Annotated in this window: 46 protein-coding genes and 1 CRISPR repeat array (1 of these 47 running past the window's edge); of the genes, 22 read left to right on the forward strand and 24 right to left on the reverse strand. The window is 42.5% G+C overall.

Features of this window, described 5'->3' with window-relative positions; genetic code table 11:
* Positions 1 to 2: 2 nt before the first annotated feature.
* Positions 3 to 3,931: direct repeats of the CRISPR family, unit length 28 nt; unit sequence CTTCACCGCCGAACAGGCGGCTTAGAAA.
* 401 nt (positions 3,932 to 4,332) lie between these two features.
* On the forward strand, positions 4,333 to 5,574 hold the full coding sequence (locus DFP80_RS11490; RefSeq protein WP_113916941.1) for an MFS transporter: 1,242 nt from the start codon (positions 4,333 to 4,335) through the stop codon (positions 5,572 to 5,574).
* 60 nt (positions 5,575 to 5,634) lie between these two features.
* On the opposite strand, the gene DFP80_RS11495 is transcribed toward DFP80_RS11490, so the two are convergent.
* The 6 genes from DFP80_RS11495 to gap form a co-directional block, all read right to left on the reverse strand.
* A complete protein-coding gene (locus tag DFP80_RS11495) occupies positions 5,635 to 6,108 on the reverse strand; it encodes an Lrp/AsnC family transcriptional regulator (protein ID WP_113916942.1) in 474 nt (157 codons plus the stop codon).
* 275 nt (positions 6,109 to 6,383) lie between these two features.
* Entirely contained in the window at positions 6,384 to 7,451 is a 1,068-nt protein-coding gene (gene purK / locus DFP80_RS11505; protein WP_113916944.1) for a 5-(carboxyamino)imidazole ribonucleotide synthase, read from the reverse strand.
* Between the two features lie 3 nt (positions 7,452 to 7,454).
* Positions 7,455 to 7,946: a 5-(carboxyamino)imidazole ribonucleotide mutase gene (gene purE / locus DFP80_RS11510; RefSeq protein WP_113916945.1), complete on the reverse strand. Its 492-nt coding sequence runs from the start codon at positions 7,944 to 7,946 to the stop codon at positions 7,455 to 7,457.
* A 212-nt stretch (positions 7,947 to 8,158) separates the two neighbouring features.
* Positions 8,159 to 8,629, reverse strand: coding sequence for a methylglyoxal synthase (locus tag DFP80_RS11515; RefSeq protein WP_113916946.1), 471 nt, complete (start codon positions 8,627 to 8,629; stop codon positions 8,159 to 8,161).
* A 6-nt stretch (positions 8,630 to 8,635) separates the two neighbouring features.
* Positions 8,636 to 10,084 carry a pyruvate kinase gene (gene pyk / locus DFP80_RS11520; protein WP_113916947.1) on the reverse strand — a complete coding sequence of 483 codons (1,449 nt, stop codon included), beginning with the start codon at positions 10,082 to 10,084 and terminating at the stop codon, positions 8,636 to 8,638.
* 81 nt (positions 10,085 to 10,165) lie between these two features.
* On the reverse strand, positions 10,166 to 11,179 hold the full coding sequence (gene gap, locus DFP80_RS11525) for a type I glyceraldehyde-3-phosphate dehydrogenase (protein WP_113916948.1): 1,014 nt from the start codon (positions 11,177 to 11,179) through the stop codon (positions 10,166 to 10,168).
* A gap of 383 nt (positions 11,180 to 11,562) precedes the next feature.
* On the opposite strand from gap, the gene edd reads away from it, so the two are divergent.
* Entirely contained in the window at positions 11,563 to 13,377 is a 1,815-nt protein-coding gene (gene edd / locus DFP80_RS11530) for a phosphogluconate dehydratase (protein WP_113916949.1), read from the forward strand.
* A 269-nt stretch (positions 13,378 to 13,646) separates the two neighbouring features.
* Here the strand turns inward: edd and putP are convergent, their stop codons facing one another.
* Positions 13,647 to 15,143 carry a sodium/proline symporter PutP gene (gene putP / locus DFP80_RS11535; protein WP_113916950.1) on the reverse strand — a complete coding sequence of 499 codons (1,497 nt, stop codon included), beginning with the start codon at positions 15,141 to 15,143 and terminating at the stop codon, positions 13,647 to 13,649.
* Between the two features lie 445 nt (positions 15,144 to 15,588).
* Positions 15,589 to 16,455: a transcriptional regulator HexR gene (gene hexR / locus DFP80_RS11540; protein ID WP_113916951.1), complete on the reverse strand. Its 867-nt coding sequence runs from the start codon at positions 16,453 to 16,455 to the stop codon at positions 15,589 to 15,591.
* Between the two features lie 91 nt (positions 16,456 to 16,546).
* Between hexR and DFP80_RS11545 the strand changes: the two genes are divergently transcribed.
* Complete coding sequence (locus tag DFP80_RS11545) at positions 16,547 to 17,422, forward strand: choline kinase family protein (protein WP_158601353.1); 876 nt, start codon at positions 16,547 to 16,549, stop codon at positions 17,420 to 17,422.
* A gap of 43 nt (positions 17,423 to 17,465) precedes the next feature.
* Entirely contained in the window at positions 17,466 to 18,188 is a 723-nt protein-coding gene (gene ung / locus DFP80_RS11550; RefSeq protein WP_113916953.1) for a uracil-DNA glycosylase, read from the forward strand.
* A gap of 51 nt (positions 18,189 to 18,239) precedes the next feature.
* Here ung and ygfZ read toward each other — a convergent pair whose 3' ends face one another.
* From ygfZ to DFP80_RS11565, 3 genes are all read right to left on the reverse strand, one after another.
* Entirely contained in the window at positions 18,240 to 19,157 is a 918-nt protein-coding gene (ygfZ, locus tag DFP80_RS11555) for a CAF17-like 4Fe-4S cluster assembly/insertion protein YgfZ (RefSeq protein WP_158601352.1), read from the reverse strand.
* Between the two features lie 128 nt (positions 19,158 to 19,285).
* A complete protein-coding gene (locus DFP80_RS11560; RefSeq protein WP_113916955.1) occupies positions 19,286 to 20,281 on the reverse strand; it encodes a response regulator in 996 nt (331 codons plus the stop codon).
* Positions 20,278 to 23,643 carry an MHYT domain-containing protein gene (locus DFP80_RS11565; protein ID WP_113916956.1) on the reverse strand — a complete coding sequence of 1,122 codons (3,366 nt, stop codon included), beginning with the start codon at positions 23,641 to 23,643 and terminating at the stop codon, positions 20,278 to 20,280. Before DFP80_RS11565 ends, DFP80_RS11560 begins: the two co-directional genes overlap by 4 nt.
* A gap of 230 nt (positions 23,644 to 23,873) precedes the next feature.
* Between DFP80_RS11565 and xylB the strand changes: the two genes are divergently transcribed.
* Positions 23,874 to 25,364 (forward strand): xylulokinase, encoded by a 1,491-nt coding sequence (xylB, locus tag DFP80_RS11570; RefSeq protein WP_113916957.1) that lies wholly within the window; start codon positions 23,874 to 23,876, stop codon positions 25,362 to 25,364.
* Positions 25,365 to 25,443: 79 nt separating this feature from the next.
* Here the strand turns inward: xylB and DFP80_RS11575 are convergent, their stop codons facing one another.
* From DFP80_RS11575 to DFP80_RS11600, 6 genes are all read right to left on the reverse strand, one after another.
* The gene (locus tag DFP80_RS11575; protein ID WP_113916958.1) at positions 25,444 to 26,340 is read right to left on the reverse strand and encodes a helix-turn-helix domain-containing protein; all 897 of its coding nucleotides are present in this window, start codon (positions 26,338 to 26,340) and stop codon (positions 25,444 to 25,446) included.
* Between the two features lie 161 nt (positions 26,341 to 26,501).
* Entirely contained in the window at positions 26,502 to 27,932 is a 1,431-nt protein-coding gene (locus tag DFP80_RS11580; protein ID WP_113916959.1) for a mannitol dehydrogenase family protein, read from the reverse strand.
* A 1-nt stretch (position 27,933) separates the two neighbouring features.
* Complete coding sequence (locus DFP80_RS11585; RefSeq protein ID WP_113916960.1) at positions 27,934 to 29,028, reverse strand: ABC transporter ATP-binding protein; 1,095 nt, start codon at positions 29,026 to 29,028, stop codon at positions 27,934 to 27,936.
* A gap of 18 nt (positions 29,029 to 29,046) precedes the next feature.
* Complete coding sequence (locus DFP80_RS11590; RefSeq protein WP_113916961.1) at positions 29,047 to 29,877, reverse strand: carbohydrate ABC transporter permease; 831 nt, start codon at positions 29,875 to 29,877, stop codon at positions 29,047 to 29,049.
* Positions 29,878 to 29,887: 10 nt separating this feature from the next.
* Positions 29,888 to 30,748, reverse strand: a complete 861-nt coding sequence (locus DFP80_RS11595; protein ID WP_113916962.1) for a carbohydrate ABC transporter permease — start codon at positions 30,746 to 30,748, stop codon at positions 29,888 to 29,890.
* Between the two features lie 100 nt (positions 30,749 to 30,848).
* Positions 30,849 to 32,168, reverse strand: a complete 1,320-nt coding sequence (locus tag DFP80_RS11600) for an ABC transporter substrate-binding protein (protein ID WP_175020605.1) — start codon at positions 32,166 to 32,168, stop codon at positions 30,849 to 30,851.
* Positions 32,169 to 32,490: 322 nt separating this feature from the next.
* Here DFP80_RS11600 and DFP80_RS11605 point away from each other — a divergent pair, with 322 nt between their 5' ends.
* Together DFP80_RS11605 and DFP80_RS11610 are read left to right on the forward strand one after the other, a co-directional pair.
* Complete coding sequence (locus tag DFP80_RS11605; protein ID WP_113916963.1) at positions 32,491 to 32,766, forward strand: FAD assembly factor SdhE; 276 nt, start codon at positions 32,491 to 32,493, stop codon at positions 32,764 to 32,766.
* A gap of 40 nt (positions 32,767 to 32,806) precedes the next feature.
* A complete protein-coding gene (locus DFP80_RS11610; RefSeq protein WP_113916964.1) occupies positions 32,807 to 33,190 on the forward strand; it encodes a hypothetical protein in 384 nt (127 codons plus the stop codon).
* Between the two features lie 27 nt (positions 33,191 to 33,217).
* On the opposite strand, the gene nadB is transcribed toward DFP80_RS11610, so the two are convergent.
* Positions 33,218 to 34,813: an L-aspartate oxidase gene (gene nadB / locus DFP80_RS11615; protein WP_113916965.1), complete on the reverse strand. Its 1,596-nt coding sequence runs from the start codon at positions 34,811 to 34,813 to the stop codon at positions 33,218 to 33,220.
* Positions 34,814 to 35,044: 231 nt separating this feature from the next.
* On the opposite strand from nadB, the gene rpoE reads away from it, so the two are divergent.
* From rpoE to DFP80_RS11645, 6 genes are all read left to right on the forward strand, one after another.
* On the forward strand, positions 35,045 to 35,632 hold the full coding sequence (gene rpoE / locus DFP80_RS11620; protein WP_113916966.1) for an RNA polymerase sigma factor RpoE: 588 nt from the start codon (positions 35,045 to 35,047) through the stop codon (positions 35,630 to 35,632).
* Positions 35,633 to 35,634: 2 nt separating this feature from the next.
* Positions 35,635 to 36,333: a sigma-E factor negative regulatory protein gene (locus tag DFP80_RS11625; RefSeq protein WP_113916967.1), complete on the forward strand. Its 699-nt coding sequence runs from the start codon at positions 35,635 to 35,637 to the stop codon at positions 36,331 to 36,333.
* A gap of 3 nt (positions 36,334 to 36,336) precedes the next feature.
* A complete protein-coding gene (locus DFP80_RS11630; RefSeq protein WP_113916968.1) occupies positions 36,337 to 37,302 on the forward strand; it encodes a MucB/RseB C-terminal domain-containing protein in 966 nt (321 codons plus the stop codon).
* On the forward strand, positions 37,302 to 37,769 hold the full coding sequence (locus DFP80_RS11635; RefSeq protein ID WP_113916969.1) for a SoxR reducing system RseC family protein: 468 nt from the start codon (positions 37,302 to 37,304) through the stop codon (positions 37,767 to 37,769). Before DFP80_RS11630 ends, DFP80_RS11635 begins: the two co-directional genes overlap by 1 nt.
* A gap of 61 nt (positions 37,770 to 37,830) precedes the next feature.
* Positions 37,831 to 39,240, forward strand: coding sequence for a DegQ family serine endoprotease (locus DFP80_RS11640; RefSeq protein WP_113916970.1), 1,410 nt, complete (start codon positions 37,831 to 37,833; stop codon positions 39,238 to 39,240).
* A 277-nt stretch (positions 39,241 to 39,517) separates the two neighbouring features.
* Positions 39,518 to 39,943: a chemotaxis protein CheW gene (locus DFP80_RS11645; protein WP_220150921.1), complete on the forward strand. Its 426-nt coding sequence runs from the start codon at positions 39,518 to 39,520 to the stop codon at positions 39,941 to 39,943.
* Positions 39,944 to 40,016: 73 nt separating this feature from the next.
* Here DFP80_RS11645 and argA read toward each other — a convergent pair whose 3' ends face one another.
* Positions 40,017 to 41,339 carry an amino-acid N-acetyltransferase gene (gene argA, locus DFP80_RS11650; protein WP_113916972.1) on the reverse strand — a complete coding sequence of 441 codons (1,323 nt, stop codon included), beginning with the start codon at positions 41,337 to 41,339 and terminating at the stop codon, positions 40,017 to 40,019.
* A complete protein-coding gene (argE, locus tag DFP80_RS11655; protein ID WP_113916973.1) occupies positions 41,329 to 42,504 on the reverse strand; it encodes an acetylornithine deacetylase in 1,176 nt (391 codons plus the stop codon). Before argE ends, argA begins: the two co-directional genes overlap by 11 nt.
* A 132-nt stretch (positions 42,505 to 42,636) precedes the next feature.
* Here argE and DFP80_RS11660 point away from each other — a divergent pair, with 132 nt between their 5' ends.
* From DFP80_RS11660 to DFP80_RS11690, 8 genes are all read left to right on the forward strand, one after another.
* A complete protein-coding gene (locus DFP80_RS11660; protein ID WP_113916974.1) occupies positions 42,637 to 43,581 on the forward strand; it encodes a CYTH domain-containing protein in 945 nt (314 codons plus the stop codon).
* Between the two features lie 73 nt (positions 43,582 to 43,654).
* On the forward strand, positions 43,655 to 46,585 hold the full coding sequence (gene glnE, locus DFP80_RS11665; protein WP_113916975.1) for a bifunctional [glutamate--ammonia ligase]-adenylyl-L-tyrosine phosphorylase/[glutamate--ammonia-ligase] adenylyltransferase: 2,931 nt from the start codon (positions 43,655 to 43,657) through the stop codon (positions 46,583 to 46,585).
* A gap of 128 nt (positions 46,586 to 46,713) precedes the next feature.
* Complete coding sequence (locus DFP80_RS11670) at positions 46,714 to 46,923, forward strand: hypothetical protein (protein WP_113916976.1); 210 nt, start codon at positions 46,714 to 46,716, stop codon at positions 46,921 to 46,923.
* Positions 46,924 to 47,171: 248 nt separating this feature from the next.
* Positions 47,172 to 47,318 carry a hypothetical protein gene (locus DFP80_RS20680; RefSeq protein WP_158601350.1) on the forward strand — a complete coding sequence of 49 codons (147 nt, stop codon included), beginning with the start codon at positions 47,172 to 47,174 and terminating at the stop codon, positions 47,316 to 47,318.
* A gap of 71 nt (positions 47,319 to 47,389) precedes the next feature.
* Positions 47,390 to 48,790 (forward strand): asparagine synthase-related protein, encoded by a 1,401-nt coding sequence (locus DFP80_RS11675; RefSeq protein WP_113916977.1) that lies wholly within the window; start codon positions 47,390 to 47,392, stop codon positions 48,788 to 48,790.
* A gap of 17 nt (positions 48,791 to 48,807) precedes the next feature.
* Complete coding sequence (locus DFP80_RS11680; RefSeq protein WP_147243851.1) at positions 48,808 to 49,467, forward strand: lasso peptide biosynthesis B2 protein; 660 nt, start codon at positions 48,808 to 48,810, stop codon at positions 49,465 to 49,467.
* A gap of 6 nt (positions 49,468 to 49,473) precedes the next feature.
* Entirely contained in the window at positions 49,474 to 51,171 is a 1,698-nt protein-coding gene (locus tag DFP80_RS11685; protein ID WP_113916979.1) for an ATP-binding cassette domain-containing protein, read from the forward strand.
* A 57-nt stretch (positions 51,172 to 51,228) separates the two neighbouring features.
* Positions 51,229 to 51,792 carry an acyl-homoserine-lactone synthase gene (locus DFP80_RS11690; RefSeq protein ID WP_113916980.1) on the forward strand — a complete coding sequence of 188 codons (564 nt, stop codon included), beginning with the start codon at positions 51,229 to 51,231 and terminating at the stop codon, positions 51,790 to 51,792.
* Positions 51,793 to 51,812: 20 nt separating this feature from the next.
* Here DFP80_RS11690 and DFP80_RS11695 read toward each other — a convergent pair whose 3' ends face one another.
* Together DFP80_RS11695 and sbmA are read right to left on the reverse strand one after the other, a co-directional pair.
* On the reverse strand, positions 51,813 to 52,541 hold the full coding sequence (locus tag DFP80_RS11695) for a helix-turn-helix transcriptional regulator (protein ID WP_113916981.1): 729 nt from the start codon (positions 52,539 to 52,541) through the stop codon (positions 51,813 to 51,815).
* Positions 52,542 to 52,810: 269 nt separating this feature from the next.
* Positions 52,811 to 54,091 (reverse strand): peptide antibiotic transporter SbmA, encoded by a 1,281-nt coding sequence (sbmA, locus tag DFP80_RS11700; RefSeq protein ID WP_113916982.1) that lies wholly within the window; start codon positions 54,089 to 54,091, stop codon positions 52,811 to 52,813.
* Positions 54,092 to 54,313: 222 nt separating this feature from the next.
* Here sbmA and DFP80_RS11705 point away from each other — a divergent pair, with 222 nt between their 5' ends.
* Positions 54,314 to 55,174: a PhzF family phenazine biosynthesis protein gene (locus DFP80_RS11705; RefSeq protein WP_113916983.1), complete on the forward strand. Its 861-nt coding sequence runs from the start codon at positions 54,314 to 54,316 to the stop codon at positions 55,172 to 55,174.
* Between the two features lie 59 nt (positions 55,175 to 55,233).
* Here DFP80_RS11705 and DFP80_RS11710 read toward each other — a convergent pair whose 3' ends face one another.
* Both DFP80_RS11710 and DFP80_RS11715 read right to left on the reverse strand, forming a co-directional pair.
* On the reverse strand, positions 55,234 to 56,469 hold the full coding sequence (locus DFP80_RS11710) for an aspartate aminotransferase family protein (RefSeq protein WP_113916984.1): 1,236 nt from the start codon (positions 56,467 to 56,469) through the stop codon (positions 55,234 to 55,236).
* A 58-nt stretch (positions 56,470 to 56,527) separates the two neighbouring features.
* Positions 56,528 to 57,671, reverse strand: the final stretch of a protein-coding gene (locus tag DFP80_RS11715) for an NAD-glutamate dehydrogenase (protein WP_113916985.1). Its footprint extends 3,674 nt past the window's final position; the window shows 1,144 of its 4,818 coding nt (coding positions 3,675-4,818); its start codon lies beyond the right edge, outside the window; the stop codon is at positions 56,528 to 56,530.

Consider the following 57,671-nt stretch of genomic DNA (forward strand, 5'->3'; position numbering starts at 1 on the left):
GCCTTCACCGCCGAACAGGCGGCTTAGAAAAGATTCTGGCTTTGGCCTCCGTTGATCATTCTCTTCACCGCCGAACAGGCGGCTTAGAAAGCGCACTACAAACACTTCATCACGACTAGAACCTTCACCGCCGAACAGGCGGCTTAGAAAATTCAAACGTGGTGTCATCGTCATCACCATTCCTTCACCGCCGAACAGGCGGCTTAGAAAAACATAGCGAGTAACAATTGTCCGTTAATCGTCTTCACCGCCGAACAGGCGGCTTAGAAACAGGTCATTATTCAACGTTTTGGGGCTTTTGCCTTCACCGCCGAACAGGCGGCTTAGAAAAGCCTGACGCGTTGGTCTACTGACGGATTGACCTTCACCGCCGAACAGGCGGCTTAGAAATTGTATGGTGTTTAGTCCATAGAGCGCCTCGTCTTCACCGCCGAACAGGCGGCTTAGAAAGATCCGTAATTTCGGGCTGAGTCGCATTGTAACTTCACCGCCGAACAGGCGGCTTAGAAAAGATTCTGGCTTTGGCCTCCGTTGATCATTCTCTTCACCGCCGAACAGGCGGCTTAGAAAGCGCACTACAAACACTTCATCACGACTAGAACCTTCACCGCCGAACAGGCGGCTTAGAAATTGATAAATTCAGCTTGCGTTGTGCCCGACCACTTCACCGCCGAACAGGCGGCTTAGAAAGAGTTTTTATTGGTAGATAACACTTATCAAAACTTCACCGCCGAACAGGCGGCTTAGAAAAATTGCCGCTACATCATTAGCAGTAACACCGCCTTCACCGCCGAACAGGCGGCTTAGAAAAATGCGCCATTTTCGGCAATCGCAAATTTCGCCTTCACCGCCGAACAGGCGGCTTAGAAAATTCCGTGACCCTGATTTTCTAACAGCGTGATCTTCACCGCCGAACAGGCGGCTTAGAAACACAAATAACGATTGGGGTGTTTTTGATAATACTTCACCGCCGAACAGGCGGCTTAGAAATACTAACCCTGTACATATATTGTAGCTCTGTGCTTCACCGCCGAACAGGCGGCTTAGAAATACACCATCATTCAATCTAACTAACCCCGCATCTTCACCGCCGAACAGGCGGCTTAGAAATATCGCTCGATTCATGTTGAACAATTTTGACACTTCACCGCCGAACAGGCGGCTTAGAAAAATGAGTTAACGTATCAGCCTGGCATAACCACCTTCACCGCCGAACAGGCGGCTTAGAAAAAAGCGCAAGAAGAAGCCCAAGCGCAAACAGACTTCACCGCCGAACAGGCGGCTTAGAAAAGCGCAAAGGGGACGAAAATTATCAACATACTCTTCACCGCCGAACAGGCGGCTTAGAAATCATAGAACTTACTGACTCGTGACCCTGACTTCTTCACCGCCGAACAGGCGGCTTAGAAACGTCAAAAAAATAGTATTTCACACCCAGATCCCTTCACCGCCGAACAGGCGGCTTAGAAAACATATTGAAAATTCGAACATCAGAATCATAACTTCACCGCCGAACAGGCGGCTTAGAAAAAGGAAGGCTGGCGGTTTTTACGGACTGACTACTTCACCGCCGAACAGGCGGCTTAGAAATAGTAACACCAAACATTACTGTCGGAGGCTACCTTCACCGCCGAACAGGCGGCTTAGAAAGTGGTGAAACCGTTGTTTATTTGTCCGGTAGCCTTCACCGCCGAACAGGCGGCTTAGAAATCAATATAAAGCCCGCCTTCGCGCTCTTCCAGCTTCACCGCCGAACAGGCGGCTTAGAAAGCGTTACGAGTGATCGCATTTAACGCACTCTCCTTCACCGCCGAACAGGCGGCTTAGAAAACGATCATATCCACATATATTGGTCGAGAGAACTTCACCGCCGAACAGGCGGCTTAGAAATCGAAATTTCGAATCTTATATTGAGATTGAAACTTCACCGCCGAACAGGCGGCTTAGAAAATTGCAGTGGCAACGGACGGGCAAAACCTAATCTTCACCGCCGAACAGGCGGCTTAGAAAAATGCTGACCGAGTGCAACAAATGGCCATTGCCTTCACCGCCGAACAGGCGGCTTAGAAATTTGCTTACGTTGTTGATTGTGTGGCGTTCAACTTCACCGCCGAACAGGCGGCTTAGAAAGCGGGCTTGCCTGCGTCGTCGCAACGGGTTGGCTTCACCGCCGAACAGGCGGCTTAGAAAGCCGAGCCGCCTTTGTTTTGAATGGTGACACTCTTCACCGCCGAACAGGCGGCTTAGAAAAAGCGCTTCAATCTATTGAAAGTTTGGTTGGCCTTCACCGCCGAACAGGCGGCTTAGAAAAGCGTATAACTGATCGTGCCTACGTTTTCGTTCTTCACCGCCGAACAGGCGGCTTAGAAAAACATCAAAACAGACGCAGCGGATAACATCGGCTTCACCGCCGAACAGGCGGCTTAGAAAGTTGTCTTTTAAAACGTCTTCAAAATCGCTCACTTCACCGCCGAACAGGCGGCTTAGAAAATGATGGAAAAATACAAAGGCCATTTCGTAGACTTCACCGCCGAACAGGCGGCTTAGAAAACTCGACAGCATCGTCTTTTACGGTCTCAACTCTTCACCGCCGAACAGGCGGCTTAGAAATGCTTGATTTGACGTTGTGCCGCCTCCTCCGCCTTCACCGCCGAACAGGCGGCTTAGAAAGATTACAATTGAAGACTCAGTGAACGAAGACACTTCACCGCCGAACAGGCGGCTTAGAAAGTTGAGATTGGTGAATTGAATGTAATGGTCTTCTTCACCGCCGAACAGGCGGCTTAGAAAGTGTAGCGTTGTATACCCGCCCACCCGAATCGCTTCACCGCCGAACAGGCGGCTTAGAAAAGACTAGGATCTAGAGTCTGGCAGACTAGAAACTTCACCGCCGAACAGGCGGCTTAGAAAAGTAAGCTTAGCAAGATCGCTGGGCACTCTACCTTCACCGCCGAACAGGCGGCTTAGAAATCCCAGCGCTGGCGGGCTTCTTGATCCGCATTCTTCACCGCCGAACAGGCGGCTTAGAAAGAAGTCTGCATGGAAAATACAAGAGCGTATCGCTTCACCGCCGAACAGGCGGCTTAGAAACTTTTTCTCTTTCTCCCAGGCCTCAATTTGCTCCTTCACCGCCGAACAGGCGGCTTAGAAATTTTTTTGTCAGAGTAAAAAAAGGTGGTAATCCTTCACCGCCGAACAGGCGGCTTAGAAAAAGATCAAGCCGCGCAAGGCCTAGCAGTAGAACTTCACCGCCGAACAGGCGGCTTAGAAAAAATACATCAGGCTGGGTGATGAAATATTGTCCTTCACCGCCGAACAGGCGGCTTAGAAAAATACAGGGTGCGTTCACACTCAAAACAACTTCTTCACCGCCGAACAGGCGGCTTAGAAACAGAAAACATGAATTGTGATCCGTTCTTTTTCCTTCACCGCCGAACAGGCGGCTTAGAAATCGCGGCCCGCAAATTCATTAGCCATTTTAGTCTTCACCGCCGAACAGGCGGCTTAGAAATTTTAACAGCTGTGCGTCGCCTTCAAGGTCTACTTCACCGCCGAACAGGCGGCTTAGAAATACATTCTTCAGATTGATCGCTCTGATTGCTTCTTCACCGCCGAACAGGCGGCTTAGAAAGTCAAAAACGTCAGCCCACGCCACGCGATCACCTTCACCGCCGAACAGGCGGCTTAGAAAGCTACTGGATTCATTACGTTACCGTCAGCATCCTTCACCGCCGAACAGGCGGCTTAGAAAATCAAGCGTGGCCGAGCCATACAAATAGTATACTTCACCGCCGAACAGGCGGCTTAGAAAAACGATTACTGGATGCAAAGCGGTGTCGACAGCTTCACCGCCGAACAGGCGGCTTAGAAATGACCGATTCCCGCGCGCTTTCTGTTAAGCGGCTTCACCGTCGAATAGGCGGCTTAGAAACTTAATTGCTATAAATATCTAGCGCTACAGCTCTTCACTGATGCGGTAGGTAGAAACTGTATGTATCATGGCTGGAGTGTAATTTAATATGGAGGGGGCGAAGAGGTTCCCCTTGCCTTAGTGTGTGGGTAAAAGTCTGTAGTTTAAGGTGAGTGCTGTGATCGGTCTTTACTAATGTGTTGTTTTATCTCCATTGGCTTGCTTGATCCTTTTTGTTATTGGAAGGTGATATGACGGTTTTTTACAGGGTCTGCAGGTAGGTAAATCCGTATTACTTTGTTGATCGTTTTGTGAAATTCATTAGTTTTTAAAGTGAGGTATTTTACTTCTCTATTATTCTAATTTTTAAAATGAAATTTTAGTGAGTGTGCAGTGAGAAAAGGTATAAATAGAGTATTGCCATGCTAGAGCAAGAAGCGAAAAAGAAGGTAGATAGAATAAATATTTTTAAACTGGTTGTTTCTCAGTTTTTAATCAACTTAGGGGATGTTCTGATTAACCCAAAAGTGACTTTACCATGGCTGTTACAAAGTTTGGGTGCTCCTTTGTATTTATTGGGGTGGTTGGTTCCAATTCGTGAATCTGGATCTTTATTGCCGCAGTTAATTATCGCTCATTTTATTTATAAAGTGAAAATCCGCAAATGGGTTTGGGTGCTAGGTAGCGTGATTCAATCTTTATGTGTAGTCGCGATAGGGTGCGCCGCTTTGCTACTCGAGGGAGGAAGCGCTGGTTGGGCTATTATTGCAGCATTGATGATTTTTAGTGTGGCAAGGGGGCTTAATTCGGTAGCGTCAAAAGATGTACTTGGTAAAACGGTTGAAAAAAATAAGCGCGGAAGAGTCACAGGGTGGTCGTCTAGTGCTTCTGGGCTTATCACAATAGGTATTGCAATCTGTACGTTATTCTTCCTAGGAAGCTTTCAGGGAAATACGAGCCTTTATGTGTGGGGGATTGCTTCTGCTGCACTGATTTGGCTTGTTGCTGCTTTAATATATTCTTTTGTGAAAGAGCCTTTGAGTGAAGTTGAAGGGGAGGGAGCGAGTTTAAATAGTGTCTTTAAAGAGCTCAGTTTATTAAAAACGGACTCGGTATTTCGTGAGTTTGTTATTGCTCGCTCGTTATTTTTATGTGCTGCATTGAGTGCTCCCTATTATGTATTGATTGCTCAACAAGGGGCTGAAAATACCATCTTTATTTTAGGCTCATTTATTTTGGCGAGTGGTTTGGCTTCTCTGTTGTCTTCTCCTTTTTGGGGGCTTTTTTCAGACTATTCTAGTCGAAAAGTAATGGCTGCTGCTGCCTTGTTGAGCGCGTTTACAGGTATCATTTTATTTTTAACGGTTAACTTTTTTTCTGAGGCTAGCTTTGCAACATGGATTGTTGTAGTTCTGTATTTTATTTTAAGTGTTGCTCATCAAGGTGTCAGAATAGGTCGTAAAACTTATTTGGTGAATTTAGGTGAGGGGAATAAGCGAACGAGCTATGTATCAGTAAGTAATACTATTATTGGGTTTATATTACTGGCTATGAGCAGTGTTAGTTTGCTGACTTACTCTATTTCTTTAGCCTCTCTTGTGTTGGTGTTTTCGCTCATTACTTTAGTGGGCGTTTATGTTGTTATTCGTTTACCTGAGGTCTAAAAAGCGACGCCTTGATGATATTTCAGCAGTCAGGGCTTTGTCGCTTCTATCTGTTCTTGGTTAATTAGGTAGCGGGATTGAAGGTGCGTGTTTTACACGGTTGAGAACAACGGTGGAAGTTAAGTCTCGGATGCAAGGCTGGCTGGCGAGGGATTCGCTTAGAAATGTTGACAGTGTTGGGAGGTTTTCGCTAATAACTCGTAGCCAATAATCTGCTTCACCGCTTACCGAGTAGCATTCCAATATTTGGGGGATAGCTTCAATGGCTTTTTGGAATTCTTGATCTGAATTCTTAATGCTCTTATCAAGAGTGATGTTTACAAAAGCGGTTACTTGGTAGCCTAATTCGCTTGCATTAAGTTGAGTAAAGTAAGCTTCAATTAAATTGTTTTGCTCTAATCTTTGTAGTCGCCTTGAGCATTGGGAGGGAGAAAGATTGACTTGTTCTGATAGTGCAACATTGGTGAGTCTTGCATTGGCTTGAAGGGCTCGAAGCAAGCGCCAATCATAACTATCTAGTTCAAGGTGGTTCATTCAAGGTTCCTTATCAGCATCAAAGAGTGCTGCTTTTCTTATATTGAGTAAGCTGATTTCAGCTAGATCAATTAGAATAAGGAGTTTTGTAAAGTAAACAAGTTTAAAAATGTGAAATCTTCTATTTTTTAGACATTTTTTTGCACGTTTCTTGGTTTTTCTCTCAATTAGAAATGCTGGGATGTTGCGCTTTGCTCTGTATAAGAAAATGCCGCTTGTCATTTTGACAGCGGCATTTTTTGTTGGTTAATAAATATCTAGTTTTGAATAGGTATTTATTGCTTAGGTAAGTTTTGAGCTAACCATTCTAAGGCTTCTGGGTAAGGCGGTGGAAGATCTAGCTTTGTTAATGCTGACTCTAATACCGAGGAGTTGCCGGAACAAAAGTTTAGGTGGCCAACTTTCCTTCCTGGGCGAACTTCTTTTTTATACCAGTATAGTTCTAAGCTTTGTAGGTTTAGCCAATCATAGTTGAGGTCGACGCCAATTAAGTTGACCATCATACTTTGATTTTTAACTTCAGCTGGAGCTAACGGAAGGCCTGTAACTGCACGTACGTGATTTTCAAACTGGCATACACTTGAGCCAGCTTGTGTCCAATGGCCACTGTTGTGAACTCTTGGGGCAAGCTCATTGATGAGTAGATGATCACCTACACGGAAGCACTCCATCGCCATTACACCCACATAGTCTAAGGCGCCCATAAGTTTGCTTAGCATCGCTTCTGCTTTACTTTGCAAAGGTTTTAGGCGTTCTAATGGAGAGATTGAAGCGTATAGAATTCCATTAATGTGAAGGTTCAGTGTGAGTGGATAAAAATGCATTTCACCATTTTTGCCTCGAACACCGACTAATGACACTTCTTCATCGAAATTGATGGCTTGCTCAGCTATTGCCTGGCCTTTCCAGTCTTCAGGTATCTCAATGCCTTCTGACTGTTTTAACCAATATTGGCCTTTGCCATCGTAACCACCGCGGCGTCGTTTCATCAGCACGCGCTCGCCTAATGTCTCATGAGCTTTTGTTGCTGTGGAATTTGCTTCAACAGGAAACCATGGCGCTGTTGCTAGTTCAAGGCGGTCTAGCCATTGCTTCTGGGTTAGACGATCAGCAAGTTGAGGGAAGGTGGCCAAATTAACAAAATTGCTATGTGTAGCAAGTTGCTTAGTCGCCACGGTTTCAGGCCATTCTTCTCTTTCTGCTGTCACGATATCAGTTGGACCTAGTGCTATGGCCTCGGTTGATTCAATATCAACTGGACGAACATCAATGCCAATTGGTGTTCCAGCTTGTTTCAGCATAGCGCCTAATTGACCGGCTCCTAATACCCATAGAACTGACATAGATTAAGCCTCTCTTGGGTCTGGGTTTGCTAATACGGTTTCTGTTTGATTGGCTCTAAATGTTTCAATTTTTGTAGCAAGTTCAGGGTTTGAAATAGCGAGGATCTGACAAGCTAATAAACCTGCATTGAACGCACCTGCTGTGCCAATAGCCAGTGTTCCAACGGCAACGCCTTTTGGCATTTGAGCAATAGACAGTAAGCTGTCCATGCCATTTAGTGCTTTGCTTTGCACTGGCACACCCAGAACAGGCAAGCGTGTATGAGCAGCAACCATGCCTGGCAAGTGAGCAGCGCCGCCAGCGCCGCCAATAATGACTTTAAAGCCTTTGTCTGCAGCACTTTCTGAAAACTCTGCAAGTTTGACTGGTGTTCGGTGAGCGGAGACAACTTCGACGTGATAACTTACGCCAAGAGCGTCCATTATTTCGGCGGCGCCTTCCATTGTCGCCCAGTCACTTTTTGATCCCATTATTAGGGCTACATCTGCTTGCAAAATTCTTCTCCTATTGGTGGTGCTCAACGCGGTGCTGAGGGGCTGATACGTTGAATCTAACAAGTGAGTTTATCTTTACGTAAATATGGCCTAACACATTTATGCATGACAATAATTGGCGGCTAATATAGCGGATTTTGTGGGAAACCGCGAGCTTTGAGGTTGTTTGAAGTGCCATGTTGCTTGATGAGAGCCAGAAAAAGAAAGAGCGACTATAGTCGCTCTTGGAGGTATTTTTCATAATCTGGGATTTGTCGTTCAAATTCACTTTCGAATAAAGGAGACGTGACCAGAAAATTAGCGGAAGAAACACTACAAGCAATCGGAATGTTCCAAACCGCTGCGACTCTGAGAAGTGCTTTAATGTCAGGGTCATGAGGCATAGGTTCAAAAGGGTCCCAGAAAAAAATCAGCACATCAATTTTACCTTCTGCGATGAGTCCACCAAGTTGCTGGTCGCCACCGAGAGGGCCGCTAATAAGAGACTGTACTGGAACATTCAATTGTTTTTGCATTAAATTGCCAGTGGTACCAGTGGCCATCAGATTATGTTTGATCAGCTTTTCTTTGTGCCTTTCTGCCCACTCGATAAGAGCGGGTTTCATGTTGTCATGAGCAACCAGAGCGACGTTTTTACGCTCTGGAGTCGTGATCGTTTTTTGTTGCAATGTTTGGCTTTTCACTGTGACTTATTCCTCAACAGCGCCAACTTTGACGACTTTCATCATATTGGTTGTGCCGTAGCTCACTAAGTGGTCGCCTTTTGTGACAATGACTAGATCGCCATCTTTGATTAGACCAAGAGACTTAACGTGGTCAACTAAGCCTGCAACGATAGTGTCTACATTGAACTCTTGTGAAGAGAAGGATACTGGCGTTACGCCACGATATAGATTGACCTTGTTCAGTGTCGCTTGATTTGGAGACAAAGCATAGATAGGTAAGCCCGAACTGATGCGAGACATCAGCAGTGGTGTTGTACCTGACTCCGTCAAGCTGATAATTGCTTTTACGCCTTCCAAATGGTTTGCGGCGTACATAGCAGACATCGCAATGGTTTCATCAATACTTGTAAAAGTGACATCAATACGGTGCTTAGAGCGATTAATTGCTGGTTGCTTTTCAGCGCCTAGGCAAACGCGATTCATGGTTTTGATAACTTCTTCAGGGTAGGCGCCTGCGGCTGTTTCGGCAGAAAGCATAACAGCGTCGGTACCATCTAGAACCGCGTTGGCCACGTCAAATACTTCTGCACGAGTTGGCATTGCACTGGTGATCATGGTTTCCATCATTTGCGTTGCGGTAATAACTGGGCGGTTCAACTGGCGACAACGCTTGATCATGTGTTTTTGTACACCGATTAATTCTGCGTCACCAATTTCAACACCTAGATCGCCACGAGCAACCATGACAGCGTCAGAGGCAAGAATAATGGCATCCAAGGTTTCATTGTCAGCAACGGCTTCAGCACGTTCTACTTTAGAAACAATACCTGCTTTAAGGCCAGCGGCTTCCGCTAGAGCGCGGGCTTCGTGTAAGTCTTCTGCGCTACGAGGGAAGGACACGGCTAAGTAGTCAGCGTTTAATGCTGCAGCTGTTTTAATGTCTTCGCGATCTTTATCAGTTAGTGCCGCAGCAGACAGGCCACCACCTTGGCGGTTGATGCCTTTGTTATTAGACAGGGCGCCACCTACAATGACTTTTGTGATGACTTCTTGACCTTTTACTTCTAATACTTCCAAGACAACGCGACCATCATCAAGTAGTAAAATATTACCTGGTTGAGAGTCTTTTGCTAGTTGCGGATAGTCAATGCCTACGCGAGTTTCGTCGCCGTTGTTCTTATCAAAACCCACATCAAGAATAAACGTTGCGCCATCTTTCAGTTCAACTTTGGTGTTTTTGAAACGTGCGATGCGAATTTTAGGCCCTTGTAGGTCACCAAGAATGGCAACATGACGACCATTTTTCTTTGCCATTTCACGAACAACCTCAGCGCGATTGATGTGATCTTCTGGCTGACCGTGAGAGAAGTTTAAACGAAATACGTTGGCGCCTGCCAAAATCAATTTTTCGATCATTTCTGGGGAGCTGGAAGCTGGGCCTAAAGTGGCAACAATTTTAGTTCTACGAGTCATTTTAAATACCAAAGATTAGAAAGCGTGATATGAAGTATAAGAGACGACGAAGGCTGCGTCAGCAGCCTTCGTGTATTTTGACTATTTTGCAGCCATTAATGCGATAGTATTATCAAGCATTCTGTTCGAGAAGCCCCATTCGTTGTCATACCAAGCCATTACTTTTACTAATTTACCTTGTACACGAGTTTGTGTCGCATCGAAATTAGACGTGTAGGCGTTGTGATTGAAGTCAGAAGAGACAAGTGGCTCATGATTAACATGCAATACTTGTGCAAGAATTGGATCTGCTTTAATCGCGTCTTCAATGATGGAGTTTATTTCTTCTACCGTGGTTTCACGTGGTGCTAAGAAGGTTAAATCTACTAGTGAAACGTTAATAGTCGGTACTCGAACAGAAAGACCATCAAACTTACCAACAAGTGCAGGTATGACAAGACCAACAGCTGCCGCCGCGCCAGTTTTACTTGGAATCATGTTCATTGCTGCCGCACGAGCACGGTAAAGGTCTTCATGATAAACATCTGAAAGGCGCTGATCGTTAGTGTAAGCGTGAATGGTTGTCATCAAGCCGCTTTCAATACCAAGCTTTTCGCTTAATGGTTTGGCGAATGGGGCTAGGCAGTTAGTTGTACAAGAAGCATTGGAGATAACGGTCATGTCAGATGTAAGGATATCTTGGTTTACGCCATATACAACCGTTGCATCTACTTCTTTGCCAGGAGCAGAGATGATCACTTTTTTCGCGCCTGCGGTAATGTGAGCGCTGGCTTTTTCTTTTGTCGTAAAGAAGCCCGTACATTCATAAACAACATCAATTCCTAACTCTGCCCAAGGTAGGTCTGCTGGGTTACGCTCAGAGAAAGTGCGGATTTTATCTTTGTTTATGTATAGAGCTTCTTCATCAAAGGTAACCTCTTCGTTGAAGCGGCCGTGAACAGTATCGTATTTCGTTAAATGAGCGTTGGTTTTTGAATCGCCAAGATCATTAATCGCTACGATTTGGATTTGATCACGCTTGCCTGATTCATACAAAGCTCTAAGCGTATTGCGTCCAATGCGTCCATAACCGTTGATAGCTACCTTAATCGTCATACTCACCTCTAACATTGTGCGAAAGTTGCCTGATGTTCGAATTCGAACAACATGCGTTCAATTTTGTTGTTTACGTAAAAATACTACATAAGTAATTTTTTAAGCAAGGATTAGTAACAAATTCTTGTCAATTTGGCTATTTTTTGACCATCTATTGATCTACAACTAACATTGTACAGAATTATGTTACAGAAGTTCGGGTATTTTATCTGAAGAAAAGGCTTTTTCGAATTGTTTATGTAAAAAAATTACATAATAGTGCAATTTTATTGAGTTTTTATCTGATTTTGGCGTGAAATAAATTAAAAATGTAGTAATATTACATAATGTAATGGCGTCAGGCAGTTTGCTGAGATAGCTGAATTAATAAAACGGAGAGAAGCATGAATCCGATTGTTGCCAAGGTAACGAACGACATCATTGAGCGAAGCAAAACGTTGCGCGAGCAATACCTTAAAGATATGAAAAAATCGCAAGAGCAAGGGCCGCACAGAGGTAAATTGTCTTGTGGTAACTTGGCTCATGGTTTTGCAGCATGCCAACCTCAAGATAAGCAAAAGCTGACTCTAATGGAGGAAGCCAATATAGGCATCGTATCTTCTTACAATGATATGTTGTCAGCTCATCAGCCTTACGAAAGTTATCCCGATCAAATTCGTGCAGCGGTTAAAGAGATGGGCTCTATGGCTCAGTTTGCTGGCGGCGTACCTGCTATGTGTGATGGGGTTACCCAAGGGCAAGACGGCATGGAGCTTAGTCTGTTTAGTCGTGACAATATTGCGCAGGGGGCAGCAATCGCGCTTTCACATAATATGTTTGATGCGGCTATCTATTTAGGCATTTGTGACAAAATTGTACCCGGCCTTTTAATCGCTGCGCTGCGTTTTGGTCATTTACCTGCCTTGTTTATTCCAGCGGGGCCAATGCGTTCGGGTATTACTAACGCGGCCAAAGCGGCGGTTCGTCAGCGTTATGCCCAAGGCCAGGCAACTCGTGAAGAGTTACTTGAGGCGGAATCTGCTTCCTATCATAGTGCTGGTACTTGTACTTTTTACGGTACAGCTAACTCGAATCAGTTGTTGGTCGAAATTATGGGGCTTCAGCTTCCAGGGTCTTCTTTTGTTAATCCAGATGATCCATTACGAGGGGCTCTGACTAACTATGCTTCACAGCTATCTACCAAGATCACGGCGTTAGGTCGAGATTACCGACCTCTATATGAAATAGTTGATGAGCGTAGCATTGTTAACTCAATTGTTGGTTTATTGGCGACTGGTGGCTCAACAAACCACACCATGCATATTGTTGCTTATGCTCGAGCAGCCGGCATTATTGTTACTTGGGACGATTTTTCTGCTTTATCCAAAGTAGTACCATCTCTAACTAAAATCTACCCGAATGGCCAAGCCGATATAAACCATTTTCATGCGGCTGGCGGTATGGCGTTTCTGGTTAAGCAGCTACTGAAAGGTGGTCTTTTGCATGAAGATGTCAATACTATCGTTGGTAAAGGCTTATCTCATTACACTAAAGAGCCATTCTTAGATGGTGATAATCTAGTATGGCGCGATGGAACTGATGAAAGCTTGGATCTGAATGTGGTGCGTCCTATTGATAATCCGTTTAGCAAGGAAGGCGGTTTGGCCTTATTAAAAGGCAATCTTGGTCGCTCTGTGATTAAAGTCTCTGCTGTAAAAGATGAAAATCGAATTATTGAAGCGCCTGCCGCGGTGTTTCATAGCCAAAATGCCTTGGCTGATGCTATTGCAAGTGGTGAATTGAAACGTGATTGTGTTGCTGTTGTTCGCTTCCAAGGGCCTAAAGCATTAGGTATGCCTGAGTTGCATAAGTTAACGCCATATCTTGGTAATTTACAGGATCAAGGCTACCGAGTGGCGTTAGTGACAGACGGTCGTATGTCTGGTGCATCTGGTAAAGTTCCTGCCGCGATTCATTTGACGCCTGAGGCGTTAGCTGGAGGCTTGATTGCAAAAATTCAGGATGGCGATATGGTTCGTTTGGATGCAATTGAAGGGACTTTGTTTGTATTGGTTGCAGATGAAGAGCTTAATAAGCGTGAAGCAGCCCAGCAAGATTTAACTGACTCTCATCAAGGTATGGGACGTGAACTATTTAGCGCGCAACGTATTCTAGTAAGTGGCGCGGAACAAGGTGCTTGCAGCTTGTTTAATGATTAAACTTTTCCTCTGACTACTAACATTTGTTAGTAAATGGTGTTTAGGGGCTTGTTTCAAGCCCCATTTTTTTGCCTGTAATTTGTCCTCTGGTTTGTCGTTTCAGTTTTTTGCATTCTACTCCTCCTATTAGATGGAGATCGGGGGGGGAGGCAATTAAATACCCTTTTGTCTAAGTCCAGTATCTATATGTTAAAGATAAAAAAGCCCGAATCTGAAGTAGATTCGGGCTTTCTTGTTTTTTTAAGTAATGATCTCTAAGAGCTGATTACTTAGTCCATTGTATCTAGAGCTTTTTCGTATTCGTCAAAAGAGTCTGTAACAGATTCTTCTGGAGCGCCTGTTGCTAGGCTTACTACAAAAATGGCAATAGTCGAGAGTAAGAAGCCAGGAACGATTTCATAAAGGTCGAAAATACCACCTGTTAGCTGCTTCCATACCACAACAGTCACGCCACCAATAACAATACCTGCTAGAGCGCCGTTACGGTTCATATTACGCCAGAACAAGCTCAGCAGGATAGCTGGGCCAAATGCAGCGCCAAAGCCAGCCCATGCATAGGATACTAGGCCAAGCACAGAGCTTTCAGGGTTCAATGCAAGCACTAAAGCAACAATAGAAATAGCGACAACGGCAAAACGTCCAACGTTGACGATCTGTTTTTGTGTTGCTTCTTTATTGAAGAGCTGTTTGTAAAAATCTTCAGCTAGTGCAGAGGAAGATACCAATAGTTGAGAATCTGCTGTACTCATGATCGCCGCTAAGATAGCTGCAAGAAGAATACCGGCCACAACAGGATGGAACACCGCATTAACAAGAATCATGAAGATTTTCTCAGGATCAGCAAGATTGCCTGATAGGCTACTATCAACAAAGTTGATGCCAACTAAGCCGATAAGCAGTGCGCCGGCCATGGAAATAAATGTCCAAATAACCGCGATACGACGTGCTGTCTTGATGTCTTTATTGGAGCGAGATGCCTTGAAGCGCGCTAGGATATGCGGTTGGCCAAAATAACCTAGGCCCCAGGCGACGAGAGAGATAATCCCGATTGCTGTTAAAGGTTCGCCACTGACGTTTGTCCAGATATTGAGTAAGTCAGGGTTTTTTGCCATCAAAGTGCTAGACAGTTCTGACCAGCCGCCATCAAGAGCAACAAGAGGGACGATTACTAATGCCGCACTCATCATCAAACCTTGAACAAGGTCTGTCCAAGCCACTGCAAGGAAACCACCAAATAGAGTGTAAGAAACAACACACACGGTGCCGATAACTACTGCATAGGTGTAATCTAAGCCAAACACTGTTTCAAATAGTTTACCGCCTGCAACCAAGCCGGAGCTTGTGTAGAACAAGAAGAACAGCAAAATAAATAGAGCTGAGATAGTTTGAATAAGTTTGGATTTGTCATTGAAGCGAATAGACAAGAAATCTGGAAGAGTCAGAGCGTTATTTGCTTTGATGCTGTAAGTTCTTAGACGTTTTGCACAGATTAGCCAGTTAAGCCATGTTCCGACAAAAAGGCCGCCAGCAATCCAGAAAGACTCTAAACCTGCGGCAAAAGCATAACCAGGTAAGCCAAGTAGTAACCAGCCACTCATATCTGAAGCGCCTGCAGATAACGCGGTAGGCCAAGGTCCTAAAGAGCGCCCACCAAGAAAGTAGTCTTCAGAGCTGGAAGTTCGTTTGTAAGCGTACAGCCCAATTCCTAGCATAACTACTAGATAGGCTAGGAATGTAAAGCTGATCGCATAGCTGCTTTCTATCATAATTGTCCCCTAATGAAGTTATTACGGGTGAAATAACCTTGAATAGATAAGGTTATTTATCAGTGTGGATCGTATTTATCCTTGTATTGCGATGTTCAGCAATACTTACTACTGATCGAAAGATGGCGCTTTAAAAAGCAGCGTCTAAATCACACCCGAAAGAGTTATAATTGTTAAGTCGTTGTTGTGATAGTCATTGATTTAATATGTAAGAATAATCAACTTCCCGTAAAGAGAATGGATCGCATTATGACATATTTCAAGACCTGAGCCGATTTTAAGTGGCTCCGGTGGGATAATCTTTCAAATTTCTCTGACAAAATTACGAAAAAATCTGATGTGATGAACAAATTGGCCAGTTTGGATAAATATTTTTTATTTAGGGTGATGTCACAAAACACGCTGAAAGCTCAAGGTGCATTGTATGCGCCTTGAGCCTTTTTGATTATTTCTTTTCAATTTTCGGTAATCGAGTATCTTGTACGCTTTGCTTAAGCTTTTTAAGGTGTGCGTTGAACTCTGGGCCCCGCTTCAGAAGTACACCAGTTGCTAGAGCGTCAATCAAGGTTAGGTACACGATACGTGAGCTCATCGGTGTATAGATATCTGTATCTTCTGTCTCTTCAATCGGTAAGACAATAGAACAGTGCTCGGTAAGAGGGGAGCTAGGGTTAGTGATGCCAATAACTGTTGCGCCAGCTTCACGAGCAACTCGGGCTGTTTCTATTAAGGGTAGTGTGCGTCCAGTATAGGAAATGATAACGATAGCATCGCCTGAATGTGCGCCAGCTGCAGCCATTCGTTGTACCAAAATATCTGTATAAGCAACAACAGGCATGTTTAAACGGAAGAATTTATGGTGTGCATCTTTGGCAACTGGGCCTGATGCGCCTAAACCATAGAATTCGATCCGACGCGCTTGTGCTAATACATCAACGGCTCGGCTTATCAGTGACTCAGGTAAAATATCCTGAGCTCTGGTGAGGTTGTTTTTAGCGGCTTCAAAAATTTTCGCTGTAACGGCGCCTGGAGCATCGTCAGGTTCTACGTTTAAGTTAACGTAGGGTGTGCCTGTCGCAAGGCTTTGGGCAAGTGATACTTTAAAATCAGGAAAGCCACTACCGATTAGACTACGACAAAAACGGTTAACCGTAGGCTCACTCACTTCCGCTCTCGCTGCTAGTTTTGCAATACTTGAATGGATAGTTGTTTTAGGATCGGCAAGGATGGCTTCCGCTACTTTTCGTTCGGATTTGCTCAACGTGCTCAGTCGTTCTTGTATCTTACGAATAATGTCTTCGTGTTTAATCATTGATCTGCTTCAAAGTTGGCTATTGACTCGGAATGTTCAGTTGTTCATTCTGACAGCCGCTTACAATTCTGGCAATAAAAAAGGATTTAAAATGACTAACTTAACCGCCCATTTTGATAAAATGGCGAGGATTTTGCCTGAATTTAATAAAATTCAAGTGATACCTTTTGAAGAAGGCTTTTCTAACAAAGTATATCGCTTGGATTGGAACTCGGTTCCTCAAATAGTGCTTCGGGTCCCCGCTTTGGATGAAGTAGCGTTTGGTATTGATAGAAAAAGTGAAATGAGCGTCTTGCTAGCTGCTGCAGAGTCTGGAATTTCACCGTCTGTGTTGTGGCATGACGGTCAGGGGGTCTTTGCCTGCCAGTATGTGGCTCAGCCTTCCTTGAATTGGGATGTCTCGCATTCCCTAACTAGTATTGCCAGAATTGCTCGGATTTTGGCTCAGGCACACACCTTGCCAGAGGTGAAGCATCCCTTTTGTATTTATGAATTGATAGAACATTATTTGCTGTCGATTGAGTCTTTTTTGCCGAATCGCTGTGATCTTCAAGAAGAGGTTGGATACTTACGCGGGCTGTTTTCGAATTTGCCCCGTGTAGACCCTAGCGACTCTCCTGTGGTCTGCCATAATGATCTGAACCCGAAAAATGTTTTAATAGATGATCATGAAATTTGGGTGATTGATTGGGAGTACACTGGTATGGGCGACCCTTTATTTGATTTAGCCGTGGTGGCTCGCTCTCATAATTTAACCTGTGAGCAACAAGTGTATTTTATACAAAATTACGATGACTCCCTAGATGTTGAAACAACGTTGCAAAAAATGGCCAAATACAGTTTAGCGTATTCGTTACGAGAGATGGCGTGGTTATTGTTAAAGCACTTAACTACACCCAATGACCCAGACTCTTGGCCGTATTATGTGGACTTTAAAGCCATGCCATCACTAAATCCTTTTTTGTGAACGTCATTAATTTAATAACCTTTTTATCCGCTAAGAGTGAAAAATGATGTTAATTCCAAGTTGGCAAACACGTTTGACTGATGAATTTAATAAAGACTACATGCTGGCTTTACAGCGTTTTTTGTTTTCGCAACAACAGCAGGGTAAAGTGATCTATCCGGCTGAATCTGAGCGTTTTTCAGCATTAAACCAAACGCCCTTTGAGTCAGTTCGGGTAGTGATTCTTGGGCAAGATCCTTATCATGGCGAAGGCCAAGCCCACGGTTTAGCTTTTTCGGTAAATTCCAATATTAAAGTACCGCCGTCATTAGTGAATATCTATAAAGAGCTTGAGATGGATTTAAAAATTCCACCTGCGCAACATGGCTTTTTGCAGCAATGGGCAGAACAAGGTGTTTTATTGCTCAATAGTGTGTTGACTGTCGAAGCGAGCAAAGCAGGCTCTCATCAAAATAAAGGTTGGGAAGTTCTCACGGATAAAATCATTGAGCTGATCAATATCGAACATCAAGGCGTCGTCTTTATGTTATGGGGAGCTTATGCGCAGAAAAAAGGTCGTTATATTGATCGTGATAAACATTGCGTATTAGAAAGCGTACATCCATCACCTTTGTCGGCGTATCGAGGTTTTCTGGGGTGTCAGCATTTTTCGAAAGCGAATGATTACTTAGTCGGTTTTGGCAAAGAGCCGATAAAGTGGGCATTAGAGCCTGTTGGACATGAAGGTGAAGTAGAGCAAAATTTGCAGATTGGTTTGCCATTTTAAAAGAGTTGATGGCGGCTATTTAGCGCTATCAACTCGTTTAAAATATATCGATTATTTCTTGGTATCAATTGGGTAGGGAAGTGGAAGTAAGGTGATTTTTTGGTTATCCAAAAGAAGTTGTTCTGTTTCGCTTGGGTCAATGTTTAAGATAACCTGCGCATAATGTGTGTCTTGAATGTGGGTGGTAGAAAATACTTGGCCTATACTCTTTCCCTGCTTATCGACAATGTCTTGTGCCGCATCTAGATTCCCTTGCCAAGTCACTAACGCCAGCTGTTTTTTTGATTTGCCTCTGTATTGCATGCGAGCAACGATTTCTTGTCCTGTGTAACAGCCTTTTGTAAAGCTGATGCCTCCGGTGCTTTGCATATTAAGCCATTGAGGTAAAACCGTTTCACTTTGTTCTAGGTTAATCAGTGGGCGAGCCGAAAGTATGGCTAAGGCGGCCAGTTCTTGGTTTTTTTCTTCAATTGGAGTGTGGCTTGCTGGCGTAATGAGCCATTGAGTTTCTAATGGCTCATTACTAACAGTCACTGTGATAATGTCACGACTTTGAGTTGTTGTGAAAAGAGGCGATGTCGTATTCACATCAGCTTCTGTTTTTTTAGTGGCTAACTTAGTATAAATCGCAAAACTATCTTGTTCATCAATCAATTCGGTTTTGAAAAATACGGCATACTTTTTCAGGTGTGATAACGTTTTTTCGACTAGATCTTTGGCCATTATCATTAGCAAATCGTCGTCACTTTGAACGACATAAAAGCTGCTGATAATGCGTCCTTTAATACTGCAGATTGCACCGTACAACCCATTCTCCTGTGATAGTTTGTTCATGTCGCAGGTTGTTTGGCCTTGGAGGAGTTTTTTTGAATCCGTTCCAGATACCCGCAAAACAGCGATATCTTGCTGCTTTATGACGACGTCTTTGTTTTGTAGTGTTGAGTCAATAATATCGTGAAGCGAAGTCATAAGATTTTCCATAAAATAATCAGGTAGTAAAATAGGCTGTAACTGGTCTGCTTTAATAGCCTATCAGTAATGCCTAATTTTTACTTTTCAATGGTCCGCTGGAGAATGCTTTCAGTGTGAGTTGACGGTTATTCAGCGAATTGTTTTTGTATCTCAAGCAGTTTAGGTAGTTCTTGCTGAAGTAATGGGATGAGTGAAGGGTCAAAATGTTTTCCACTTTGTTCCGTTATGTACTTCATCGCCTCTTCTGTCGGCCACGCTTTTTTATAAGGCCGTGCGCTAGTGAGTGCATCAAATACATCGACTAGAGCTACAATACGGCCTTCAATGGGAATCTCTTCTCCTGATAAGCCATTAGGGTATCCTGTACCATCCCATTTTTCATGGTGCGTCATGGCAACTGAATGAGCTAGTTCAATAAGATAAGAGCTTGGGTTGGAAAGAATTTCACCGCCTATTTGAGCATGAGTCTTCATGACTTCATACTCTTCTTCAGTCAGTTTACCGGGTTTTAAAAGTATATTGTCGGCTATGCCTATCTTTCCAATGTCGTGCATAGGTGCTGCCATCATTAAATCGTTCGCTGATTCTTCACAAAAACCGTATGCGGCAGCAATGACCTTGGCGTACCGACTCATACGCTGAACGTGCATGCCGGTTTCGTTGTCTTTGTATTCGGCTGCTCGCCCAAGTCTTTGGATCAAATCTATGTGCGTGTTTAGTAACTCATCCGCTCTAATTAAAGAGAGGTGTGTTTTAACTCGAGCTAAGACAATAGCGGGAATAATGGGTTTAACAATGTAATCAACGGCACCAATCTCAAATCCTTTTTCTTCATCCACACTGTCTTTTAATGCGGTGACAAATATTACTGGGATATGAGCGGTTGCTGGGTTTTGTTTCAAACGCTCACAAACTTCCAAGCCTGTCATATCAGGCATCATAATATCGAGAAGTATAAGGTCAATAGGTTCTTTTTCGACCAATTTTAATGCGTCTTGACCTGATCGGGCAAAAGACAAACGGTAGCGAGCAGCTTGCAATACTTGCCTTAATACTCGTAAGTTTGATGGTTCATCATCAACCAATAGAATGCGAGGTGCGGGTTTACTTCCGATTCTCATTTAGTCGGCTCCTGTGTCATCCATTCTTTTAGGTTAGTAAGGCTGTTGATAGCACCATCGAATTCAAAGTTTGAAATAGCCTTACCTGCCGCAATGGCTTGTGTTTTCATGTTTTTTGGGGCGTTGCTAATGAGTAATTCTATGTTGTCATCATCAACTTCGCCTGAGTCTGCTGATTGAATAAGGGTATCAAGAAGTGTCACTAATTGCTCGGTAGAGAGCTCATTTTTAGGGACTATATCCGGCATCTCGGTATGATGGCTGTACTTTTCTATTAAGCGTTGTCGTTCTTCAAAAAAGTCAGCTAATAGAGAGGTTAAGCACGGAATGCTTTTTATCAGTTGGTTGTGGTCTTTTGTTTGTACAGCCCGTTCGATAGTAGCCATGCAATTGGATATGTTGAGTAGGGCAAGGTTGCCCGAAGTGCCTTTTATTGCATGTGCTAATGCGTAAGCGTCCTGATACTCTTTGTTATTAATATGGGCGGTTAACCTGTCAACTAAGGTTATGTTTGCGTCAGCAAATCTAGAGAGTTCGGAAAGGTAAATCGACATTTCATTCCATAACGATAGTCCTTTCTCGATGTGGATTTGTATGTTTGTGCGGTTTATTGCTTGGATTTCTGGATCTTCATGATCGATAAGAGTTGGTGTTTCCTTTAGCACTCTTGCCATTTCGGCGATTAATACTTGAATATCAATAGGTTTATTGGCGAAGCCATCCATTCCAGCTTGCTGAGCATCTAATCTATCTTCAATTAGCACATTGGCTGTTAAGGCAATAATGGGGGTATGAGTTAGTTGATTTTCTTTTTCATAACTGCGGATGATTTGGGTGGCGGTTAAGCCATCCATTTTCGGCATCTGAATGTCCATTAGAATAATGTCAGGTTTTACCATTTTAAATTGTTCAACAGCGTCAATGCCGTCTTTTGCAAAAAATATGGCGTGACCATGCCGTTTAAGTAAAATTGTGAGTAAGGTTAAGTTTTGCTCTACGTCATCAGCCAAGAGTATTCTTTTTGGTGTGATAACGGCTAGTTGCGACGCTTTTTCATCGACAGGTGCTTTGGTTTCCGTTAGTGGTAAATCAAAATAAAAACAACTCCCCACACCTATTTCACTCGTCGCATGAATCTCCCCTCCCATTAGGGTTACTAATTGTTTGGATATACTCGTCCCTAAACCTGTGCCGCCAAAACGACGACTCATGGAAGCATCCGCTTGTGTGAATGGATCAAAAATATGAGTTAAGCGTTCTTCTGATACACCTATGCCTGAGTCTGCAACTGAAAAGCGTATTTGGCCGTCCTGTTGTTTCGATACCGTCAAGGTTACATAGCCTTTTTCAGTGAACTTGATAGCATTACCTAAAATATTCATTAGGACTTGGCGGATACGATCCTCGGCGCCTAAATAGGCTTGGGCAACGTCTTCTTGAATATGAAAATTTAGTTCTAGGCCTTTATTTCTGGCTTGTAGCCACAGGGTCGAAATAACCGTATCTACTGAATTGGCAATTATAAAAGGCTGTATGTCTAATTCGAGTTTATCTTTGTCTAATTTTGCACTGTCGAGTATGTCGTTCAGCAGGTGTAGTAGAGAGCGAGCCGATTTACTAATAATTGAAAGGTGTTTTTTGTTTTCCCCTGATACTTCGGACTCCAATAAAATATCAGAAAAGCCAATAATAGCGTTCATTGGCGTACGGATCTCATGGCTCATGTTGGCTAAAAATGACGCCTTACTTTCGGCAGATGCTTCCGCTTTAGCTTTGGCTTGACGTAATTCATCCTCCATTTCAATGCGTTGTGAAATATCTAAAATGACACCATCAATCCATTCAGGTTTACCATCTTCGTTGTAGATGATTGAGCCATTTTCTAGCACCCAAACATAATGGCCTTTTTTATGTCTTAAGCGATACTCTAATTTATGCGTTTTACGCTCTTGTACAGCCTTATCCATAATGAGAGAGATGCTCTCTTGGTCATCAGGGTGGATAAGCTCAGCAAAGGAAATTGTTTTGTCATAAAATTCAGAGGTGTTCCATCCGGCGACATCGTAGATAGCATCACTCACAAATAGCGTTGTCCAATGTTCGTCCATTAGGCAGCGGAAAGAAGCGCCTGGAATATTTTTAATTAGAGAACTGTACTGTTTTTCGCTTTTTCTGATTGTTTCTTCAAGTGATTTTCTAGTAGATATGTCAGTAATAAAGCCAACAAAAAACGTACCACTACCGGGAATATCAACTTTTCCAACACCTAATCTGATAGGGAAAGTATGGCCGTTTTTCTTTACCGCATAAATTTCTCTTTCTGTACCCGCTATATTTACTTCGCCGGTCTTACGAAATGTTTCTAAAAAATGATTAAATTCGTCGGTATATTTTTTAGGGAACAAGGTACCAAAATGCTGATTAATAATTTCTTCTTCTTGCCAACCTAAAATGACCGAAGCCGCTTTATTAAACTCTTTGATCGTACCGTAACTGTCTATAGATATGATGCCATCTACGGCGGTATCTAAGGTTGTCTTTAATCTGACTTCGCTGGCCGTTTTTTCTAGTAATAATTGTCGATAACGTAATTGAGAGGCGATATTGGCCGCTAGAATGGAAAGTAACAATGTGATGATGGCAACAACGAACGACAGCTCATCATTAGAGCTGTCTTGCATATGAGGCATTTCAGCGCCGTCGGGTGAAATAAATCTTGCTCCGGTCATGCCAGCATAATGCATGCCTGAAATGGCACTCCCCATGATCAGTGCGCTAATGCTGTTGACCCATCTATCGCTTAAACTTGGCCAAAAATTTTTAATGTAATAGTGAGTTGATAAGGCGATAAAAGCGAGGGCAACAGCAATGATTAATGATGCCACAAACCACGTAGGGTCGTACTTCAGATCAACATTCATCTTCATCGCAGCCATGCCGATGTAATGCATTGCTCCTATCCCACCACCGACAAAAACGCCATTAGTGAGTAGTTGTAAGATGTTTAAATTGTTTCTAGTTAACCGTTTTAACGTTACATAAGACGCTAAAATTGCGGGTACTAAAGATAATGCAGTTAGCCATGGGTCATAAGAAATCCCATGTCCCATATTAAAGGCTAGCATGCCGACAAAGTGCATACTCCAAATGCCACCAGCCATAATGAAAGAGCCAGAGATTAGGGCAATTTTTTTATACTTTTCGATAACAATATGTTGTGCAATGGACGTAAAGTGCAGTGCAAAAAAAGAGGCCATTGAGGCGAGTAAAATAGAAAGAATAACGAGGCTATAGTTATAGTCCCCCATGGCCAGATGATTAGCGTCTACTTGGGTGACAAAAAAACTGTTTAGTAAATACATTAACTCTGCTTCTTTCCTGAATTAGGTCATTGGTCGTGAGAGGGCTTTAGGGTTGTTTTTTGTTAGCATATCAAAAGCTAACGATTTTTATTCTCTATTTGTACAAAAAAGGCCAATTTGGCGAATTGTATTGACACTTTTCTCTAATATTTCGATTATAAAAACTCATGCTTAGCATGCCATAAACGAAATAAAATAAAACACTACTTTTGATGAAGAAGAGTAACAAAATGTATTTAGGTCTTGATCTTGGAACCTCTGGTTTAAAAGGTGTCGTTATTGATGCTAATGGGCGTGTTTTGGCACAGGAGACCGCTTCATTGGTCGTCGATAGTCCGAATGCTACGTGGTCGGAGCAAGACCCTTTATCATGGTGGCAGGCTTGTAAAGATGTTGTTGGTCAACTGCACCAACGTTTGGATTTAAGTAAGTTAAAGGCGTTAGGTCTTTCGGGACAAATGCATGGAGCGACTTTGCTTGATGCACAAGGCCAAGTGCTGCGGCCTTGTATCTTGTGGAATGATGGTCGAAGCCAAGTGCAGTGCGAGGCCTTAATGGCACAATTTCCAGATGGGATAGAGCGTGCTGGCAATCTTTATATGCCGGGCTTTACAGCACCTAAAATACGTTGGGTGCAAGAAAATGAGCCAGAGATATTTGCTAAGCTGACTCATGTATTACTGCCCAAAGACTATTTGGCTTATCGGCTAACGGGCATTATGTCATCTGACTGTTCTGATGCTGCAGGAACTCTGTGGTTGAACCCTGAAACACGTCAATGGGATGATGATTTGTTGGCGATAACAGAGCTTACTCAGGCTAATATGCCGATAATTTACGAAGGCTGTGATCTTGTTGGTACCTTGTCTGAAACGGTAGCTCGAGATCTTGGGCTTGCGCAATTACCTGTTGTGGCTGGCGCTGGCGATAATGCTGCGGGTGCTGTGGGTATGGGAGTTACAAATCCAGGTCAAGGTTTTATTTCGTTAGGTACTTCCGGTGTGTATTTCACTGTTAGTGAGTCACATAAAGCAAACCCACAAAATACAGTGCATGCTTTTTGTCATGCCTTGCCTAATCGTTGGCACCAAATGGGCGTTACACTCAGTGCTGCGAACTCATTAGCTTGGTTTGCCAAGTTAATGGATAAGTCTGTTGTTGAATTACTGGATGCCCTTGAAGATAGTGGAATCAAGCGTACCAATGTATTGTTTTTACCTTATCTTAGCGGTGAGCGAACGCCGCACAATGACCCGTTTGCTAATGGGCAATTTGTTGGTTTAAGTAATACAACCAATGTTGAGGCCATGACGCTAGCGATATTGGAAGGGGTAGCGTTTTCTTTACTGGATTGTCAAAATGCTTTGGTCAGTGCTGGTAGTTTTGTTGATGAACTTTCATTAATCGGTGGTGGTGCGCGTTCTGCAATGTGGCGCCAGATTATCGCCAATGTGTTAAATAAACGCCTCATTTATCGTGATGGTGGCGATGTTGGGCCAGGCTTGGGTGCGGCTCGTTTGGCTTTGTTAGGTGAGCAACAAGGTCAAGGTAAAGACATTGAATCGCTGATTGCTGAATATTGCACCATGCCTGATGTATTAGAGATACATGAGCCTGAGGCGAGTTTAGGATCTTATTATCGAAATAAGTACGCCTTGTTCCAACCTCTTTACCAATCGACAAAAAGTCTAAATGAAAAGCTGATGCAGCTGTCGTCTTAATGGGCTTTGTTGTGTAAATAAAAAGCGCCGCGAATAGGTATTGGCGGCGCTACTTCATCATTATTAAGTAATAGTCGGGCTATGAAACAGGCGCAATCCCTTCAATATGAATATTGCTCTGCGTACGAAAATCCCGAGGCGTTACTCCTTTTAATTCATGGAAGCGGCGATTGAAGTTGGCGACATTGTTGAAGCCAACTTGAAAGCAAATAGTGGCGATTTGTTGATCTGTCTCGGTCAGTAAGCTGCAAGCCCGACTGACACGTACGCGATTTACAAACTCAATAAAACGGTTGCCTGTTGCTTTCTTAAAGAAGCGCGAAAAATGGCTGTCTGACATGCCAATTAAACTCGCTACGCTAGAAAGGGTAATGTCTTGGCTATAGTTTTGTGTTACATAATCAACCACTGTGTTTATCTTGCGCTGCAGCGTTTCGCTGGATTTTAAGTCGATTTGTACAGTAGAAAGTAAGCGGTAACTTCGGCCTTGAGCCAGTTTTTGTAATAGAGGAAGGGCAATGATTAATCTTGATAAGCCGCTAGAGTCTCGTACTTTTTGAAAGATGTCTTGTAGGTAGTCATGGTCTTGATCAAAAAACTCAATACCTGATTTTGCTTTGGCTAGCAGAGGAAGGATTTCGGCTAATTCAGGGATTATTTTCATGCCATGTGAAAAGGATTCATGGTCAAAACGGATCACCATGTCTCTAAGTTGAACTTCTTCTTGATCGTGTTGGCAGATCCAGTTATGAGGCAGTCGAGGCCCGGTTAAAATGAGTTGTCCCGCTGAATAATTGCCAATGTAATCGCCTACAAATACCTTTCCAGATGTAGCGACGATATAATGTAGCTCATAGTCATCATGGGCATGCCAGCGAATAAGATCACACGGGTAGCCGTGTTCTAAATAGCGAATGGTTTCGTTGTCTTCGACAATTTCGTATTCGGGTGTAATGCGTTTGGCGTTATTAGACATAATCTTCTCGCTCAGCAGCTGTCTGGTCAGGCGTATACTTTAACTTTATATCAACGACTACTCACTGCTTATTTTCTTATTTTTAGTAAAAACACATTCAAAAACCTAAGGTAGAAAGCGGTCGTTATTCGCCTTAGGTTTTTGAATTAGATGATGACTATCTAAATATGCTTTGCCATGCTTGTTTGAATTGCTTCAGTAAGCTGAACCACAAAGCTTGGGTACTCTATTGGGACATTACCCCATAAAAAGCTATCTGTTGCAAAAGCCTGAATGCCTGCTTCGTCATTCGTGAAAGCGGCAAGAGAAACGCTATTTGGCTCGTGATAAGGCGTATTTAATTTGCCTTGATTTGATAGCTGAATAAAAGTGAACCAGCTGGCGATACCTTGTATCGTTTTTATGGGGTTGAGCCCTTTGTGATAAGCGCCCTCTAATGTCGGAAAAACAAAAATTGGGAATTTGGAGTAACCATCGGTACAAATACGCTCCACAGTATCTCCAATGTTTGCGTTGCTAAAACGCTGTGCGATAACATCGAAATAGGCAGGCAAATCGACCACGGAGTCACCAATTGCAGGGATCGAATCTTGCAGGATAAAATCTGTGAAATACTGCTTTAATTCGTCATCACGCATGGCTTCATCAAAGTAGGTGAGGCCTTTTAGCGCAGCTTGGTATGTCACACAAGTATGACCGGCATTTAAAATGCGAATCTTAGCTTCTTCAAAAGGTACGACGTCTTTCACGAATTGCACGCCAACAAGATCAAGGGCTGGTTTTTTACCGGCAAACTTATCTTCAATAACCCATTGAATAAAGTCTTCACCCATTACCGTCATGTCATCATCTACACCGAAGCGAGAGCTAACATCTTCTACATGTTGCAGACTTGGCTTAGGTGTAATGCGATCCACCATAGAGCAAGGGAAAGATACGTTTTGTTTTACCCATTCAGATAAGGTTGAATCTTGCTTGGCTTCTAAAAATTGCATTAGGCCAGTTTCTAGCAACTCACCATTATGGCGAAGATTATCGCAGCATAATAAGGTTATTTTGGCCTTAGATGTTTCGCTACGTAATTTAAGCCCAGCATACAGGAAAGCATAAAGTGTATTGCGAGCCCCTGCGATATCGGCCTTAATCGCTGGGTGTTCTAGCATCAAATGACGGTTCTCATCGAGGTAGTAACCGCCTTCAGTTACCGTTGATGTGACAAGCTGAGTTTGAACATCAGCAAGAGCGACGTCAACTTTTTCAGGCGCCTGAGCGCCATCAATTTGCTGCACAATAGAACGAATATGCTCGTATTTTGTCTCGCCATCAGCCGCCATGGTTTTTAAAACGTATTCACCTTCTTGCTTCATAAAGCGAGAGAAAGCTTGGCTGTCTTGTGGGCGAATATTAACGCCAATAATGCCCCAACTTTTTTCTTTGTCATGAGCGAGTAGGCGATCAATGTATACCGCTTGGTGAGCGCGGTGAAAAGCACCGACGCCCAAATGAACTATGCCAGCTTCAATTGTATCTTTTGCGTAGTTCTGAACAGACAGTTGCTCCCTATTGGAGGAAGCTTGTAAGTAATTAGCCATATCATACTTCCTCTGGGATCACTGAGATGACTCGATCATTTTCGTTGAACAAAATGACTTCTGATATATCAATTTTTAGGCTGACTTCTTGTCCGTCTTTAAGCTCAGTTCGGGCTGGAGCTTTGATGATAATGGTTTGATCACTAGATAATTGCAGATGTGCGTATGCTTCAGAGCCTAGGTGCTCAATTAACTCAATGCGGCCAGATAGGTCGCCGCCTTCTTCGACTAACGACATGTGCTCCGGACGAATACCGACAACAACAGAGTCTGGAAGTGGGCCTTTTAAACGATTCGCAGGGAAATTGATTTGCTGCCCAAGTAACTCAATCGCTAGGCTGTCTTCATGACGAACTATTTTGTTCGCGGCGATTAAGTTCATTTTTGGTGTACCAATGAACTCAGCGACAAAGCGGCTATTGGGTTGACGGTAAAGTTCAAGTGGTGTGCCAACTTGCTCTATTTGGCCTGCGTTCAGGATCACAACACGATCAGCTAAGGTCATGGCCTCAACCTGATCGTGGGTTACGTAAATCATCGTGGTGCCGAGTTTCTTGTGCAGACGGGCCAGTTCTAGGCGCATTTGTACGCGCAAGGCTGCGTCAAGGTTAGACAGCGGTTCATCGAATAGAAAAACCTTTGGTTGACGTACAATGGCACGCCCAATAGCGACGCGTTGGCGTTGACCACCAGAAAGTTCTTTCGGTTTGCGTTCTAGTAAAGCGTCAAGTTGCAATGATGCTGACACAGAGCGTACTTTTTCTTGGATTTCTGCGTCTGGAATTTTTGCCAAACGAAGCGCAAAAGATAAATTATCGGCAACCGTCATGTGCGGGTACAGCGCATAAGATTGGAATACCATAGCTAAATCACGCTTTGATGACGCCACTTCTGTAATGTCTCTGCCATCTAGTTCTATGCTTCCACCTGTGCTTGACTCAAGGCCGGCGATGGTGCGCAGTAAGGTAGATTTACCACAGCCAGAAGGCCCGACAAATACCACAAATTCACCTTCAGAAATATCGAGGTTTATACCGCGAAGAGCATGGTAGCTATCATAATGTTTTTGCAAGTCGGTAATGGTTAAGTAAGACATAATAAAAATTCCTAATAATTATTTTACGGCGCCGAATGTAAGGCCTTGGACTAATTGTTTTTGACAGAACCAACCAAAAATAACGATTGGCGCGCAAGCTAGTGTCGAAGCTGCTGACAATTTCGCCCAGAACAGACCTTCAGGGCTAGAGTAAGAAGCAATCATCGCGGTTAATGGAGCGGCATCGGACGCCGTTAAGTTGAGAGACCAAAAAGCCTCATTCCAACACAATACAATGGATAAAAGAGCGGTAGATGAAATCGCACCAACAGAAAGAGGCAGCACAACTTTGACTACTTCATCCCAAGGTGTTGCACCATCCATTCTGGCTGCTTCTAAGATTTCTTTCGGTAGGTCTTTGAAATAAGAAAACAGCATCCAAACAATAATGGGCAGATTCATTAGTGTGAAAATGATGACTAATGCTGTTTTTGAGTCCAACAACCCGTAGTCGCGGCATAAAATATAAATAGGTACTAAAACCCCCACCGCTGGAAGCATTTTAGTAGAGAGCATCCAAAGCAGAATATCTTTAGTGCGCTTACCAGGGAAAAATGCCATGGAGTAAGCGGCAGGAACTGCAATAATCAGCGCGATAATAGTTGAGCCGAATGACGTTACCACTGAGTTCCATGCATGATGGAGGTAGTCGCTACGTTCTTGAACGACGCGAAAGTTATCCAATGTTGGTTCGAAGACCAGTGTTGGAGGAATGGATATTGCTTGTAGCTCGGTTTTGAACGAGGTGATAAACATCCAAAAAATGGGAAAAAATAATACCAATGCGACTGTCCATGCGAACAAGCCAGTAATAATGGTTTTGAGTTTGCGTTGTTGATTAAGAGTCATCGTATTCACCTCACACCGTTAAGTTTTTGCCAACGGCACGAATTAAGAAAAAGGCTACGATATTGGCAAGCAATACGGCAAATAAACCACCTGCAGAAGCCACACCAACGTCATATTGAAGAAGTGCTTGGTTATAAATGAGGTAGGCTAAATTTGTACTGTCATAGCCTGGTCCACCGCCAGTAGAAACGAAGATTTCAGCAAAAACCGCCAATAAGAAGATGGTTTCTATCATCACAACTACAGCAATAGGGCGGGCAAGGTGAGGAATCGTTAAATAGCGGAAGATATGCCAGCCTGTTGCACCATCCATCTGAGCGGCTTCTTTTTGTTCCGTATCTTGGGACTGCAGAGCGGTAACAAATACCAAAATGGCAAAAGGAAGCCACTGCCAGCTGACCATGATAATAACCGACATCAGAGGGTAGCTAGATAGCCAGTCTATAGGTTCTAGCCCTAGTGATTGCGATATCCAAGCAAAGATCCCATAGACGGGATTCATCATCATGTTTTTCCAAATCAAAGCGTTGACAGTTGGCATGATAAAGAAAGGTGAAATTAGCAAAACACGTACAATACCTTGTCCGAAGAAAGGTTTGTCAATTAACGCTGATAGCATGACACCCAATACTACGGTGATGATCAATACAGAAAGCAATAGTATTAGAGTGTTGGATACCGCAGGAAAGAAGCCAGGATCGGTAATGAAAAACTCAAAGTTCATCAAGCCGACAAAGTTGTTTTGACCTGGGTATAGCAAGTTGTAGCGTATGGTGGAAAAATAGATGGTCATGGACAATGGAATGATCATCCAAACCAACAGCATGATGACTGATGGCGCCATTAATAAGCGAGTGATTGAACGCTTCATGTTGAGTTTCTCTTATTATAAGCGGGAATAATTACCCCATGAATAGGGCGAGTCAGAGGTAAGAAATAGGGCAAAAGCCCTATTTCTTTATCAAGCTAGACTAGTAATACCCTGCTTGACGCATTTGACGATCTGCAGAGGTGTTTGCAGACTTTAATGCTTGTTCAACCGTCATGGAGCCAGCCAATGCGCCTGATACCATTTGACCTGCTGTAGTACCAATTGCTTGGAACTCAGGAATGGCAGCGAATTGAACGCCCACGTAAGGGGAAGGTTTTAGTGTGCTGTCTGTTGGATCGGCAGATTTGATTGCTTTTAGTTCTGCTTCAGCAAAAACGGCTGCTTTTTGGAACTTAGGGTTTGCATAAGTGCTGGCACGTGTGCCAGTTGGTACCGCTGCCCAGCCATTCTTGCTGCCCACTAGTTCGATGTATTCTTTAGAGGTTGCCCAACGAACAAATTTTTGTGCTGCGTCAGCGTTTTTAGTCGCTGCTGGAATCCCTAGTGCCCAGGCCCATAGCCAGTTCGCACCTTTTTCGGTGACAGAAATTGGAGATTGAGCAAAACCTACTTGATCTGCAACTTTACTTTGTTTCGGATCGGTAACAAAAGACGCTGCTATGGTGGCATCAATCCACATGCCGCATTTTCCTTCATTAAACAACGCTAGACTTTCGTTGAAGCTGTTGCTGCTTGAGCCAGGAGGTCCGTACTTAGTAAGTAGGTCAACATAGAAAGTAACAGCGTTGTTCCACTCTGCAGTCTCTAGTTGTGGCTTCCAGTTTTCATCAAACCAACGAGCGCCAAAAGAGTTTGCCATGGCTGTCATAAATGCCATGTTGTCGCCCCAGCCAGCTTTACCGCGTAAGCAAATACCATAAATGCCTTTGCTTGGGTCATTTACTGCAGCCGCAACGTCGCGAATGTGTTCCCAGCTGTCACGATCATTGATTTCCATACCTGCGGCTTTAACAAGGTCTTTTCGGTACATGACCATGGAGCTTTCACCATAAAAGGGTGCTGCATACATAGTGCCATCATAAGACAAACCGCCACGAATGGAAGGAAGGATGTCTTGCGCGTCGTAGTTTCCGCTTGTGTCGACTGCTTGTAGCCAGCCACGCTCACCCCAGATTGGGGCTTCATACATACCAATAGTCATTACGTCGTAAAGACCGCTTTTGTTGGCAATATCTTGTGTTACGTTTTGACGTAAAACGCCTTCTTCTAGCGTTACCCATTTAACTTTGATGTCGGGGTTGGCTTTTTCAAATTCAGGTGTGAGTTTTTGCATTTCGATCATGTGGCCGTTGTTTACAGTAGCCACTGTGATTTCAGTTGCAGAGAAGGCGCTTGTAGCTGTCATAGCTGCTGATAGAGATACCGCATAAGCTAAGGTATTTTTGGTAAGGCGTTTCATAGGTTTCCCCCAGTTTGGAGTTTCTTTGTTTTTATAGTCGTACCTAAATCTCGACAATTGCTCATCAAGTAATCATAAATATAGACTATGTCATAATTGACCTGTTAATACATAAATTGCCAATAATTGTACTATTTTGTTTCATTTTTAACTTTTTAACAGGAAATTAGTCAATTCAATACTTATTTACTGTCCCTCAATTGTAGCTATCTCTCTGTCTAATAAGGTTTTATGTGATAAATGTCAGTGAATTGGGTAAGGCATTTTCGTTTTTTTTGTATAAATGGCTATAATGGCGACATTATATTTTTAGGGAAATGTCATGAGTGAAACCACAGATTCAATTAGTTTTAAACGCCTTAAAATGCAGTGTCGTCGTGGCATGTTGGAGCTTGATGTTCTGCTTGAACCTTTTTTAGCGGATGTGTATTTGACGCTGGAAGAGGAAGATAAACAGCGCTTCGCTAATTTGCTTTCCTGTGAAGATCAGGAGCTGTTCCCGTGGTTCATGCAAAGTGCTGAGCCAGAAGATCCGGATCATGCCCGTATTGTTGATATTATTTTGTCTCGTGTTCAGCCTGAAAACTACCGAGCTTAAATGCTCATGGATTAGCGTAGGGCTGTGGCTTTTTTTAGTCGTGGCGTATGCTGCTCTTTTGCAAGTTTATTGGATGCCTGCCTATTGGCGGGCATTGCTTTATCTTGGGGGTGGCTTAGTTGGATTAACGCTACTCATTCGTATGCTCCACAAACCTTTACGACAGATTGGTATTGATGAGCAAGGCGTTTTTCTATTAGATCGAGGTGGTTATGAAAGGCTGCTTTTTATTCGTGCTAATGGTGTTCAGTTGATTGCTAAAGCCGATCAAGAGCAGACTTTTTGGGGTAAAATCTGGCCCAAATACCGAGTGATATATCGCGATAGCGTTGGAATGGAAGTGTATCAAGTACTTCGCTCTTATGCGGCGCAACAAATTTTGCGCCGCCGCAGTGAAGAGGCAAAAAAGCATTTCGATCTATAAACCTAGCTCTAAAAAGGCAAATACAGCTTAATCTAGTTTTTGAGGTGCTAGTATGGTCGGTGTGCTGGTGGTTAGTTTATTTGGGTAATCTAATGTGAAGTGCAAGCCGCGGCTTTCTTTGCGCGACATGGCGGAACGTATAATTAAATCGGCGACAACTGCTAAATTTCGTAGTTCGAGCAAATCATTCGAGATCTTGTAATTAGCATAAAACTCTTGGATTTCTGACAATAACAAATCTACTCGGTGTTTGGCTCTTAAGAGGCGTTTATCGGTTCTTACAATGCCGACATAATCCCACATAAAACGTCGTAGCTCTTGCCAGTTATGGGTGATTACTACGTCTTCATCAGAGTTTTTGACCTGGCTTTCATCCCAGTCAGGAATGTCGACTTCATTGGTGTGTGGATGATTATCGGCAATGTGTTGAGCAGCAGAACGAGCAAAAACAATACATTCTAATAAGGAGTTGCTTGCAAGGCGATTCGCACCATGAAGTCCGGTATAAGCGGTTTCGCCAATGGCATACAGGTTGTCAATGTCTGTTGCGCTGTGACGGTTAACGACTACGCCACCACATGTATAGTGTGCGGCTGGAACGACAGGTATTGGCCCCTTTGTCATGTCGTGACCGTATTCTAAACAACGCTTATAAATGGTTGGGAAGTGTTCTTTTATGAATTCTGGATCTTTGTGGGAAATATCCAGCAAAACATGATGAATACCAAGGCGTTTCATCTCGTGATCGATTGCTCGGGCGACGATATCGCGCGGTGCTAGCTCCTCTCTGCTATCAAATTTCTCCATAAAGCGTGTGCCGTCTGGCAATAGAAGCTTTCCGCCTTCGCCACGAACGGCTTCAGATATCAAAAAGGTTTTGGCTTTGGAGTCGTAAAGGCAAGTAGGGTGGAATTGGTTGAATTCCATGTTTGCGACTCGACAACCTGCTCGCCAGGCCATGGCTATACCATCGCCAGAAGCGGTATCTGGGTTGCTGGTGTAAAGATATACTTTGCTGCTACCTCCGCAGGCCAGTGATACAAAGCCCCCGTGAAAGACCTCAATGACGTCATCGTCTAAGTTCAGTGCGTATACACCAACCGCTCTATTTTCTCCTGCGATGCCGAGTTTTTTAGTGGTGACAACATCGATGGCCACGCGATCAGGGAAAAACTCGATATTGGGATGATTGCTTGCGTTTTTAATCAGTGTTTTAGAGATCGCTAAGCCAGTTGCATCGGCACTATGAATAATGCGTCTATGGCTGTGCCCACCTTCTTTTGTTAAATGGTATTCCTCACTTTCTCCATAGCGGGTGAAAGGAACACCTTGGTCGATTAACCAATCAATACTTTCTTTAGAGTGTTCAACCGTAAAGCGAATGGCTTCTGGGTCGCCAAGTTCTACGCCAGCATCAATCGTATCGTGAATATGGGAGTCGATTGTGTCTTTATCTGACAATACAGCCGCGACACCGCCTTGAGCATATAGTGTGGACCCTTCGCGTATATCTGCTTTGGTCAAAATAGCAACGTGATGCTTGTCTGCTAGCTCAAGGGCAAGCGTTAGCCCCGCGGCCCCCGCACCAATAATGACGATGTCGTGTTTATAATGTCGGCTCATGTTATTGATCTGATTATGGCTAAAAAATTAATGTTACTATTGTTGCCAGTAAATAGTGAACACTTTCTGAGGTCTCATTTTGAATATTGAGTATTATCGATTGTAAGAAAGGCGTAGCAACCTTTTAAATAGTGTATTTAGTAGTCAATGATGGGAACTCGCTGAGCGAAATGTTGTCTTCTCTTGTAATGAGCAAGGGCGCGGACGAAAAGGTTTTTATATGAGGTGCCTATGCAGCACGAAACGTCTTCTGATCAGGCGTTAGTTGAAAAAGTACAGCAGGGTGATAAGCGGGCGTTTGATCTGCTTGTTGTCAAATATCAATATAAGGTCATTGGTTTAATTGGACGTTATGTACAAGATAGAAGTGAAGTACTGGATGTAGCTCAAGATAGCTTTATTAAGGCATATCGTGCGATAGGGAGTTTCCGTGGAGAAAGTGCTTTTTACACTTGGTTATATCGGATTGCTGTCAACACAGCGAAAAACTACCTTGTGAGTCGCTCTCGTCGTCCGCCAGAATCTGATGTCGAACTGGATAATGAAGAGGTTTTCAGTGTGTATGAAGCCTTAGCAGATATTGATACGCCTGAAGCAAACCTAAATAGTGATCGCCTCGAAAAGGCAATTCATTATGCTATTCAGCATTTGCCAGAAGAATTGCGTAGTGCATTAACGTTACGTGAATTCGATGGTCTGAGTTATGAAGACATTTCATTGATCATGGACTGTCCCGTAGGAACAGTTCGATCACGTATTTTTCGTGCACGAGAGGCAGTAGAAAAACACATACGTCCACTGATGGATACAGGAGAGTAAATATGACAGCTTTAAAAAGCGGTTCACCACAAAATGATTGCTCCCGAGATCATGACAGTACTCGAGAAAACGACAGTCTCCAAGAAAACAATGGTTCTGAAGACGTGCTTTCTAGCCTATCGGCTATGTTTGATGGTGAAGCGACGCAGCAGGATCTAGAGCAACTAATCGATGGCGATAGTGCCGAGTTAAGCCGTCAGCTAGAGTCTTACCATTTAATTCAGCAGGCCCTTCATAAAGACTCACCTGTTGCGGTTGGTTTGGAAGATAGCTTGATGCTTCGCGTACGAGCTGAGATTAATGTTGATGCTTCATTTCCTGAAGAGCAAGGTCTAGAAGAGCGAAGCGTTAACAATTTGTTGCCTTTTGTGTTGCCTAGTGAAAGAAAGGCGACTCGTTCCACGTGGCGTGTCGCCTTGTCTAGTGTTGCTGTTGCCGCAAGTGTGGCGTTTGTAGTGATTTTGGGTGGTAATGAGTTATTAACCCCAGATACGGGGGCTCCTAATTTAGTCGCGGAGGTTCGCACTCCTTCGGAGAGTATGGTGGTAACACCATTGGCGGAATTGGATGAAAATGCTTTGCAGGTGGATAACGTTAGGTTGCAACATTACCTTCGACAACATGCCGAACAAGCGGCGATGACGGTTGGGCAGGGAATGATACCTATGGCTCGAGTCGTTAGTTACCCCGTAAAAGAGTAATTTATGAGATTATTTTCGTTTTTACATATTTTTTTCACGGTGCTATGTCTTACTATTTCGGGGGTAAGTTCAGCAAGTAACACTACACCAGATGCATTACATTTATTGAGAAGCATGACGCAGTCATTTTCTACCCTGAGTTATGATGGTGTATTTGTGCATTCTGAAGCGATGAATATAAACAGCATGCGTGTTCGTCATGATTTGATGGGTGGTGTGGAATATGAAAGTTTGGTGGATTTAGATGGTGATAAGATTGAAGTCTTGCGCATCGATGACAAAATCATTTCTGTCTATCCAAATGCACTGGTTGCTAACATGCGTGCGCCATTGATACCGCCTTTTAGGCGTTTCAAAGATGTAGAAAGTGACCGGCTTATTAAAGGTTACGACATGATTGTCGGAGAACATACTGGTCGAATCGCGGGACGTAAAGTCGTTGCTGTAAAGCTTATGCCAAAAGATCAATATCGCTATGGGCATCAATTTTGGTTGGACGAAGAAAATCATTTTCTTTTAAAGCATGATATGTTGAAGACGAATGGCAGGTTGTTGGAGCGAATTCAATTTACCTCGGTTAATTTTGCCCCTGACTTGAAAGATATCGATTTTGTCCCAAAAGAGGGGAGTTATGCAGAACCAGAGGTAGAAACTCAGCCAAGACGAGTCAAAAACCTTTGGCAATTTGACTGGTTACCGAAAGGTTTTTCTCTGGTATGGCCAGAAGCAAGGTCGTTAAATCATGGTACCAGTATGTTGCTGTTATCTGATGGAATGGCAACCATCTCGATTTTTGTTGAGCCAACTATGAAGGCGAAAACCATGTCCATTTTAAACATGGGGGCGACCATTGCCGGTGAACGTAGTATTAAAGTAAAAGATCAGTTGTATTTGTTGACCATGGTTGGCGAGGTTCCCGAACCCACTATTGAGAAACTGATGACCGTATTTATGCCAAGGCAAGATTGATGATTGAAGAAACTGGAAGAGTATTGTCCATAGAAGATGGTTTTGCTGATGTCGAAACAATACGTACGAGCAGCTGTACTTCTTGTCGCGCTCGTCATGGTTGTGGTCATCATGCTATTGCTCAAGTGTCTTCATCAAATCGAATGCGCATGCGAGCGATTGACCCTTTGTCAGTAGAAGTTGGGCAGAGTGTGGTCGTTGGAATTCCTGAAGATACGCTATTACAGGCTTCTGTCTGGATGTATCTAATTCCATTACTTGGCTTGGTTGGCGGCGCGGTTATACCATCCTTGTGGGGTGGGGGATCTGATATTGCAGTTATTTTTTCTATTATTGGCTTTGCTGGTGGTTTGTTGCTAGCGAGAGGTAAGTCGAAGCAAGAGATGAACAATCTCAATTATTACCCCAAAATTTTAAGAGTTGAATTACTTAACGATGGCCAGATTCCTTTGGTTGTAACATCGTAAGTATCTAAATGTCTTCACCTGGCACTGTAATGAATTTGGTACGTCTTAAGGAGACCAATCAATGAACAGATTGCTTAAACACGTTAGCATGGTTGTCGTCAGTAGTTTTATGGTGGCTTCGATGTTGACTCATGCGGCTTCACTTCCTGACTTTACGGAGTTAGTTGAGGAAGCCTCCCCCGCTGTTGTGAATATCAGTACGGAACAAACTGTTACCACAAAAACGGCTAATGAAGGTGGTCAGCAATTAGGGCCAAATAGCGAAGAACTTAATGAATTCTTCAAGCACTTCTTTGGTCAGCAGCCTTTCGGTCAGCAAACACCACCACAACAGGGACAGCGTAGTTCATTGGGATCTGGTTTTATTGTTTCCCATGATGGTTACGTGTTGACTAATAATCACGTTATTGATGGCGCGGATGTGATCCATGTTCGCCTTAATGATAGACGGGAATATATTGCGAAATTGGTTGGCACGGATCCTAGAACCGATTTGGCTCTGCTAAAAATCGAAGCTGATGATTTGCCAATCGTGAAAATGGGTGATTCAGACAAACTTAAACCTGGTCAGTGGGTATTAGCAATTGGCTCACCATTTGGCTTTGACTACACAGTGACCGCTGGCATTGTTAGTGCAACAGGTCGAAACTTACCATCGGATAACTATGTGCCATTTATTCAAACAGATGTTGCGATCAATCCAGGGAACTCTGGTGGTCCGTTATTCAATTTAGATGGTGAAGTGGTAGGCATTAACTCACAAATTTACACTCGTTCTGGTGGTTTTATGGGAGTCTCTTTTGCGATTCCTTCTAAAGTAGCCATGTCGGTTGTGGATCAGTTGAAGAGTGATGGTAAGGTATCTCGCGCTTGGTTAGGTGTATTGATTCAGGATGTAAACAATGAGCTGGCAGAGTCATTTGGTTTAGACAGATCAAATGGTGCATTGATTAGCCGAGTATTGCCTGATTCTCCAGCTGAAAAAGCGGGCTTAAAATCAGGTGATATCATCCTGAAATTCAATGGTGAGTCCATCGCACATTCTGGTGAGCTGCCTTACATTGTTGGACAAATGAAAGCAGGTGAAAAAGTCGATGCCAGAGTCTATCGAGATGGCAAGGAACAAACTATTTCGGTGACCCTTGATGCTCGACCAAATGATCCTAAAATCGTTGCTCAATCACAGCAAGATCAAAACCGGTTAGGTATGATTGTTGGTGAAGTACCTGCAGAAATGGCGAAGAAATTTGAAATTGACGGTGGGGTTGTTATTGAGCAGGTTCTTGGTGGTACTGCCGCTCGTAATGGTTTGCAACAAGGTGATGTGATTACTATGTTGAATGGTAAGCGGATTACCAGTGTGACGGAGTTTGGTGAAATAGCCAAAAATATTCCGAACGGACGTTCTGTACCAATGCGAGTTATTAGACAGGGTTACCCAATGTTTATTCCATTCAAAATAATGGATTAATCATTAGAGTTGTAAAAAAAGCGAAAAAATGCCCTTTTGACTATTACTGTTCACTAAAAAAGAACAGTATGACGATTTTATAGGATTTTCGCCTTTGATTGCTTTACCAAGCGAGGCCTACTGGGCCTCGCTTTTTTTTGCTCTAAACTTGAAGTTAAAGTTTAGACATGTAACTATTTTTTACCGTTTAGGCCAAATCAACAGTGTTTTAATAAAATATTATTGATGAGCGCAGTAATCGTGAAAGGAACGCTAAACAAAAAAATATTTGAGGGGAGTGGGGCAAGTGGTAGAGAAGGGGATTTGCTTTCGGTTAGGGCGTGAGCGTTATGTTCATCCTATTTCAACTATCAAAGAAGTACTTAGTTACCAGTCTCCAGCGCCTGTGCCGGGTGCACCTGAAGGTGTTGAGGGGATGATCAATGTGCGCGGTAATATGGTGACAATTATGTACGGCAGTCACTTACTGAGTTTAGATCCAGCTGAATGCGAAGAGGAGGGGCACATTATTGTTCTAGATTTACCGACAGGCTATGTTGGAATTCGAGTAGAAGCTGTTGAGCGAATTATGGATCTGCCAGAAAATAATGACACTCATGGGCTTGAGTATCGTGATCATGATTGTATTCAAGGGACTATTCAGTACGATAATGATCTTTATATTTTAGTCGAGTTCGATGAGTATTGTGCGGCTCTTGATTGACCGAGTATTGGAGCGGCAAACCAATGCTTTGTCATCATTGGTTTGCTCGTTTGATCTTCTCGATGAGTAGGTATTAAAGCTGTTTTGAGAAGATTTTTGAGTTGCGTTGGTAGTTGTACAAAGCCTGTTTTTGCGTTGGTAAACTTGCCAATGTTGTTTCGCTAAACCCTCGCTCAATAAACCAATGAGCAGTTCGAGTGGTTAACAAGAAAAGCATGGTTAGATTTTGACGTTTAGCGGCTTGTTCTATGCCTTTTAATAGCCGTTCACCACGGTTAGATCCACGATAATCTGGCGATACCGCCAAACAAGCCAGTTCACCGGAATACTCTTGTTCAAACGGGTAAAGTGCAGCACAGGCGACAATGGCGCCATCTCGTTCAATGACAATAAAGCGATCTATTTCGTTCTCTAGCAGCTCTCGAGATCGTCTTACCAAGACACCTTTTTCTTCCAGCGGTGCAAGCAATGCCATCATACCGCCTACATCATCAATGTGGGCTGGGCGTAATTGCTCATAGCTGTCTTCATCAATCATGGTGCCTGAGCCTTCACGAGTGAAGAGTTCTTGCAGAAGGCCACCATTTTCATTGTATGAGATTAAATGTGCTCTTGGTACGCCCTGACGAACTGCCTGAACACAGGCGTCCAATGCTGCTTGGGTAATGGTAGACAGCGTTCTTTCTTTAAGAATCGATTCAGCGTCTTTGGTTAACAACTCGGAGTAGAGTTCGCCGTTAGTTTTGAATACGCCTTCTTCTTCCGAAAATATAACTAGCTTATCAGCTTTGAGCTGTACCGCAGCTTGGATGGCGACGTCTTCGCTTTTTAGATTAAATACTTCACCTGTTGGTGAAAAGCCAAGGTGAGGTAAAAGCACCATGTTGTCATCTTCAAGCAAGCGAAAAATGGCCTCGGTGTCGATTCGGCGTACTTCGCCAGTGTGTCCATAATCGATACCATCAACAACGCCTAGCGGTCTGGCAATAACATAATTACCACTGCACACTTTTAGCCTTGCGCCGTCCATTGGTGTGTTTGATAGTCCCATGGATAATTGAGCTTCAAGCTGAACACGCACTGCCGCAGAGGCCTGGATGATATCTAATAACTGATCTTGTGGCGTGACACGATAGTCGTCTTCGACATGGCTGGTTAAATGTCTATTGGCTAATACTCGGCTAATTTGAGGACGTGCGCCTTGCACTAAGACAAGGCGGATTCCTAATGAATCCAATAAGGCAAGGTCGTGAATAATGCTTGAAAAGTGAGCGCATTCGACAGCCTCACCTGGAATCAATATGACAAAGGTTTTTCCCCTATGGGCATTGATATAGGGGGAAGAATGGCGGAACCAGTCCACATAATTGAATTCTTCTGTCACGCTATTCCTCATTTTTTGGTTCGTTTAATTGAAGGCAAAAGCGCTCGATTAGACCGCGAATTACCTCTTGCATAGGTTGAATTTGGTTCAGTGCCATAAATTCATTAGGCTGATGGGCTTGATCGATAGAGCCCGGCCCTAAAATTAAGGTTTCCATTCCCATTTTATTTAGGAAAGAGCCTTCCGTTGCAAACGCCACAGTGCTTGCTTGACGATTGGTTAAAGCTTCACAGGCTTTTATGATATCCGATTCGATCGAGGTATAAAAAGACGGAACATCAGGAAATAAGCTATTTAGCTGAATTTTTGTTCCTGTTTTCTCTTCTATGCGTGGCAATATCTCAGCAATCTCGGCCATTAATGCTTGGTTGCTCATCCCAGGTAGAGCTCGTAAATCAAATTCTAGCTCGCAGCGGCCACAAATACGATTTGGGTTATCGCCGCCATGTATACAGCCAAAGTTCATTGTTGGGTAGTCAATAATAAAGCTAGCATCTCGATAGTTTGCTTTAAGTTGCTGGCGAAATTGCATAAGTTCTGACATAACGTCATGCATGGCATCTAGGGCATTATTGCCTAATGATGGGTTAGACGAATGTCCGGATTGACCTGTTATTTGGATACGCTCCATCATGATGCCTTTGTGAGCATATATTGGTGTCAGCGATGTGGGTTCACCAATTAAAGCATAGCGTGCCTTTAATTGGCCTTGCGCAACTAAGGCTCTTGCGCCAGACATTGAACTTTCTTCATCTGCGGTCGCTAGAATAATAAGCGGCTGTTTTAAATCAGATAACTGCATTTGACGAATAGTGTCGAGCACAATGGCGAAGAAACCTTTCATATCGCAACTGCCAAGCCCGTAGAGTTTTTGGTCTCTTTCTTCCAATTTAAATGGGTCTGATTTCCAGCGGCCTTTATCGTAAGGAACTGTATCTGTGTGGCCTGATAATACTAACCCCCCATCGCCACTTCCTAAGGTCGCAATTAGATTGAATTTATTGGGTTGGCCTGGCAATGGCATGACTTCACACTGAAAACCTTGAGAGCTCAGCCAGCTTTCAAGTAATTGAATCACACCTTTATTTGACTGATCCCAATGGGCTTGACTACAACTGATAGAAGGCGATGCAATTAATTGGGACATCATATTAATAAGAGAGGGGAGTGCGGGCATAAAAGGTATTCCTTGAATCCGAGTTAGTTTCGAATATTACTACTGTACGCTAGGCATCTGGTACACTTGCTCGCACATTATTTTTCTCTTTGTTGTTTGCTCAACAGCAAAGGTTTTAGAGGTTCGTATATTATGGCTACCGAGCTAGAGCTAAAGTTAATGCTTCATCCTGAGTATCTCAAGTCTGCAAGTGATTTTCTTGATGAAATTTGTGCATCTTCTGACACTGAAGAACAATCACGTCAACCTACATTGGCCTTGATGAATGCCTATTTTGATACCGAAAACGCTGAGCTGATGCAAGGTGGTATGGCGCTACGCATTCGTGCTGTTAACAATAAGTTTATTCAAACCGTAAAAACGCGAGGCAGTAACCGCATCGGCATGCATGCACGTGGAGAATGGGAGTGGTTTGTCTCCAGCGACCAATTGGATTTGTCGTTATTAAGTGATGTGCCTTTGCCTGAATCATTGCAAGACATGTCTTGGTGTAGCAAATTGATTGAAGTGTATCGTACTGACTTTGAGAGACAGGTTTGGAATATCCAATCTCACGAAACCAAAATGGAAGTGGTTTGTGATCAAGGTTTGGTAACCTCTCCTTATGGTGAAGATGCTATTTGTGAGCTAGAGCTTGAGCTTAAAGAGGGCGATGAATCTGGTTTGTACCAGTTTGCTTTGCAACTGGCGGATCGTGTACCTGTTCAGGTCAGTATTGTTTCTAAGGCGCAAAAAGGCGTGCGTTTAAAATATGGACAGATCGAATTTCCTCAGAAGCCAGATAATACTTCTAACCCATTAGAGCTGGCTGCCTATTGGTATGAAGTATGGTTGGTTTATTGGGAGGCGATGTATTTTATGGAGGATGAAGCGCTGATGCAGCCACTTCGTCATTCTATGTCTCAATTAAAAACGTGTGTGCCATCTGACTTGGCACAAGAGCTTGATAGTCTAGATAAGAAACTAGAACGTCAACTTATTGAGGAAGACAATTTGTTACTGAAAAATTTAGCAGGTATGACTCAGGTTGGCGTGACTATGTTAATGATTGGGCAATGGTTAAATAAACAAGTCTAATGATTTTTTGACAGCCATTGCTGTATGACATTACGGTATGAAAAATAAAAAGAAGATTTTGTAAGGAAGCCTTGTGATCCCTCCGCATTTGAACCCAAATTACGCAATATTTTGTGAACAATCCTCTTCTCGTGCTTTGCTACTAGAGCACGTCCATGACGCTCGAGAAAGACAGGGGCTTGATTTATTAAACCAAGGGCAAATTGATGTATTAGAGCCCTTGTGGATGCTGAGTGAGTATTTGCATCAGCAATTCGTTCGTTTCCCCCATTGGTTAGACGATTTGCTAGTGCTTAAAAAATTACCAGAAAAGCCGTCTAAGGAAGCGTTAATGGCTGGTGAAGCGTTTTTTTTATGTGAGATGAACGCTTGCCCGACAGAATCATTAGAGCCATTGGATGAAGCTGGCTTTATCAAGCGTTTGCGTTTATATCGTCAGTGGTGGATGGTGCGGTTGATTGCTTTGGACATCCAGCAGCGGCTTTCATTGACCGAGCTTACATCTCGTTTAAGCGCATTGGCGGATGCTTGTGTCAATGCCAGTCTTCAATGGATAACGCAGCATTACCTTGCTTTGTATGGTCAGGCGTTAGACGGTAATGGTCAGCCTCAATCGATGATTGTCATTGGTATGGGGAAGTTGGGGGGCAACGAGTTAAACCTGTCTTCCGATATCGATTTGATTTTCGCTTTTCGTGAGCATGGTGAGACTCAGGGTGGGAAGAAAAGTCTGTCTCATCAAGAATACTTTACTAAGTTAGGCCAAAAACTGATTCAACATTTAGACCAGGTTAATGCTGACGGCTTTGTTTTTAGAGTCGACATGCGCTTGCGTCCTTTTGGTCAGTCGGGGGCTTTGGTACTCAATATGGATTCGTTGGAAAACTATTACCAAGATCAAGGGCGAGATTGGGAACGTTACGCCATGATTAAAGCACGTGTCATGTCGGGCAATGCGTTGGACGTAGGTGAATTTGAAGCCTTACGAAAGCCTTTTGTTTATCGCAAGTATTTGGATTTTGGTGCGATAGGCGCATTGCGCGATCTTAAGCAGATGATTGCTAAAGAAGTACGCCGTAAAGGGATTGAGCACAATATTAAATTGGGCGAAGGTGGTATTCGGGAAGTGGAATTTATCGCTCAAGCTTTACAGATATTACATGGTGGTCGAGATCAAGGTTTGCAAACACCCTCTTTGTTGAAAGTCTTGTCTTACCTTGCTCAGCAGGACTATTTACCAGTGGAAGAGATGGATCAACTTCGTGAAGCGTATTTACTGTTACGTCGTACTGAACACGCATTACAAGCAGTGAACGATGAGCAAACACAGTTATTGCCTGAAGACGAAAAGGCACGAACGCGAATCGCCCTGATGGTAGGTTTTCCGTCATGGGAGGCTTTGGATAAACGACTTTGGGAAGTGCGAAAAAATGTGCATCGCTCTTTTGTGGCATTGATCGACGATGGTCATGAGAGCAGTGAGGAAGTTAAAAGTCAGGAAACATGGCGCTTGCTGATTAAGCATCCAGAAGACCGAGAGGCCATACAAGACGCGATAGAGTTGATTGCCTGGCAAGATCAAGAAGCGAGCATTTCACGAATTTCTCAATTGCTCAGTTCCCGCACCGTAGTGTTTATGCAGCCTATTGGCCATGAAAGGCTTGCTGTATTTTTAGCGGCCCTGATTTCTAAGTTAACAGATGAAGCCAACCCAGATTTGGTATTAGAACGTGTTTTTCCTATTCTAGAAGCGGTACTACGACGTACTGCCTATCTGGTTTTGTTATGTGAAAACCAAACAGCACTGACTCATCTAATTCGATTGTGTCGAGAAAGTGTCTGGTTTACTGAAGCGATTTCGACGACACCTGCGTTGTTGGATGAGCTGCTAGATGCGAATACGCTCTTTTCACCACCTGATAAAAATATGCTAACGGAAGAGTTGCAGCAGATATTGTTGCGTTTGCCGGAAGACGATGAAGAAGCTCAGATGGATGCCATGCGTCGCTTTAGACGTTCTATTATTTTACGTATTGCCGCCTGTGATATCACAGAAATACTACCTGTCATGAAAGTAAGTGATCACTTAACTTGGTTGGCGGAGGTACTTTTGGATCAAGTCTTACAGCAATCGTGGCAGTATTTAACTAAGAAACATGGCTTTCCTGTAAGCAAAGGTGAAGTTGCTTTTACACCGCAACTGGCGATTATTGGTTATGGGAAATCAGGAGGTTGGGAGCTGGGTTACGATTCAGACCTCGATCTTGTGTTTATTCATAATGCACAGGCGAACGGTAGTACAGACGGAAATCGTAGTATCGACAATCTTACTTTCTATACACGTCTTGGCCAGCGTTTAATTCATATGATTACTAGCTTTACCGCCGCTGGTCGTCTGTATGAAGTGGATATGCGTTTGCGCCCTTCAGGAAATTCAGGCTTGCTGGTTTCTAGTTTGGAAGCCTTTAAAGATTATCAACAAAAAGAAGCCTGGGTTTGGGAGCACCAAGCTTTGACCCGCTCTCGCGGCTTGGCGGGAGAGTCTAATTTACTGGCTAAATTTGAAGATTGCCGTAAAGATATTATTGCCTCGACTCGAGATCGTAATGTGTTAAAAACCGAGGTCATCAAAATGCGTGAGAAAATGCGCGCTCATCTTGATACAGGCGGCAAAGAGAAAGGTTTTGACCTTAAGCAAGGCGCTGGAGGCATTATTGATATTGAATTCATAGTGCAATATTTAGTACTAGCTTGGTCCTGCAAATATTCCGAATTGATGCGCTATTCAGACAATGTCCGTCAGCTAGAAGCCGCGGCTTCAGTTGGCTTGATAGAGTCGGAGCAAGCAGAAAAGATGACCGATACCTATACACTTTATCGGTCCCTAACTCACAGGTTAAGTTTACAGCAACAAGGCCGAGTGGTTCAGAAGGATACACTGGTGGATAACCAGAACTTAGTGAGTCAGTATTGGGATAGTTTTGTTAATGATGAAAAAATTTAAACGTTGTCTTTGTTCTCTTATTATGAATAGTGTTACAAAAAGGTGTTCGTAAATTAGCCAATCAGGCGCTATACTTTAGTTATTGGTCAGTTTTTTAGATCCACCATTCACTACTGATAGGAGGAAGAATGCCAAGTATTAACGGTGTTAGCAGTCCTGCGATGGATTATGCGAGCGAAGTCTACAGCGCTAATTTAGCCAAGACAGCTCAAGAGCAACAAGGTCAGCAGAACCTTGAGCTATTGGCAGAAGCTGCAAAAAATGTGACGCCTGCGGCAAGCAGTGGATCACACACTACGACAGATAACTTAGGTCAGAACATCAACATTAACGTTTGATCTAAGTGTTAGGTTTCCCACTAACAAGTGCATAAACATAAAAAAGCCCCGAGTCTAAAGATTTCGGGGCTTTTTTATTTTCTGGAATTAATTTTCATGACTAGTAATATAATTGTTTTTATTGGAAATATTATGTTTTTATTATGTACCTGTCATGTTTGACAGTTGTTTTGTGTTTTTTTTTCTTTTAATTTTATATCGAAGGCTTAGGTCTTCTTAATTTAATATAAAATTAAAAGGATATTATTATGTTTAAATTTTCTCATAAAAAACAGGTTGTTCGTAAAAGTAAAGAAATTAGTGATGCTGTTGTAATAAAAAATGCGGCGTCTAAAATTAATGGTGTCTCTGGTGGTGCTATTTTGGAGATAACATCTTTCGTCTGGAGACGTTAGATAAATTATGTAAGCAGTGAAAAATTATTTTCACTGCTTACCTTTATTTTTGTAATGAGAAAGTTAGTAAAATGGATGCTATTAGTTTTTCTATTAAAAATAATGTTTCAAATGTAGAGCTAGATTTGATTCATGAGGTAAATTCTAAGAAGGATTTTGCTAAATTAATAAACAATACATTTGATAATACATTTTATATGTCTTATAAAAATTCAGAATATATTATATGGGACTCATTGAAAAAATTACTGCAAGATGTAAAGCCATCATTAAATTTGATTTTTTTAAAGAAGCATATTACCTTTGGTGAAAGTTTTGGTTATGAAACTGCTTGGGAAAATGTGTTTTTATTATTACCAGGAGCAACTATTACCCTTAACTCTAAGAGTGTTGAATGTATCTATGAGCCATGGTTTAGGGGACAGTATTCAGAAAGAAATATCATAGTTCAACAACACCCTGTAAAGGCTTTAATGGAGTCTTTGCCACCACTTGATAAGCCTGTTCTTTTGGAGTTCTCAGGAGGAACTGATTCTACAAGTATTGCTTATGCCATATCGGAACGTAGTAATGCTCTTTCAGTTACATGGGGGGATCCAAATTCTCAGAACTCAAGTGATATAAATCATGCGATTCGCATAGCTAAAAAATTAAAAATCTCTCATAAAATAGACCTTATTGACCCTAATGATCTTTTTTTATTACCACCTAGAGAGTATCTCCCTGATAGGCCTAGTGTTTCAATTTTAAGTATGGCTCAGAAGGATAAATTTATTAAGTCTCAAGTTAGTACTTCTGATTTATTTGTGCTAAATGGACATGGTGGAGATCATATATTTTTAGATCCACCTAATCCTATAGTTACAATAGATTTACTCATGAAAGGTAATATATTTAGTGCCATACGTTACTATAGGAAAATATCTGATTTCTATGGTGAGGGCCTTCTTGCGCCGTTAAGATATAGAAATGTTGGTCGAGGAATCGGAAATCACAGATTTACTCTGACTCCAGGTAAATATCTTCATAAAAGAATGATACAGCAGGCGTGTTATGAAAATAGTGTTTGGAATAATTGTGGTCTTTCGTACAGAATGGTTCATCCATTTACGCAACCAGCGATGCTTCATTATGCTATGAATATAGCTCCGCATAAGTTTGTAGATAAGTATCAATCTCGGTTTCCTTTTAGGCAGTCAATGAATCAGCATTTTTCAACTGAGGACTTTAGTCGCATAAGTAAAGGGCACCTTACAGGTTTATTTCAACAAGCCGTAAGCCAAAATTATCATTATCTTGCTGAATTACTAAATTCAGGAGTAGGCCAAAAATATGGAATTTATAGGTCGGAAGATATGTTGCCTTGTTTAAAAATGGTAGCTATAGGAGGGGCTAGTATAGAGCCTGCTCTTATGAACGCTTTAGCTATGGAGATATTTTTCGTGCATTGGTCCAGAGTTTTAGGAGAGTAAAGGTGGAGGAGGGCAACGTGAAATTTTCAAAAGATGTTTGGCATGTCGTAGCAAATGATGAATTAATAATTCTTGATGCAATGACTGATAATTTTATACTTTTTAATAAGCAGGATACTTCTAGCATCCTCGGGGCTCTGGTTGATCAGTCTATTTGTAAATCTACAATGGAGCTTTTAGATATCGGAATATTAGAGCACTCTTTGAACCCACAAATAATCAACCGTAGCTATACTCATGGGCTTGATGATTTCACATGGAGTGAGTCTATGAGGTTTAAAACTTTACACTGTCAATGTGATATTGATGTTAGGGCGATACTTTTGGCTATTGGGGCTCTCATGAAAGCATACTTAAAGATTAAAGTCGGTAAGCTTTCAAGTATTCTTGAAAAGAATGATTTACCTATAAAAAAACCTATTAACCTTCCTGAACATATAATAAAAAAAGAAATAAATTCTTTAGTTTTTGCTTCACGTTTGGTTCCATTTAAAGTCGCGTGCTTTGAGTTTTCTGTGGCACTGCAGGATCGTCTTTTGAGTGGGCATGGAACGTATACTTCCCTAATAATAGGTGTTCAAAAATATAGTTTCATGGCTCATGCTTGGCTGGAGTTAAATGGAAAGCCATTGGGTGAACCTGATTACGTCTCTATGTCGCTCCACAAGTTAAGGTAGCAAGTAATGCGTAATGGATGGAAGCAATACCGGAGAGCATTTTTGCTCACTAAGTCTTATTATCCTAAAATACTGTCTTATTTTATAGGTGTCACATTAGTTCTTCTTACCTTAGCTCTGATAAATTCGTCTGTACCCATTTTACTTAGAGAAACGGCAAATAAACTTGCTGATAAAAATATGATAATGACTGTCACTCTAGGTACTGCCGCTGCTTATGTGATTTGCTGGACTTTAGCTCAAGCACTTGAATGGGTAAAAAATATAGCATCCGCTGCCATTCTAGTTCGCTGCGATGCGGCATTTTATCGTGGTCTATATGAGCATATACTGAAACTCTCTTTTGTAGAGTTTAAGAAGCTTGATCAAGGTGTTGTAGTTGCAGACATACAGCGTTCAAATAGTGGATTTAGTGCGCTAACTCATACACTATTTTGGATATTAGTCCCAACCGTTATCGAGCTGTTATTCGTTTTTTGTATTCTTGCGAATTTTATTAATCCCATATTTGCTTTTTTCTTTATCGCCAGTATTTCTGTTCTGGTAAGTATTTCAGTCCTTCTATCACGTGAGGCCAAAGGTATTCATCAGAGTATTATGGAATCTAACAATGGTGTTATGTCTTATTTTTCGGAAAGAATGAGATTTGCAGAAGAAGTAAAGTTAAATAATGCTTATTCCTTGGAGTATAAAGGATTCGCAGATAAAGTTGAGCATTTCATTGATAAAGTCACTGTTGGGAACTTTCGAATTGGGATGCTCATGCTTTTACAAGTATTACTTGTAGGAATCTTGCTAATGGTGTCGACCTTGTACGTTGTGAAAGAAGTGGTATTGGGACAATATTCAGTTGGTGATTTTGTAATGATCAATGGTTATGTTATGCAGCTCACATTACGACTTGCCCTATTGGCAAGTGTTCTTATTGAGCTTCGTAACCATATAGTGCTGCTTAATCGAGCCTTTTATTATCTCGATATGCCCACAGAATCCCAAGGTTCTTGTGCGCCTGATACAAACAAAGAGATTGCCTTTGAATTATCGTCTGTGTCTTATAAAATCGAGGATCGGACGATATTTAAAGATATAAATCTTTGTCTTATACAAGGCAAAACTTACGTTATTACAGGACCTTCTGGAGCAGGTAAAACAACACTTCTTCGTATGCTTTGTGGGTTACTTTATCCTGATAAGGGGAACGTATATGCTTTTGGTGTGGATTTTAAGAAAATAGATAAACAGGCTTTTTTTGATCGTATCGCTGTAGTAACGCAGAACCCACTTCTAGTGGCTGGAAGCATCGCAGATAACGTGCAATATAATGCTGATGTTGCTTTGTCGAATGATGAAATGAACCGCATTTTTACTGAGCTTAGTTTGGATGTCTACCCTAACTCAAATGCCGTCGCTGATAGATATGTTGGGTTTGACGCTGCGACTGTGTCGGGCGGAGAAAAACAGCGTATTGCCATTGCTAGAGCTTTGGCTCGACGCAAGGAAACGATTCTTCTAGATGAACCAACATCGGCACTTGATTCGAAAACAGAAGAAATGGCAGTAAACATGTTAAAAGAAAAAACAAGAACCCTGATCATGATAACACACCGAGCGTCATTGATTGCCAGGGCTGACTACAGGATCCATCTTTCAGGAGATGGCACCATATCTGTTTCTTTAGTGAATAGCACTATACAAAGAAGTTAGTTAGGTAATTTTATATACTCTTATATTGATAGAACTGATATAAAGGATACGGGCTAAATGATAATTCATAGATTGACTAGTTATTCAGACCTCTCAAACTCACTTGCTTTAGAAGTCTTCGCTGTTCGGAAAGCAATATTTTGTGATCAACTAGGTTGGGACATTAAATCTGATGGGAAGTATGAAAGGGATCAACATGATTTACCTCAAACGAATATCTTGGTTTCAACAACTACGTCAAATCAATTGGCTGGGTTTGCGAGGCTTTTGTCTCTGGATGAGGGTTGTATGTTAGACGATGTTCTTCCATTTCCTGATCTTGACTTTAGTATATTCAAAGGTTTTTACGAGATAAGTAGGTTTTTCCTTATACGTAATCGAGGTTTGATAAATGCTAAAATTACCTGTAGTGATTTTTTTCGAGAATTAATTTTATCTGCTGGATTGTTAGGTGCCAAAGGATATTTAGCTGCTGTTGATGCAAAAATGTTGTCATGTTTAGGTCGCAGTGGTTGGAAGTGCAGTCATGTAAGCTCAAGGCTTGGAAGTATAGGAGAAGTTGTTTATTTAGTTAGTCTGCCAATCGACAGGGTAGCACTTGAAAGTGTATCTTACTCATAGTAAACATCTATTTTCCTAATTTAGATATAGCCAAATGCTGTAGCTAATGACACTGCTGAGGTAATATTTTTTACGTCAAGTTTAGCCATAGAGTTTTCATTGTGAAAACGAATTGTTCGAGTACTTACTCCTAATATCTGGCCTGTTTCTTCTTGGCTTTTTCCTAATGATGCCCAGAATAAACATTCTTTTTCTCGCTTTGTCAGTTTTTTATCTATAATTGGAGCGTTCAGTCTAATAGCGCGAAGGTGAAGCATTGTTGCAACACTTAATAAATGATAAGAATATTTTTTTTCTATTTTTTTGGCATGTTTGTTATCTGAATACTGGCAAAGATTTAGTGATGTAAAATTTTGTCCTCTAACATATGTTGGAATAGTAATCCCTTCATCTATTTTGATTAAATGTTTTTTTGCATCTTGAAGAAATTCTTCTTCTAATATTGTAGTTTTATTTTTTATTAATAACTCGTTCCAATGGAAAGGTATAGAGTCTTTTATCGTTTTTTTGATAATAGGATCAATTTTATAATACTTATTTTTAGTATAAGTGTCTAACCATTCTGTTTGATAATTCGATATTATCAATGGTGTTTGATTCTTTGAAACACAACTATCATTGCAAATAAAAGCAAATTGATCTATTCCTATATTAGACAGAAAAAATGATATAATCTTTTTTAAATCTTCAAATTCATTTGCTTCTTGTAGGTCGTTAAGCACCGTTTCGATTAGGCTCGAGTCTTCCATTTCTACCGTCCCTGTGAGGTGTTTTAACAAAAAATATCAAAAAAATGGATTGTAAGATATTTTTCGATAGAAATTTACGTTAAGTTAGCAAAGCTTCCTTTTTTAAGCTATTTTTAGGTTGAATAAGAACTTACCGACTGCAAACAGTGGAGAATATTAACGTAAAAGTTTAATGTCGTGGGTTATTGGCTTGAAAAGTAACAAATAACAGAAAGCCCGCTAGATGTAATCTGGCGGGCTTTCTGTTTAAATGAATTCAGGTTATTTAACTACGGTTGTGTTTCGATAAAATTCTGGTCTTCTGTAGGAAGAGGTTGGTTATCAATTGCCGCTTCAAAGGCTTTTAAACGTTTGTAGATAGATAATAACTCTACGATGGTTGTCCATGAGTTGACCAGGAATTGAAAAGACCCTTCTACTTGATTAAAGGCATTACTGATACGTTGAAAGATACCTAAAGTAAGGGCGCCCGCTACAATAGAAGGGCCGAGAGCGATTAGAGGCACCAAAACACCAGCCTGTAGGTAGCCATATCGAACGATATTAAAATACAAATAATTGGCGTACAGGTTGAAGTAGTTTTTACGTACGTTAGTGAATAATTCCGCTAGTTTAATGGGCTCTGCTCTGTCTGCGTGATCTTCACCGTAGACCAATTCTTTCCTGTAAGCCGCTTCGACACGCTGGTTTTTGAATTCTAGACCTGGAAGTCTGATCCCTGCGACAGCCAAAAGTGTAGTACCAACAATAGACCAAAGAATTGCAATGAAGACCAAAGCCTGCGGTACTTCGCCTATGAATGGTAATTCTTTCACATAGGAAGAAAGCCCCCATAATACAGGCAGGAAGGCCAGTAGTGTCATCATCGAGTCTAAAAAGCGAACGCCTAGAGTTTCAACAATGCTAGCGAAACGCATAGTATCTTCTTGAATCCGCTGAGATGCACCTTCTATATGGCGTACTTGCTGCCATTTAGAAGCGTAGTAATTATTCATGGCAGTACGCCATCTAAATACATAGTGGCTAACAAAAAAACTATTTAGTACAGCAACAGAAATAAATACAAATGCGATACCAGCAAAAGTGAAAAGCTGCGTGAAATACTCATCTATGGTGATGCTATTTGGTGCGCTTAGTGCTTTTTGAATTAAGTCGTAAAAACTGCCATACCATTCGTTAATCATGACGCTAACTTGTACTTGGAACCAAGTAATAAACACAATTAACCCTGAACCAACGACTGACCATTTAGCCCATTTCTGACCACCATAAATGACCCAGCTGCCAATAAATATAGCATAACAAGCGGCCATATATTGGTATAACCAAATATCGAATGCCGTATCTTGTGCGCTCTTAAAGGCGGCTTGGGCGGCGGCATCTGCACCTTCAGCTAATGCTTCTGGAAAATGTACGCCGAATAGCGAGCCAAGGCTTAAGATACTTCCTAAGTCTTGGACTTTTGCATACCAGCCAATAACACACACAAGTGCCCAGATGGTAAAACTGAGAAAAAATAGCTTGGGTTTAGGAAAGAAAGATTGAAACACGTTGTTGTTTCTCTATGTTAGTTAATCGGTTTAGGTGAGTAAGCCATTGATTTATGCAGTGTTAGTTAATGGCGAATTATCGGAGCTTAAACCAGTAAAGTGATAATCACAATCAACTAGGCTATAAGGAATCAGCAAAAAAGACGATAATTCATTAATAAGGCGCCTATTTTTACTATAATAAGGCGGCAAGTTATGGGATCAGGGTAGTTGGGTAATTATATGGCGCAAGTTGATGTGTACTTAGTTCGAGCTTTTTCTGTTGCAGGGCAAGGTGGAAATTTGGCTGGTGTGGTGTTGCATACAGATAGGCTCTCGGATACCCAGAAACAATCTATCGCTAAGCAAGTGGGGGTGTCAGAAACGGCCTTTGTGAGCCAAAGCAATAAAGCTGATTTTCAGGTGTCTTTCTTCACTCCCACCGTAGAAGTGGATTTTTGCGGTCATGCCACCTTAAGTGCGTTTTGGTTATTACGCCATTTACAGCACATTTCGGCAGGAAGTTATCAACAGGAAACAAAAGCGGGAATCTTAGCCGTTGAGGTAGCACTAAATGGCGATGTCTTGATGAGTCAAAATTTGCCAATTTGGTCGGCTGAATTTAGTGCGGAAGAGGTTGCTCCTATGTTGGGGGTGCAAGCTCAGCTTATCTCCCAATCAGGATTGCCTATTCAAGCGGTGTCTACTGGATTGGTTGATGTACTGATTCCTGTCCCCTACGGCGTTTTGGACTCTCTTGAAGCTGATGGTAGTGCGATAACGCGTTTTTGCCAACAGCACCAATGTGTTGGATTTCACGTCTTTGAATTGAACCCAACAGAAGAATCTTATACGGCGAGCTGCCGAAATTTCGCACCCGCTGTGGGCATTCCTGAAGAGTCTGCAACCGGCAGTTCGAGTGGGGCGCTAGCCTGTTATTTAAATCGCTACCTTGGTTATCAGCAGGCAGTTTTTGAGCAAGGTCGAGCGATGAAAATGGCATCACGACTAGTGACCCAATTAACAATAGCTGATGAAGAATTGACGCAGGTTCAAGTTGGAGGCGAAGGGGCGTTTGAAAAAGTGTTGTCGATTAATTTGTAATATATAAAAAAAATCGGACCGAGGTCCGATTTTTATCAGGTTATCTGATGCAAATTTGCTTACGCAGCTTTGTTGTTAGCAACAACCTTTGCAATGGCTTTATCTAGTCGAGCAAGGCCATCAGCAATGTCTTCTTCAGAGATAATTAAAGATGGCGCTAGACGTAATACGTTTGGACCAGCGACAAGGACAAATAGTCCTTCTTCAGCAGACGCTTTAACGATTTCACCAGCTTTACCTGCAAGCTCATCTATTACTTCGGCACCGATTAAAAGACCCATGCCGCGGATATCTTTAAAGATATGGTGTTTTTCATTGAGTGCTTTTAGACCTTCAACAAAGAGGTCGTGACGTTTTGCAACACCGCCTAATACTTCAGGTGTGTCAACGATATCAATGACGGCTTCAGCAATGGCGCAAGCCATTGGGTTGCCACCATAAGTACTACCGTGAGTACCAAAGGCTAGGCTTTTTGCCGCGTTTTCAGTTGCTAACATAGCACCAACAGGGAAGCCGTTACCTAAGGCTTTTGCTGTAGTTAGAACATCCGGTTTTACGCCAAGTTGTTCGTAAGCGTACAGTGTACCTGTTCGACCGACACCGGATTGCACTTCGTCATAAACCAATAATGCATTGTATTGATCACACAACTCACGAACTTGCTTGGCAAATTCAGTATCGGCAGGAATGATTCCGCCTTCGCCTTGGATGGGTTCCATAACAACGGCACAGGTTTTATCGCTGATGATAGCTTTAAGTTGCTCAATGTCATTGTAGTCGCAATGCTTTATACCACCTGGAGTTGGTTCAAAGCCTTCTTTGTATTTTGCTTGGCCGCCTACAGAAACGGTAAACAAAGTACGACCATGGAAAGATTTATAAAAGGCGATAATTTCGTGTTTTTCTGGGCCGAAATTATCAAATGCGTAGCGACGAACGAGTTTAAAAGCAGCTTCATTGGCTTCTGCGCCGCTGTTTGCAAAGAATACTCGGTCAGCAAAGGTCTTTTCAGTCAACTTTTGAGCTAATCGTAGTGCAGGTTCGTTGGTCATGACATTGGACAAGTGCCAAAGCTGCCCAGCTTGCTCACGCATAACGTTGACTAGAGTCGGATTTGAATGCCCCAATGCAGTAACAGCAATGCCGCCTGCAAAGTCGATGTACTCTTTGCCTTCTTTGTCCCATATACGAGAGCCTTCGCCACGTACTGGAATAATCGCAGAAGGAGCGTAGTTAGGAACCATTACTTCATCAAAGGTTGCTCTTGTAACTTGTTGTGCCACTTTTCTATCCATCTTAAAAAAAGACCTCTTAAAAATAGGTGGCCACAACGGCGGCCACCCTTCTTTTGGTTTATATCAGATTTCTCAACTCACGAATAGCGACAGTTACCATAGCAAGTGTTAATTCGCTTTCGGCTTTTATTTCACTAAAAGTCGCACGATAATGCTTGATGCTATCATTATTTGATTCGCGCCAATGAGTCAGACGTTGCTCCAGTTGCTTGATATCGACACTGGATTGAATGACTTCTTGGGTGAGGGTTCTTAAACTATTGTCTACTTCATCACCTAGGCCTGCTTTTGCACGACGCTGCCACATATCGTCAGCAGATAACTCACTGGCTTTATGGCGTAACCAATGCAACTCTAAGTCCATTTCAAGTGCGAAGTAGGTTTGTGCGACATCCAATACTTCGGTCTCGGTGTTGGCCGCGACGCGAATGATGTCTAACCCGTAGAACAGGTAGTGAAGAGACGACAGTCTTTCTGCTACATCTGCTGGGATGTTTTGTTCGATAAGGCTTGTAGCAATATCGGCCAAATGCGCTTGACTAGACTCTGTCAAAATCGCCTGCATATTGGCTCTAATCACTTCTACACCAGGCTTGTAAGTGTCTTTCAATCGTTGAATAGACAAACTTTCGCGAGTATTACGCAATAGCCAAAGTGTCGAACGTTCTAGTAATCCTTGGATACGAATTAATAAACTATTCAGTACTGGGTTAGAAACAGTAAAGTCTAGCCCGTTGATTGCATCCCAAAGTGCGGGAATACCAAAAATATCTTCTGCAGCCATATAAGCACGTACAACATTTAAAGAAGATGCGCCAGTTTCTTCTTGCATATAGGTGCTAAATGTTGGCCCCATGCGATTGCCTACATTGTTGGTTACATGGCCCGCGATGATCTCTTGAATCAATGGGTGTGACGCCATTTGGTCGCCAAAATGTTTGGTCAACTGAGTTGGGAAGTATTCGTTTATTTGAGTGGTCAAATCGACGTCTTCACCAATGCCGTCTTCTACCAATTGCTCAGACAATTTTATTTTCGAATAAGCTAGTAGGACTGAGATTTCAGGGCGTGTTAAGCCTTGACCTTTGTTCAGGCGTTTTTTGATTTGAGTATCGCTAGGCAAGTACTCGATTTCACGATTCAGGCGACCTTCACGGACCAGCGATTGAATTAAACGCCAATGATCCGCTAAGCGTTCTGGT

It is taken from the genome of Marinomonas rhizomae (assembly GCF_003315485.1).
Taxonomy (GTDB): Bacteria; Pseudomonadota; Gammaproteobacteria; order Pseudomonadales; family Marinomonadaceae; genus Marinomonas; species Marinomonas rhizomae.

Coding starts and splice junctions, on each gene's coding strand:
- DFP80_RS11490 (WP_113916941.1), top strand. CDS start 4,333: ATGCTAGAGCAAGAAGCGAAAAAGAAGGTAGATAGAATAAATATTTTT.
- DFP80_RS11495 (WP_113916942.1), bottom strand. CDS start 6,108: ATGAACCACCTTGAACTAGATAGTTATGATTGGCGCTTGCTTCGAGCC.
- purK (WP_113916944.1), bottom strand. CDS start 7,451: ATGTCAGTTCTATGGGTATTAGGAGCCGGTCAATTAGGCGCTATGCTG.
- pyk (WP_113916947.1), bottom strand. CDS start 10,084: ATGACTCGTAGAACTAAAATTGTTGCCACTTTAGGCCCAGCTTCCAGC.
- gap (WP_113916948.1), bottom strand. CDS start 11,179: ATGACGATTAAGGTAGCTATCAACGGTTATGGACGCATTGGACGCAAT.
- edd (WP_113916949.1), top strand. CDS start 11,563: ATGAATCCGATTGTTGCCAAGGTAACGAACGACATCATTGAGCGAAGC.
- putP (WP_113916950.1), bottom strand. CDS start 15,143: ATGATAGAAAGCAGCTATGCGATCAGCTTTACATTCCTAGCCTATCTA.
- hexR (WP_113916951.1), bottom strand. CDS start 16,455: ATGATTAAACACGAAGACATTATTCGTAAGATACAAGAACGACTGAGC.
- DFP80_RS11545 (WP_158601353.1), top strand. CDS start 16,547: ATGACTAACTTAACCGCCCATTTTGATAAAATGGCGAGGATTTTGCCT.
- ung (WP_113916953.1), top strand. CDS start 17,466: ATGATGTTAATTCCAAGTTGGCAAACACGTTTGACTGATGAATTTAAT.
- ygfZ (WP_158601352.1), bottom strand. CDS start 19,157: ATGACTTCGCTTCACGATATTATTGACTCAACACTACAAAACAAAGAC.
- DFP80_RS11560 (WP_113916955.1), bottom strand. CDS start 20,281: ATGAGAATCGGAAGTAAACCCGCACCTCGCATTCTATTGGTTGATGAT.
- DFP80_RS11565 (WP_113916956.1), bottom strand. CDS start 23,643: ATGTATTTACTAAACAGTTTTTTTGTCACCCAAGTAGACGCTAATCAT.
- xylB (WP_113916957.1), top strand. CDS start 23,874: ATGTATTTAGGTCTTGATCTTGGAACCTCTGGTTTAAAAGGTGTCGTT.
- DFP80_RS11575 (WP_113916958.1), bottom strand. CDS start 26,340: ATGTCTAATAACGCCAAACGCATTACACCCGAATACGAAATTGTCGAA.
- DFP80_RS11580 (WP_113916959.1), bottom strand. CDS start 27,932: ATGGCTAATTACTTACAAGCTTCCTCCAATAGGGAGCAACTGTCTGTT.
- DFP80_RS11585 (WP_113916960.1), bottom strand. CDS start 29,028: ATGTCTTACTTAACCATTACCGACTTGCAAAAACATTATGATAGCTAC.
- DFP80_RS11590 (WP_113916961.1), bottom strand. CDS start 29,877: ATGACTCTTAATCAACAACGCAAACTCAAAACCATTATTACTGGCTTG.
- DFP80_RS11595 (WP_113916962.1), bottom strand. CDS start 30,748: ATGAAGCGTTCAATCACTCGCTTATTAATGGCGCCATCAGTCATCATG.
- DFP80_RS11600 (WP_175020605.1), bottom strand. CDS start 32,168: ATGAAACGCCTTACCAAAAATACCTTAGCTTATGCGGTATCTCTATCA.
- DFP80_RS11605 (WP_113916963.1), top strand. CDS start 32,491: ATGAGTGAAACCACAGATTCAATTAGTTTTAAACGCCTTAAAATGCAG.
- nadB (WP_113916965.1), bottom strand. CDS start 34,813: ATGAGCCGACATTATAAACACGACATCGTCATTATTGGTGCGGGGGCC.
- rpoE (WP_113916966.1), top strand. CDS start 35,045: ATGCAGCACGAAACGTCTTCTGATCAGGCGTTAGTTGAAAAAGTACAG.
- DFP80_RS11625 (WP_113916967.1), top strand. CDS start 35,635: ATGACAGCTTTAAAAAGCGGTTCACCACAAAATGATTGCTCCCGAGAT.
- DFP80_RS11630 (WP_113916968.1), top strand. CDS start 36,337: ATGAGATTATTTTCGTTTTTACATATTTTTTTCACGGTGCTATGTCTT.
- DFP80_RS11635 (WP_113916969.1), top strand. CDS start 37,302: ATGATTGAAGAAACTGGAAGAGTATTGTCCATAGAAGATGGTTTTGCT.
- DFP80_RS11640 (WP_113916970.1), top strand. CDS start 37,831: ATGAACAGATTGCTTAAACACGTTAGCATGGTTGTCGTCAGTAGTTTT.
- argA (WP_113916972.1), bottom strand. CDS start 41,339: ATGAGGAATAGCGTGACAGAAGAATTCAATTATGTGGACTGGTTCCGC.
- argE (WP_113916973.1), bottom strand. CDS start 42,504: ATGCCCGCACTCCCCTCTCTTATTAATATGATGTCCCAATTAATTGCA.
- DFP80_RS11660 (WP_113916974.1), top strand. CDS start 42,637: ATGGCTACCGAGCTAGAGCTAAAGTTAATGCTTCATCCTGAGTATCTC.
- DFP80_RS11670 (WP_113916976.1), top strand. CDS start 46,714: ATGCCAAGTATTAACGGTGTTAGCAGTCCTGCGATGGATTATGCGAGC.
- DFP80_RS20680 (WP_158601350.1), top strand. CDS start 47,172: ATGTTTAAATTTTCTCATAAAAAACAGGTTGTTCGTAAAAGTAAAGAA.
- DFP80_RS11675 (WP_113916977.1), top strand. CDS start 47,390: ATGGATGCTATTAGTTTTTCTATTAAAAATAATGTTTCAAATGTAGAG.
- DFP80_RS11685 (WP_113916979.1), top strand. CDS start 49,474: ATGCGTAATGGATGGAAGCAATACCGGAGAGCATTTTTGCTCACTAAG.
- DFP80_RS11690 (WP_113916980.1), top strand. CDS start 51,229: ATGATAATTCATAGATTGACTAGTTATTCAGACCTCTCAAACTCACTT.
- DFP80_RS11695 (WP_113916981.1), bottom strand. CDS start 52,541: ATGGAAGACTCGAGCCTAATCGAAACGGTGCTTAACGACCTACAAGAA.
- DFP80_RS11705 (WP_113916983.1), top strand. CDS start 54,314: ATGGCGCAAGTTGATGTGTACTTAGTTCGAGCTTTTTCTGTTGCAGGG.
- DFP80_RS11710 (WP_113916984.1), bottom strand. CDS start 56,469: ATGGATAGAAAAGTGGCACAACAAGTTACAAGAGCAACCTTTGATGAA.